The sequence below is a fragment of the Bradyrhizobium sp. USDA 4504 genome (assembly GCF_054063995.1).
This window is the reverse complement of record NZ_JBSSGV010000001.1, coordinates 8016414-8071832: the sequence shown is the minus strand read 5'-3', so window position 1 is coordinate 8071832 and position 55419 is coordinate 8016414. Positions and strand designations below refer to the sequence as shown.

General features: G+C 65.1%; 55 protein-coding genes and 1 pseudogene (1 of these 56 cut by a window edge). 28 read left to right on the top strand and 28 right to left on the bottom strand.

Annotation, left to right across the window (positions count from 1 at the left end; genetic code table 11):
* The first annotated feature begins 274 nt into the window (after window positions 1-274).
* Window positions 275-1189 carry a methylenetetrahydrofolate reductase [NAD(P)H] gene (gene metF / locus ACVMB1_RS37800; RefSeq protein ID WP_057016102.1) on the top strand — a complete coding sequence of 305 codons (915 nt, stop codon included), beginning with the start codon at window positions 275-277 and terminating at the stop codon, window positions 1187-1189.
* Between the two features lie 3 nt (window positions 1190-1192).
* The gene (gene metH / locus ACVMB1_RS37795; RefSeq protein WP_076824861.1) at window positions 1193-5047 is read left to right on the top strand and encodes a methionine synthase; all 3855 of its coding nucleotides are present in this window, start codon (window positions 1193-1195) and stop codon (window positions 5045-5047) included.
* 454 nt (window positions 5048-5501) lie between these two features.
* On the opposite strand, the gene ACVMB1_RS37790 is transcribed toward metH, so the two are convergent.
* Complete coding sequence (locus ACVMB1_RS37790; RefSeq protein ID WP_057016162.1) at window positions 5502-6530, bottom strand: IS110 family RNA-guided transposase; 1029 nt, start codon at window positions 6528-6530, stop codon at window positions 5502-5504.
* A gap of 366 nt (window positions 6531-6896) precedes the next feature.
* Here ACVMB1_RS37790 and maiA point away from each other — a divergent pair, with 366 nt between their 5' ends.
* Entirely contained in the window at window positions 6897-7556 is a 660-nt protein-coding gene (gene maiA, locus ACVMB1_RS37785; protein WP_076832309.1) for a maleylacetoacetate isomerase, read from the top strand.
* A gap of 358 nt (window positions 7557-7914) precedes the next feature.
* On the opposite strand, the gene ACVMB1_RS37780 is transcribed toward maiA, so the two are convergent.
* The 4 genes from ACVMB1_RS37780 to ACVMB1_RS37765 all read right to left on the bottom strand — a co-directional run bounded on the left by ACVMB1_RS37780 (window position 7915) and on the right by ACVMB1_RS37765 (window position 10917).
* Window positions 7915-9003, bottom strand: a complete 1089-nt coding sequence (locus ACVMB1_RS37780; protein ID WP_076832313.1) for a Cj0069 family protein — start codon at window positions 9001-9003, stop codon at window positions 7915-7917.
* Window positions 9004-9169: 166 nt separating this feature from the next.
* Entirely contained in the window at window positions 9170-10225 is a 1056-nt protein-coding gene (locus tag ACVMB1_RS37775; protein WP_057016098.1) for a nickel/cobalt efflux transporter, read from the bottom strand.
* A 5-nt stretch (window positions 10226-10230) separates the two neighbouring features.
* On the bottom strand, window positions 10231-10509 hold the full coding sequence (locus tag ACVMB1_RS37770) for a metal/formaldehyde-sensitive transcriptional repressor (RefSeq protein ID WP_016847064.1): 279 nt from the start codon (window positions 10507-10509) through the stop codon (window positions 10231-10233).
* Window positions 10510-10605: 96 nt separating this feature from the next.
* A complete protein-coding gene (locus tag ACVMB1_RS37765; protein WP_028334652.1) occupies window positions 10606-10917 on the bottom strand; it encodes a hypothetical protein in 312 nt (103 codons plus the stop codon).
* 385 nt (window positions 10918-11302) lie between these two features.
* Between ACVMB1_RS37765 and ACVMB1_RS37760 the strand changes: the two genes are divergently transcribed.
* From ACVMB1_RS37760 to ACVMB1_RS37730, 7 genes are all read left to right on the top strand, one after another.
* The gene (locus ACVMB1_RS37760) at window positions 11303-12121 is read left to right on the top strand and encodes a chromate resistance protein ChrB domain-containing protein (RefSeq protein WP_076832316.1); all 819 of its coding nucleotides are present in this window, start codon (window positions 11303-11305) and stop codon (window positions 12119-12121) included.
* Complete coding sequence (gene chrA, locus ACVMB1_RS37755; protein WP_076832318.1) at window positions 12118-13509, top strand: chromate efflux transporter; 1392 nt, start codon at window positions 12118-12120, stop codon at window positions 13507-13509. Before ACVMB1_RS37760 ends, chrA begins: the two co-directional genes overlap by 4 nt.
* Window positions 13510-13567: 58 nt before the next feature.
* Window positions 13568-13801, top strand: a complete 234-nt coding sequence (locus ACVMB1_RS37750) for a hypothetical protein (protein WP_057016095.1) — start codon at window positions 13568-13570, stop codon at window positions 13799-13801.
* Window positions 13802-13875: 74 nt separating this feature from the next.
* Window positions 13876-14181, top strand: a complete 306-nt coding sequence (locus tag ACVMB1_RS37745; RefSeq protein WP_057016094.1) for a hypothetical protein — start codon at window positions 13876-13878, stop codon at window positions 14179-14181.
* Between the two features lie 44 nt (window positions 14182-14225).
* Complete coding sequence (locus ACVMB1_RS37740; RefSeq protein ID WP_076832321.1) at window positions 14226-15170, top strand: DUF1259 domain-containing protein; 945 nt, start codon at window positions 14226-14228, stop codon at window positions 15168-15170.
* A 79-nt stretch (window positions 15171-15249) separates the two neighbouring features.
* A complete protein-coding gene (locus ACVMB1_RS37735) occupies window positions 15250-16638 on the top strand; it encodes an arsenate reductase/protein-tyrosine-phosphatase family protein (protein WP_076832324.1) in 1389 nt (462 codons plus the stop codon).
* Between the two features lie 25 nt (window positions 16639-16663).
* Window positions 16664-17476, top strand: coding sequence for a hypothetical protein (locus tag ACVMB1_RS37730; protein WP_244558946.1), 813 nt, complete (start codon window positions 16664-16666; stop codon window positions 17474-17476).
* On the opposite strand, the gene ACVMB1_RS37725 is transcribed toward ACVMB1_RS37730, so the two are convergent.
* From ACVMB1_RS37725 to ACVMB1_RS37715, 3 genes are all read right to left on the bottom strand, one after another.
* Entirely contained in the window at window positions 17477-17767 is a 291-nt protein-coding gene (locus ACVMB1_RS37725) for a hypothetical protein (RefSeq protein WP_076832327.1), read from the bottom strand.
* A 121-nt stretch (window positions 17768-17888) separates the two neighbouring features.
* On the bottom strand, window positions 17889-18578 hold the full coding sequence (locus tag ACVMB1_RS37720; protein ID WP_076832330.1) for a glutathione S-transferase family protein: 690 nt from the start codon (window positions 18576-18578) through the stop codon (window positions 17889-17891).
* 25 nt (window positions 18579-18603) lie between these two features.
* Entirely contained in the window at window positions 18604-18729 is a 126-nt protein-coding gene (locus ACVMB1_RS37715; RefSeq protein ID WP_256521239.1) for a DUF1127 domain-containing protein, read from the bottom strand.
* Window positions 18730-18972: 243 nt separating this feature from the next.
* Here ACVMB1_RS37715 and ACVMB1_RS37710 point away from each other — a divergent pair, with 243 nt between their 5' ends.
* The 3 genes from ACVMB1_RS37710 to ACVMB1_RS37700 all read left to right on the top strand — a co-directional run bounded on the left by ACVMB1_RS37710 (window position 18973) and on the right by ACVMB1_RS37700 (window position 21809).
* Window positions 18973-19905 carry a transcriptional regulator GcvA gene (locus ACVMB1_RS37710; RefSeq protein WP_076832333.1) on the top strand — a complete coding sequence of 311 codons (933 nt, stop codon included), beginning with the start codon at window positions 18973-18975 and terminating at the stop codon, window positions 19903-19905.
* A gap of 90 nt (window positions 19906-19995) precedes the next feature.
* Window positions 19996-20970, top strand: a complete 975-nt coding sequence (locus ACVMB1_RS37705) for a magnesium transporter CorA family protein (RefSeq protein WP_076832335.1) — start codon at window positions 19996-19998, stop codon at window positions 20968-20970.
* Window positions 20971-21092: 122 nt separating this feature from the next.
* Window positions 21093-21809: a dihydrofolate reductase family protein gene (locus ACVMB1_RS37700; RefSeq protein WP_063790063.1), complete on the top strand. Its 717-nt coding sequence runs from the start codon at window positions 21093-21095 to the stop codon at window positions 21807-21809.
* A gap of 6 nt (window positions 21810-21815) precedes the next feature.
* On the opposite strand, the gene ACVMB1_RS37695 is transcribed toward ACVMB1_RS37700, so the two are convergent.
* Window positions 21816-22532, bottom strand: a complete 717-nt coding sequence (locus ACVMB1_RS37695; protein WP_076832338.1) for a TetR/AcrR family transcriptional regulator — start codon at window positions 22530-22532, stop codon at window positions 21816-21818.
* 203 nt (window positions 22533-22735) lie between these two features.
* Between ACVMB1_RS37695 and ACVMB1_RS37690 the strand changes: the two genes are divergently transcribed.
* Window positions 22736-24007 (top strand): HlyD family secretion protein, encoded by a 1272-nt coding sequence (locus tag ACVMB1_RS37690; RefSeq protein ID WP_371852174.1) that lies wholly within the window; start codon window positions 22736-22738, stop codon window positions 24005-24007.
* Window positions 24007-25605 carry a DHA2 family efflux MFS transporter permease subunit gene (locus tag ACVMB1_RS37685; protein WP_076832341.1) on the top strand — a complete coding sequence of 533 codons (1599 nt, stop codon included), beginning with the start codon at window positions 24007-24009 and terminating at the stop codon, window positions 25603-25605. The genes ACVMB1_RS37690 and ACVMB1_RS37685 overlap by 1 nt, the downstream gene beginning before the upstream one ends.
* A 54-nt stretch (window positions 25606-25659) precedes the next feature.
* On the opposite strand, the gene ACVMB1_RS37680 is transcribed toward ACVMB1_RS37685, so the two are convergent.
* The 9 genes from ACVMB1_RS37680 to coxB all read right to left on the bottom strand — a co-directional run bounded on the left by ACVMB1_RS37680 (window position 25660) and on the right by coxB (window position 32958).
* Complete coding sequence (locus ACVMB1_RS37680; protein WP_076832343.1) at window positions 25660-26211, bottom strand: GrpB family protein; 552 nt, start codon at window positions 26209-26211, stop codon at window positions 25660-25662.
* 60 nt (window positions 26212-26271) lie between these two features.
* Window positions 26272-27042 (bottom strand): SURF1 family protein, encoded by a 771-nt coding sequence (locus ACVMB1_RS37675; RefSeq protein ID WP_076832346.1) that lies wholly within the window; start codon window positions 27040-27042, stop codon window positions 26272-26274.
* Window positions 27039-27425, bottom strand: a complete 387-nt coding sequence (locus tag ACVMB1_RS37670) for a DUF983 domain-containing protein (RefSeq protein ID WP_026191934.1) — start codon at window positions 27423-27425, stop codon at window positions 27039-27041. The genes ACVMB1_RS37675 and ACVMB1_RS37670 overlap by 4 nt, the downstream gene beginning before the upstream one ends.
* Before the next feature lie 203 nt (window positions 27426-27628).
* Complete coding sequence (locus ACVMB1_RS37665) at window positions 27629-28525, bottom strand: cytochrome c oxidase subunit 3 (protein ID WP_057016083.1); 897 nt, start codon at window positions 28523-28525, stop codon at window positions 27629-27631.
* A 55-nt stretch (window positions 28526-28580) separates the two neighbouring features.
* Window positions 28581-29210 (bottom strand): cytochrome c oxidase assembly protein, encoded by a 630-nt coding sequence (locus tag ACVMB1_RS37660; protein ID WP_076832349.1) that lies wholly within the window; start codon window positions 29208-29210, stop codon window positions 28581-28583.
* A 5-nt stretch (window positions 29211-29215) separates the two neighbouring features.
* The gene (locus tag ACVMB1_RS37655) at window positions 29216-29380 is read right to left on the bottom strand and encodes a hypothetical protein (protein ID WP_028334632.1); all 165 of its coding nucleotides are present in this window, start codon (window positions 29378-29380) and stop codon (window positions 29216-29218) included.
* 37 nt (window positions 29381-29417) lie between these two features.
* Entirely contained in the window at window positions 29418-30356 is a 939-nt protein-coding gene (locus ACVMB1_RS37650; RefSeq protein ID WP_028334631.1) for a heme o synthase, read from the bottom strand.
* 64 nt (window positions 30357-30420) lie between these two features.
* On the bottom strand, window positions 30421-32037 hold the full coding sequence (gene ctaD, locus ACVMB1_RS37645; RefSeq protein ID WP_456849709.1) for a cytochrome c oxidase subunit I: 1617 nt from the start codon (window positions 32035-32037) through the stop codon (window positions 30421-30423).
* Between the two features lie 81 nt (window positions 32038-32118).
* Window positions 32119-32958, bottom strand: coding sequence for a cytochrome c oxidase subunit II (gene coxB / locus ACVMB1_RS37640; protein ID WP_026191935.1), 840 nt, complete (start codon window positions 32956-32958; stop codon window positions 32119-32121).
* Between the two features lie 282 nt (window positions 32959-33240).
* Here coxB and ACVMB1_RS37635 point away from each other — a divergent pair, with 282 nt between their 5' ends.
* Window positions 33241-33564 (top strand): hypothetical protein, encoded by a 324-nt coding sequence (locus tag ACVMB1_RS37635; protein WP_141341606.1) that lies wholly within the window; start codon window positions 33241-33243, stop codon window positions 33562-33564.
* A complete protein-coding gene (locus ACVMB1_RS37630; protein ID WP_076832351.1) occupies window positions 33540-34088 on the top strand; it encodes an invasion associated locus B family protein in 549 nt (182 codons plus the stop codon). The genes ACVMB1_RS37635 and ACVMB1_RS37630 overlap by 25 nt, the downstream gene beginning before the upstream one ends.
* Before the next feature lie 118 nt (window positions 34089-34206).
* On the opposite strand, the gene ACVMB1_RS37625 is transcribed toward ACVMB1_RS37630, so the two are convergent.
* From ACVMB1_RS37625 to ACVMB1_RS37615, 3 genes are read right to left on the bottom strand one after another with little or no spacing between them, the layout of a single operon-like run.
* The gene (locus tag ACVMB1_RS37625) at window positions 34207-34806 is read right to left on the bottom strand and encodes a TlpA family protein disulfide reductase (protein ID WP_210262973.1); all 600 of its coding nucleotides are present in this window, start codon (window positions 34804-34806) and stop codon (window positions 34207-34209) included.
* 35 nt (window positions 34807-34841) lie between these two features.
* The gene (locus ACVMB1_RS37620; RefSeq protein WP_076832355.1) at window positions 34842-35345 is read right to left on the bottom strand and encodes a DsrE family protein; all 504 of its coding nucleotides are present in this window, start codon (window positions 35343-35345) and stop codon (window positions 34842-34844) included.
* A 10-nt stretch (window positions 35346-35355) separates the two neighbouring features.
* A complete protein-coding gene (locus tag ACVMB1_RS37615; RefSeq protein ID WP_076832358.1) occupies window positions 35356-35748 on the bottom strand; it encodes a DoxX family protein in 393 nt (130 codons plus the stop codon).
* 132 nt (window positions 35749-35880) lie between these two features.
* Between ACVMB1_RS37615 and ACVMB1_RS37610 the strand changes: the two genes are divergently transcribed.
* The 7 genes and pseudogenes from ACVMB1_RS37610 to ACVMB1_RS37580 all read left to right on the top strand — a co-directional run bounded on the left by ACVMB1_RS37610 (window position 35881) and on the right by ACVMB1_RS37580 (window position 41281).
* Entirely contained in the window at window positions 35881-36336 is a 456-nt protein-coding gene (locus tag ACVMB1_RS37610) for a winged helix-turn-helix transcriptional regulator (RefSeq protein WP_083715159.1), read from the top strand.
* A 273-nt stretch (window positions 36337-36609) separates the two neighbouring features.
* Window positions 36610-38034 (top strand): metalloprotease TldD, encoded by a 1425-nt coding sequence (tldD, locus tag ACVMB1_RS37605; protein ID WP_076832361.1) that lies wholly within the window; start codon window positions 36610-36612, stop codon window positions 38032-38034.
* Complete coding sequence (gene lepB, locus ACVMB1_RS37600) at window positions 38034-38804, top strand: signal peptidase I (RefSeq protein ID WP_016847099.1); 771 nt, start codon at window positions 38034-38036, stop codon at window positions 38802-38804. The genes tldD and lepB overlap by 1 nt, the downstream gene beginning before the upstream one ends.
* A gap of 108 nt (window positions 38805-38912) precedes the next feature.
* Window positions 38913-39260 (top strand): MmcQ/YjbR family DNA-binding protein, encoded by a 348-nt coding sequence (locus ACVMB1_RS37595; protein WP_076832832.1) that lies wholly within the window; start codon window positions 38913-38915, stop codon window positions 39258-39260.
* Window positions 39257-39822, top strand: a pseudogene (locus tag ACVMB1_RS37590) (nucleotidyltransferase family protein). The gene ACVMB1_RS37595 and the pseudogene ACVMB1_RS37590 overlap by 4 nt, the downstream one beginning before the upstream one ends.
* A 125-nt stretch (window positions 39823-39947) precedes the next feature.
* Window positions 39948-40355 (top strand): helix-turn-helix domain-containing protein, encoded by a 408-nt coding sequence (locus ACVMB1_RS37585; RefSeq protein WP_168857970.1) that lies wholly within the window; start codon window positions 39948-39950, stop codon window positions 40353-40355.
* A 2-nt stretch (window positions 40356-40357) separates the two neighbouring features.
* Window positions 40358-41281, top strand: a complete 924-nt coding sequence (locus ACVMB1_RS37580) for an IS3 family transposase (protein WP_253587443.1) — start codon at window positions 40358-40360, stop codon at window positions 41279-41281.
* Window positions 41282-41356: 75 nt separating this feature from the next.
* Here ACVMB1_RS37580 and ACVMB1_RS37575 read toward each other — a convergent pair whose 3' ends face one another.
* The 3 genes from ACVMB1_RS37575 to ACVMB1_RS37565 form a co-directional block, all read right to left on the bottom strand.
* Complete coding sequence (locus tag ACVMB1_RS37575) at window positions 41357-41911, bottom strand: PAN domain-containing protein (RefSeq protein WP_076832364.1); 555 nt, start codon at window positions 41909-41911, stop codon at window positions 41357-41359.
* A gap of 143 nt (window positions 41912-42054) precedes the next feature.
* Complete coding sequence (locus ACVMB1_RS37570) at window positions 42055-43425, bottom strand: glutamate--cysteine ligase (protein WP_076832366.1); 1371 nt, start codon at window positions 43423-43425, stop codon at window positions 42055-42057.
* Between the two features lie 93 nt (window positions 43426-43518).
* The gene (locus ACVMB1_RS37565; protein WP_016847103.1) at window positions 43519-44043 is read right to left on the bottom strand and encodes a MarR family winged helix-turn-helix transcriptional regulator; all 525 of its coding nucleotides are present in this window, start codon (window positions 44041-44043) and stop codon (window positions 43519-43521) included.
* 130 nt (window positions 44044-44173) lie between these two features.
* Between ACVMB1_RS37565 and gstA the strand changes: the two genes are divergently transcribed.
* Both gstA and ACVMB1_RS37555 read left to right on the top strand, forming a co-directional pair.
* Window positions 44174-44791, top strand: coding sequence for a glutathione transferase GstA (gene gstA / locus ACVMB1_RS37560; RefSeq protein ID WP_057016067.1), 618 nt, complete (start codon window positions 44174-44176; stop codon window positions 44789-44791).
* A gap of 158 nt (window positions 44792-44949) precedes the next feature.
* A complete protein-coding gene (locus ACVMB1_RS37555; RefSeq protein ID WP_229191373.1) occupies window positions 44950-45336 on the top strand; it encodes a hypothetical protein in 387 nt (128 codons plus the stop codon).
* Between the two features lie 305 nt (window positions 45337-45641).
* On the opposite strand, the gene ACVMB1_RS37550 is transcribed toward ACVMB1_RS37555, so the two are convergent.
* The 4 genes from ACVMB1_RS37550 to ACVMB1_RS37535 all read right to left on the bottom strand — a co-directional run bounded on the left by ACVMB1_RS37550 (window position 45642) and on the right by ACVMB1_RS37535 (window position 51533).
* Window positions 45642-47855 carry a 3-hydroxyacyl-CoA dehydrogenase NAD-binding domain-containing protein gene (locus tag ACVMB1_RS37550; protein ID WP_076832368.1) on the bottom strand — a complete coding sequence of 738 codons (2214 nt, stop codon included), beginning with the start codon at window positions 47853-47855 and terminating at the stop codon, window positions 45642-45644.
* 19 nt (window positions 47856-47874) lie between these two features.
* Complete coding sequence (locus ACVMB1_RS37545; protein WP_076832834.1) at window positions 47875-49083, bottom strand: acetyl-CoA C-acetyltransferase; 1209 nt, start codon at window positions 49081-49083, stop codon at window positions 47875-47877.
* Between the two features lie 138 nt (window positions 49084-49221).
* Window positions 49222-51009, bottom strand: a complete 1788-nt coding sequence (locus ACVMB1_RS37540; protein ID WP_057016064.1) for an acyl-CoA dehydrogenase C-terminal domain-containing protein — start codon at window positions 51007-51009, stop codon at window positions 49222-49224.
* Between the two features lie 107 nt (window positions 51010-51116).
* A complete protein-coding gene (locus ACVMB1_RS37535; protein ID WP_076832836.1) occupies window positions 51117-51533 on the bottom strand; it encodes a nuclear transport factor 2 family protein in 417 nt (138 codons plus the stop codon).
* 158 nt (window positions 51534-51691) lie between these two features.
* Here ACVMB1_RS37535 and ACVMB1_RS37530 point away from each other — a divergent pair, with 158 nt between their 5' ends.
* Together ACVMB1_RS37530 and ACVMB1_RS37525 are read left to right on the top strand one after the other, a co-directional pair.
* On the top strand, window positions 51692-52279 hold the full coding sequence (locus tag ACVMB1_RS37530; protein ID WP_057016062.1) for a PadR family transcriptional regulator: 588 nt from the start codon (window positions 51692-51694) through the stop codon (window positions 52277-52279).
* Window positions 52280-52647: 368 nt separating this feature from the next.
* A protein-coding gene (locus ACVMB1_RS37525) for an SEL1-like repeat protein (RefSeq protein ID WP_076832371.1) crosses the window boundary here: on the top strand, window positions 52648-55419 show its 5' portion. The gene runs 786 nt beyond the window's last position; only the first 2772 of its 3558 coding nucleotides appear in the window; the start codon lies at window positions 52648-52650; the stop codon falls past the right edge of the window.

The following is a 55419-nucleotide window of genomic DNA, read 5'->3' as shown; positions in this document are numbered from 1 at the left end:
ATCATTGTACCACGCTACCCACAATCGATTTCGCTCTCCAATCAATTGCAAGCCATTTCCTTTATTTATATTTTTCAATACGTTAATTTCATTTTCGGCGAAGTCGGCGACTGCCCACCGAACGTTCCAGATAGTCAATTTTTGCCGAATCTGCGCCACGAATGGGCAATTTCCCATATCCGATGGGCTGTTTGATCCGACGCGTTTGGCTTATCTTGGGGCCTTCATATCCAGGCCGGATGTCTGCCCTCCAGTTGCGGAGCCTTTGCGTATCATGACCGAGACCATTTCCTCCGTGCCGAACGCACCACGTGCGCCCAAAGCGCCGAAAATCTCCTTCGAGTTCTTCCCGCCGAAGACCGAGGAGATGGAGCGCAATCTCTGGGAGACCATCAATCGCCTGGCGCCGCTGACGCCGAACTTCGTCTCGGTCACCTACGGCGCCGGCGGCTCGACCCGCGAGCGCACCCATTCGACCATCACCCGCATCCTGCGCGAGACCGATCTGCTGCCGGCCGCGCATCTGACCTGCGTCAGCGCCTCGCGCGGCGAGATCGACGACATCGTCGACCGCTATCATGAGGTCGGCGTCCGTCACATCGTCGCGCTGCGCGGCGATCCGCCCGGCGGCATCGGCACGCCCTACTTCACCCATCCGGACGGCTACCAGAGTTCGGCCGAACTCGTCACCGGGATCAAGAGGCGCCACGCCGACATCGAGATTTCGGTGTCCGCCTATCCCGAGAAGCATCCGGAAGCGAAGGATTTCGACGCCGACATCGACACGCTGAAGGCCAAGGTCGACGCCGGCGCGACGCGCGCGATCACCCAGGTGTTCTTCGACAACGACCTCTACCACCGCTATGTCGACCGGGTGCGCGCGCGCGGCATCGAGATTCCGATCGTGCCGGGCATCATGCCGATGCACAATTTCAAGCAGGCGCGCAATTTCGTGACGCGCGCCGGCACCAGCGTGCCGGACTGGCTCGCCGAGAAGTTCGAGGGCCTCGACAACGACGCCGAGACTCGCAAGCTGGTTGCCGCCACCGTCGCCGCCGGCCAGGTGCAGAAGCTGTTCAAGCACGGCGTCGACACCTTCCACTTCTACACCATGAACCGCGCGGACCTCGTGTTCGCGATCAGCCACCTGCTCGGCATCCGGCCGAACGGTGCCCAGAAAGCTGCCTGACACATGTCCGTTCCCGTTTCCCCCAAGCGTAACGCTTTGCTCGCGGCTGCCCGCGAGCGCATCCTGGTGCTCGACGGCGCCATGGGCACGATGATCCAGGGCCTGCAGTTCGACGAAGCCGCCTTCCGCGGCGCGCGGTTTGCGGACTTCCACCGCGACATCAAGGGCAACAACGATCTACTGATCCTGACCCAGCCCGATGCGATCACGGACATCCACGCCGCATATCTGCGCGCCGGTGCCGACATCGTCGCGACCAACACCTTCTCCTCGACCTCGATCGCGCAGGCCGACTACGACATGTCGGACCTCGCCTATGAGCTGAACCTGCAGGGCGCCCGCCTGGCGCGCACCGCCGCCGAGCGGGTGAGCGCCGAGGACGGCAAGCCGCGCTTTGTCGCCGGCGCACTCGGCCCGACCAACCGCACCGCCTCGATCTCGCCCGACGTTTCCAATCCCGGCTATCGCGCGGTGACCTTCGACGATCTGCGCAAGGCCTATGGCGAACAGGCCAAGGGCCTGCTCGACGGCGGCGCCGATCTGCTGCTGGTCGAGACCATCTTCGACACGCTGAACGCCAAGGCGGCGCTGTACGCGATTTCCGAGATCATCGAGGAGCGCGGCATCGACGTGCCCGTGATGATTTCCGGCACCATCACTGACAAGTCCGGCCGCCTGCTCTCCGGCCAGTTGCCGGAGGCGTTCTGGCATTCGGTGCGGCACGCAAGGCCGATCACGATCGGCTTCAACTGCGCGCTCGGCGCCGAGGATCTGCGCGCGCATATCGCCGATATCGGCCGCGTCGCCGACACGCTCGTGTGTGCATACCCGAACGCCGGCCTGCCCAACGAATTCGGCCAGTATGACGAGACGCCGGACTACATGGCGCGGCTGATCGGCGAATTCGCGGCCGCCGGCCTCGTCAACATCGTCGGCGGCTGCTGCGGCACCACGCCCGACCATATCGCGGCGATCGCCAAGGCGGTCGCCCCGCACAAGCCGCGCGTGGTGCCCGAGATCGCACCGCGGCTCAGGCTCTCCGGCCTCGAGCCGTTCACGCTGACCGACGCGATCCCGTTCGTGAATGTCGGCGAGCGCACCAACGTCACCGGCTCGGCGCGCTTCCGCAAGCTGATCACCGCCGGCGACTACACCGCCGCGCTGCAGGTCGCGCGCGACCAGGTCGAGAACGGCGCCCAGGTCATCGACGTCAACATGGACGAGGGCCTGCTCGATTCCGAAGCGGCGATGGTGACGTTCCTCAACCTCGTCGCCGCCGAGCCCGACATCGCGCGCGTGCCCGTGATGGTCGATTCCTCGAAATTCCACGTCATCGAGGCCGGCCTGAAATGCATCCAGGGCAAGCCGATCGTGAACTCGATCTCGCTCAAGGAAGGCGAGGAGAAGTTCATCCATGAGGCGACCGTCGCCAGGCGCCACGGCGCCGCCGTGGTGGTGATGGCGTTCGACGAGACCGGCCAGGCCGACACGTTCAAGCGCAAGACCGAGATCAGCAAGCGCGCCTACGACATCCTGGTCGACCGGCTCGACTTCCCGCCCGAGGACATCATCTTCGATCCGAACATTTTTGCGATCGCGACCGGCCTCGAGGAGCACAACAATTACGGCGTCGACTTCATCGAGGCGGCGCGCTGGATCCGGGCGAACCTGCCGGGCGCCCACATCTCCGGCGGCGTCTCCAATTTGTCGTTCTCGTTCCGCGGCAACGAACCGGTGCGCGAGGCGATGCACTCGGTGTTCCTGTATCACGCGATCCATGCCGGCATGGACATGGGCATCGTCAATGCCGGGCAGATGATCGTCTACGACGACATCGATCCCGAGCTGCGCCAGACCTGCGAGGACGTCATCCTCAACCGCGATCCCGGCGCCTCCGAGCGGCTCTTGGCGCTGGCCGAGAAATTCCGCGGCAAGGAGAAGCAGACCAAGGAGCAAGATCTCGCCTGGCGCGAATGGCCGGTCGAGAAGCGGCTGTCCCACGCGTTGGTGCACGGCATCACCGAGTTCATCGAGCAGGACACCGAGGCCGCCCGCCAGAACGCGTCCCGTCCGCTCGACGTCATCGAGGGGCCGCTGATGGCCGGCATGAACGTGGTCGGCGACCTGTTCGGCGACGGCAAGATGTTCCTGCCGCAGGTCGTGAAGTCGGCCCGCGTGATGAAGCAGGCGGTCGCCTATCTGATGCCGTTCATGGAGGAGGAGAAGGCGCGCAACCTCGCCAACGGCATCACCGGCGGCCGCAACGCCGCGGGAAAGATCGTGCTCGCGACGGTGAAGGGCGACGTCCACGACATCGGCAAGAACATCGTCGGCATCGTGCTCCAGTGCAACAATTTCGAGGTCATCGACCTCGGCGTCATGGTGCCTGCCAACAAGATCATCGAGACCGCGAAGGCCGAAGGCGCCGACATCATCGGCCTGTCCGGCCTGATCACGCCCTCGCTCGACGAGATGAGCTTCCTCGCCGGCGAGCTGCAACGGCAGGGCATGAACCTGCCGCTTTTGATCGGCGGCGCCACCACGAGCCGCGTGCACACCGCCGTGAAGATCGACCCGAACTATCCGGGCGGCCCGGTCGTGCACGTCAATGACGCGAGCCGTGCCGTCGGCGTTGCCTCCTCGCTGCTGTCGGCCGAGAGGAGGCAGGCCTACGCCGCCGAGGTACGCGCCGAATACGCAAAAATCTCGACGGCGCATTTCCGCGCCCAGGCCGACAAGAAGCGGCTGAAGCTTGGCGAGGCCCGTGCCAACAAGGTCGCGATCGATTTTGCGGCGGCGCCGCCGAAAAAGCCGGCCTTCTTCGGGCTGAAGAGCTTCGACGCCTACGATCTCGCCGAGCTCGCCGACTACATCGACTGGACGCCGTTCTTCCAGACCTGGGAGCTGACCGGCCGCTTCCCGGCGATCCTCGACGACCCCAAGGTCGGCGAAGTCGCCCGCTCGCTCTATGCCGACGCGCGCAAGATGCTGAACACCATCATCAAGGAGAAGTGGTTCACCGCCCGCGCCACCGTCGGCTTCTGGCCGGCGAACGCCGTCGGCGACGACATCGAGGTCTATGCCGACGAGACGCGGAAGCAGAAGATCGCGACCTTCCATACGCTGCGCCAGCAGCTCGAGAAGCGCGAGGGCCGCTTCAACGCCGCGCTGTCCGACTTCATCGCGCCGAAAGAAACCGGCATCGCCGACTATATCGGCGGCTTCGTCGTCACCGCGGGGATCGGCGAGGATGCGGTCGCCGACCGCTTCAAGAACGCCAATGACGACTACTCCTCGATCCTGTGCAAGGCGCTGGCCGATCGCCTGGCCGAAGCCTTCGCCGAACGCATGCACCAGCGCGTGCGCAAGGAGTTCTGGGCCTATGCGCCCGATGAGACCTGGTCGGCGGACGAACTGATCCTCGAGAAATATGACGGCATCCGCCCGGCGCCGGGCTATCCGGCGCAGCCCGACCACACCGAGAAGCGGACGCTGTTCGCGCTGCTCGATGCCGAGAACACCGCCGGCGTGAAGCTGACCGAGAGCTTTGCGATGTGGCCGGGCTCGTCGGTCTCGGGCCTGTACTTCTCGCATCCCGAAAGCTTCTACTTCGGCGTCGGCAAGATCGAGCGCGACCAGGTCGAGGACTACGCCACGCGCAAGGCCATGACGGTCGCCGAGATCGAGCGCTGGCTGGCGCCGGTCTTGAACTACATCCCCTCGCAGGACGGCGCCAAGGGATCGGCAATCGCGCCCGCCGCAACGCCCGCCAACGACGCGGAGCTGGCCTCGCATCCGCAGGGCTGCACCTGCGCCGTGCATCTCGCCTGGCGCAAGAAGAAGGTGGGGGCTGGGTAGGCCTCCTCGACACGTGTCATCGCCGGGGTTGACCCGGCGATCCATCTTCAAAAACACTTCTGAAGATTGATGGATGCCCGGGTCAAGCCCGGGCATGACGTATTGGAGTGCCGTAGCCCGGATGCAGCGAAGCGTAATCCGGGATAGACTGCGACGGAACGACGGACCGGCCCCGGATTTCGCTTGCGCTTCATCCGGGCTTCTGTAACGGGCCTTGGTTAGTCAATCCCTTTTCGCGTCATCCACTCGCCGGGCACTTGCTTCTGTACGGGATCGGCGCGAAGGCCGTCGCCTGATGGGGTGCATTGAGGAGCCGGCCGGCCAATCTACGGATTGCGTGGTCGTGAGCCACTTCCCGGATGGCGGCCTGACCGGATCCATCGTCCCAGCGGAGGGACTTCGCTCGGGGAGAGCCTGGTGTCGTGGCCCGCCCGGAACCGATTGCTGCTCCTGGCTAGATGGCCTTGGTCATCGGGTTGAACGGTTTGGTGTCGGCGAGCATGCGATGCAGGATCACGGCGAGCTTGCGAGCCAGCGCTACCTTGGCCTTGCGCATGCCTGCGCGCCGGGCGATCCGCATCGCCCAGCTCTTCAATGCCGAGCAATTCTTGACCGGCTTGGTCAGCATGACGTGAGCTGCCTGGTAGAGTGCCTCGCGCACGGAGGCATCCCCGATCTTGCTGATGCGGCCGGTGTAGTCGGTCTCACCGGACTGGTACTTCTTCGGGGTGAGCCCAAAGTGGGCTCCCGTGGCCTTCGAGGAGCGGAAGCGCTTCGGGTCGTCGATCGCCGCGGCATAGGTGAGCGCCACGATCGGACCAACGGACGGCGTTGTCATCAGGAGCTTGGCGGATGGATGCGTCCTGGCGAGCTTCTGGGTGTGCTTGTCCAGGCTCTTGAACTCCCGCAGCAGCACCGCATGGGCTTGGAGCAGCGCCGCCGCGACCAACTCCAGTCCGGGATGGCCGGTCACGAGCTCGCGGATGCGTCCGGCGAACGTGCGCTCGGTGGTCGCACCGACCTTCAGGCCAAAACCGCGAAGTATGCCGCGCAGGCTGTTCTCGACATCGCGAAGCTTGGATTGCAGCAGCTTGCGCGCCGTCAGGATGGCGCGGGTCTCCTGCGCCGCGACCGACTTGCAGTGCACCGGCCGGAACCAGCCGAGCCGCATCAACTGCGCGATCCGGCGGGCATCGTTGCGGTCCGTCTTCACCGGCATCGACTTGAAGGCTTCGCGAACGTGCCGCGTTTCCAGCAGCTCGACCGCAAGCCCTGCGTCTCGCAGACCCGCATACAGCCATTGCGACAAGGGGCCTGCCTCCAGCCCGATCCGTTCCAGTACCAGACCCAGCGACCGGAACCAGGCGATCAGCGCCGCCGGCTCGCTCGCAACCTTCGTCTCGCGCAAAATCTTGCCTGTCCCATCGACAAGGCAAACGCTCGAGCATTCCAAAGACACGTCAATTCCTGCATAGTGGTACATGGTCGTCCCTTAATGATGCTTGGAGCGGGCTTGCCCGACTCCGTTGAACACCATCAGTTTGAGGGACGACCGCCTTCCAACCAACAGGCCGCTCGCGAGCGCGCTTCCAAATTGCGCCGTAGCGAGCGGGCGGCCGGCCCGTTACCCCATCTACGGGTCTGGATAGACAGACCTTTCTTCCCTTCTCCCCTTGTGGGAGAAGGTGTCGCGGACAAAGTCCGCGACGGATGAGGGGTCTCTATCCGCGGAGACAGACCCCTCACCCGTCCGCGATGCCTTGCATCGCGTGGGACCCGTCCGCGATGCCTTGCATCGCGTCCACCCTCTCCCACAAGGGGAGAGGGGAAGAAATGCGGGGTGCACTCCATGCAGTTCTTCTCGTTCTGGCGCTCGCTGGCGAGCTTTCGGGTGCGGGTCGCGCTCAACCTCAAGGGCGTCGCCGCCGACGTCGTCTTCGTCGATCTCGATGCGGACGCGCATCGCACCGATGCCTACCGCAAGATCAATCCGCAGATGGCGCTGCCGGCGCTGGTGACCGACGACGGCACGGTGCTGTTCCAGTCGCTCGCGATCATCGACTGGCTCGACGAGACTTTTCCGACGCCACCGCTGCTGCCGGCGGATGCGCTCGGCCGCGCCCGGGTGCGCGGGCTGGCGCTGATCGTCGCCTGCGAGGGCCATCCGCTGCTGACGCCGCGGGTGCGGCGCTATCTCGACCGCGAGCTCGATCTGCGCGACAGCCAGCAGAACGCGTGGCGGCGGCACTGGACGGTCGAGACGCTGGCGGCGCTCGAGGGCCACCTCGCCGGCCACAAGGCGACCGGCCGGTTCTGTCACGGCGATGCGCCCACCCTTGCCGACATCTGCCTGGTCGGCCACGTCACGGCGGCGATCAACCAGCAGATCAGCCTGTCGCCCTGGCCGACCGTGAAGCGCATCCACGAGACCGCCATGGCGCTGCCGGAATTCGCCAAGGCGCATCCGTCCGCGCAGCCGGATACACCGGAAGCGATGCGGCCGAAGTAGTTTGCGGACGCGCTGCAAAGGACAGGCAGAGACGCAAACGTGTGCGCGGTTCTCTCGATCGTCGTGCCGGCGAAGGCCGGGACCCATACTCCGCGGCAGTTGTTGTGGAGGCGACTCGTCGTTGCAGCACTGCTCAACGATGACCATCGGTGGTTATGGGTCCCTGCTTTCGCAGGGACGACACACCGAATGTGTGGCGTCGTCTGTGACACACTTCCGCATTCTCGCGACATGATTTGTCCGAGTTTTGTCTTTCTTTTCCGCCCTCTCTTGAACAGACGGCGCAGGGAAAGCCGGGTGCCGATCGCACCCATGGGCCCCGAGCAATGGGTAGAAAGAGGAAGCCTGCAGGGCGTGCTCACCTCACGCTCGCCATGTTCCGACCGATGCGATCCCTGACCGTCTGCGCGATCGCCGCCGGCGCTTCGTCGGGGATCGCGAAGCACGAGCTCGCGTTGATCTCGCAGAGCACGTAGGTGTCGGCGCCATCAGCATCGCGTGGACCGTAGAGGAAATCGGCATCCCAGATCACCGGCAGCGACGTCTCATCGATCGTCAGCGCGGCCATCATTTGCGGGATCCATTCGTCCTCCATCAACCTTCGCAGTGCCTGGAATTGCGGCGCATCGGGGCCGTGCATGATGCGCGGTCCGGGTTGGGCTTCCGGAGAATCCGGGCCTTGCGGGGGCGGCGGGATCAGGGCCTTGATCAATTGGTGCCCGAAGCCTGCGACCTTCGCTGCGCTGACATAGCAACGGATCATGCCCTCGGGCAGGCGCGGCTGGAAAGCCTGATCGATGATGCAGCCGCCCCAGCCGAAATATTGCTCGCAGCGCGCCATGAAGTCTGCCAGCGGCATCTCCTCCGGCTGGCTGCCGCGCAGCGCATGCAGCACGCGAATCGTCGCGTCGGTCTTTGGCACGGTTTCCACCTTCCAGACGCCCTGCCCGCCATTACCGCGGTTCTGTTTGAGCACGCGCGGACCACCCGCGCGCAAGCGCGAGGGAAATTCGGCGCGGAACGCATCGACCGTCGCGTATCGATGGGTGTCGGCGCCCCAGCCGAGGTGACGCGTCCGGTACAGCACGTCCTTGACGCCCATCTTGAGGATGACGTCGGGATGCGCGCTGACCCATGGTCCCTTCGCCGCGACCTCGCGCAGCAGCGGATCGAGGGCGGCGCGCGTCTTGCCCTGATGGATCGGATCGACCCAGACCAGAACGCCGTCCATCGTCAGCAATTGGTCGCGAACGGCATCGGCGAATGTCTCGTCATAGACGACGGGAACGGCCGCGATGCCCGAAGCGGCGAGCGCTTCGAAGACGCGGACGAAACGGCTGTTTTGTGGGGTCGCCTCCCGGCGCGACGCGGCGTCGCCACGCGACAGGATGGCGATTTTGCAACGACGATTTTCGGAACGAAGACGTGTGTGTGGTTGGGTGTCCATGTGAAAGCTCCACGACGGTGAATGTCGCGCAGAGCTTGGACCGAGGTCTCACGGGGAGTCTGCCTTGTCCCCTTGGGGCAAATCTAGACCACCGCGCGCAGGTTTCAAGATGGAAGTGGGGCGAAGCGGATCAGGCCACGATCCCGGATCACGCCGTGATCCCGGATCAGGCCGTGATCCCGTGCAACCCGAGCCAGCCCGTGTAGAGGCCGACGAGCACGATCAGCGCGGCCGACACGTAGGGGGCGCGATGGGCAAAGCGGCTGAAACCGGCCCAATGACGTTCGACATGACGCAGGCTGAGCGCGGCCGCAACACCGGCAGAGACCATGGTGAGCGCAAGCCCGATGCCGAAGCAAAGCACCAGCACGAAGCCGAGGCTGAACTGCTTGAGCTGGAGACAGAGCAGCAGCACGGTGATCGCCGCCGGACACGGAATCAGCCCGCCGGTCAGGCCGAACAGGATAATCTGCCATGTCGTGACGGTGCGTCCGGCAAAGCGCTTGCGGATGTCGGCGGCGTGCGCGCGCGCATGCGCGTCGTCCTCGTCGCCGAGATTCATGTGCGCATGGTCATGCTCCTCGAACAGGACTTCCACCATGTCCGCGCGCACCGAGACGCGCGCCTTGAAGGCATGCGGCTCCGGAATTTCGTCGATGCTTTCCAGATAGCCGTCCCTGTCGGCGAAGCGAAAGCGTTGCTCGCTGCCGTCGGGGCGGATCGTCACGACGTCAACGTCGCCGGCCGCCGGCAGCGCTCCGGCCTCGCTTCGCAACCGCCAGCGCGGCGGCACGCCGTCCTCGAAGACCTCGAGCGACAGCGATTGTCCGGCCAGGACCAGCTGGCGCGTTTCGTCGTGATGATCGTGTTCGGCAGCCTGCTCGCGCCAGGTGCGCCAGGCCATCCAGGCCGCGATCGCGATGATGATCACCGCCGAGGCCAGTTGCAGCCAGGCTTCGCTGCGTTCTCCGGACCATTGCTGGCCGAAGTGAAGCCCGGCGAGCGCGACCAGCCAGACGATGGCGGTGTGCGAGATCGTCGCCGCCACGCCGAGCAGCGCCGCCTGCACCACCGTGCCGCGGATCGCGATGATGAAGGCCGCCATCATCGTCTTGGAGTGGCCGGGCTCGAGCCCGTGCAACGCGCCGAGCAGGATCGCACTGGGCACGAACAGCCATGCATGGGCACTGCTCTGCTGGAGCAGCTGAGACAGGTCGGTCATGGCGCTCACTTCAAATAGGTACGAACGACGTCGATCAGGTCCGCGGCGCCCTGCGCCTTCTCCGGATCCTTTTCCCGGGCAGGATCCACGACGTGGTGGCGGATGTGATCCTCGAGCAATTCCGCGGTTAGCCCGTTGATGGCGCCGCGGACCGAGGCCACCAGCATCAGCACGTCGGCACAACCAATCTCGGACTCCAGTGCGCGCTCGACGGCCTCCAGCTGGCCCTTGATGCGACGAACCCGGCCGACGAGCTTGGACTTGTGCTTGATGGTATGCGACATGAAAGTAATATAGGGGGGTATCCTATATTGGTCAACCATGCTGTCGGCCAACCGGGCGCGCATCGAGACATGGCGGCGGGATGTCAGCGGCGGGCGTCAGCCCATGCTGCCAGGCATGAAGCAGCGCGCCTTCGGATGACCGTCTATGTAATAGGGCCACACGATGGGTCGGCCGGACAGGTTCGGCCCTGGCACGACGGCTTCGTTGGGTACGTCAACCCACTCGCCATCGATGCGCACCCGATAATGGCCGTTCCTGGTTTCCCAGTCGACGTCGTCGATGTGCTGCGCATCCGTGCCATCGCAGCAGGGACCCTTGCTGCTATGCAAGCCCTCATACCAACCGTTCAATTCGGGGTGCTGGTGATCGTGGGCGAGAGCGCCGCCGGTTGTTGTGATGAGCAGCATAACGAGGGCAACAGGCGTCGCATGCCAACAATGACTGTCCATCAATCGGCATTGCTCCAATGAATGCAGGCGGGAGCGCGACACGTTCGCGGTGTCGGCATCTACCTGAGTTGGTCCCTGCCACCGCGCAACTCGGCAGCGAATTGTATGTTCCTATTCGCAACTCGCCGGAGATGGAGAGGTGACCCCATCGGCCTGATCCACGAATGCTTGTTCCAAGCTGCGCGATGAAGTTTTCGTGACTGTCGATCGGCGGTAGCTGCGGGATTTGGCAAAGTCAGGTTGACAGCCCGGAGATCAGGGTTTTTGATGTGGCTACGGGGATGTGCGATCTCCCCGCGAGGCGACATGCCCAAGAATCGCGTCCTGTCACCAAGGGCGCACCATGTCGTCATACACATCGATCTCATCAGAAAAATTGTCCCGTCTCATCGGCACGGCGAAGGCGCCGACGCTTGTCGACGTTCGTCTCGATGAAGACTTCGCCGCCGATCCGCGCTTGATTCCGGGCGCGGTCCGCTACTCCCATCTCGACGTCCAGGACTGGGCTTCCCGTTTCACCGGGCAGTCCGTGGTCGTGATCTGCCAGAAGGGACAAAAGCTTTCGGAAGGCACCGCCGCCTGGCTCCGCTGCAGCAACATCGCGGCCGAGATTCTCGAGGGCGGCCACCTCGGCTGGCGGGAAGCGGAGCTACCGACCGTTCCCGCCGACAAGATTCCGAAACGCGACGGGCGGGGCCGCACCGTCTGGGTGACGCGATCGCGGCCGAAGATCGACCGCATCGCCTGTCCATGGCTGATCCGCCGCTTCGTCGATCCCGCGGCCATGTTCCTGTTCGTCACATCGGCGGAGGTCGAGGCGGTCGCCGAACGGTTCGACGCCACGCCGTTCGACATCGAGAACGTGTTCTGGAGCCATCGCGGTGAGCTCTGCACCTTCGACGTGATGGTCAAGGAATTCGGCCTCGCGACGCCGGCGCTGGAGCGGCTCGCGACGATGGTGCGGGCGGCCGATACCGCGCGGCTCGAGCTTTCGCCGGAGGCGCCCGGGCTGCTCGCCGCCTCGCTCGGCCTGTCGCGCATGTTCGACGACGACCTCGAGCAGTTGAGCGCCGGGCTGCTGCTCTACGACGCCTTCTACCGATGGTGCCGCGACGCGACCAAGGAGACGCACAACTGGCCGACCAGCAAGGTGAAGCCATGACCGACGTCGCAACGACAGCGAAAGCGCGCGGGCATGAACCCGCGCACGGCATCTCCTTCAACGAGGCGCTGCTGGTCTGGATACGCGTCGCCATCCTGAGCTTTGGCGGACCGGCCGGCCAGATCGCGGTAATGCATCGCATCCTGGTCGAGGAGAAGAACTGGATATCCGAGGGGCGTTTCCTGCACGCCCTCAATTACTGCATGCTGCTGCCGGGGCCGGAGGCGCAGCAGCTGGCGACCTATATCGGCTGGCTGCTGCATCGGACGCTCGGCGGCATCGTGGCGGGCGGGCTGTTCATCCTGCCCGGCATCTTCGCCATCATGGGCCTCAGCTATATCTACGCGGCGTATGGCAATGTCGGGTTTGTCGAGGCGCTGTTCTTCGGCCTGAAGGCGGCGGTGCTCGCCATCGTGATCCAGGCCGTGGTGCGGGTCGGCAAGCGCGCGCTGCGCAACCGGGTGATGATCGCGCTCGCGGCGATCGCCTTCGTCGCGATCTTCTTCTTCGCCGTGCCGTTTCCGCTGATCGTCGGCGCCGCCGCGATCATAGGGCTGGTCGGCGCACGCCTCGGCCGGAGCGAATTTGCGGCGATCGAGCATGGCGGCAAGAATTCCGCCGTGATCGACAGCATGCTCGGTGAAGCGGTGCCGGACCATGTCCGTCCCAACGCATCGCGCACTTTGCGGGTCGGCGCCATCTGGCTCGCGCTCTGGCTGGTGCCGGTGTTCGCCCTGCTGATTGCGCTCGGGCCCGGCGACGTGTTCACCCAGATCGCGATCTTCTTCAGCAAGATGGCGATGGTGACGTTCGGCGGCGCCTACGCCGTGCTTGCCTATGTCGCGCAACAGGCCGCCGACTATTATCACTGGGTCAGCCCGCGCGAGATGCTGGACGGGCTCGGCATGGCCGAGACCACGCCCGGACCGCTGATCATGGTGGTACAGTTCGTGGGCTTCATGGCCGCGTTCCGCGAGGCAAGCGGGCTGTCGCCGATGTTGGCCGCCACCCTCGGCGGGTTGCTCGCGACCTGGGTGACGTTCACGCCGTGCTTCCTGTGGATCTTCGTCGGGGCGCCCTACATCGAGGCGCTGCGCGGCAACAAGGCGCTGGCGGGCGCGCTTTCGGCGATCACCGCCGCCGTGGTCGGCGTGATCCTCAATCTGTCGATCTGGTTCGCGCTGCACACGCTGTTCCGGCAAACATTCCCTGTGCACGGGCTAGGCCTGTCGTTCGACGCGCCGGTGCCTGCCAGCCTCGACTGGCCAGCGATGGCGCTGTCGATCGCCGCCGCGATCGCGATCTTCCGCTTCAATGCGGGGATGCTCAGCGTCCTCGCCGCCTCCTGCATCACGGGCGTACTGCTGCGCCTTGTCGGCATCATCTGAGCGGAACGGCGCGCAGCTTGAGAACCTGGGGCAGCACAACACAACCAGGAGAACAACCATGCAGACACGACGACTCTCCCGTTTGATTCTCGTCCTGACGATCGCGGGCGCGGTCATGCCGGCCCATGCCCTGACGCAGGACGAACTCGTCGCAAAACTTCGCGCCGCCGGCTACGCCGAGATCAGCGAGGTCAAGTCGACGGCCGAAGGCACGACGGCGAAGGCGATGAAGAACGGCAAGCCGGTGCGGCTCGTGATCGACAGCAGCGGCCAGGTCAAGGAGCGGGACTGAGTGCCCGCGCGCGCGAAAGCCGTCAACTAATCGATGGAGTGATAATCATGATGAGAGCAATTGTGACCCTGTGCATGGCGGTGCTGGGGCCGGGCGCAACCCTGGCAGCGCCGGCCGCCCTCGATGAGCGGCAGGACGCGGCCGTTACAATGCAAGCGGCGATGGTCCACCCGCAAGCGAGCGAGACGCTGCGCGGCGTCGTCGATCGCGTCGATGAACGCAACGACACGCTGCTGATCCGGTTATCTCCGGACCGGACCGAACCGTTCAAGGTCCAGGACGGCCTGATCTTCAATGCCGTCCGCTTCGGCGATCCCGTCGAAATCGCGGTGCAGAACATCGCCGGGTTCCGCACCATTGTCGGGCTCTCGAAGCAATAGAGCCACGATCCGAAGCATCGAAAGAGGTTCAAGGGAGCAATCCAATGCGACATACGATTTCGGCGCTGATCGGCGTCGGTGCCTGCCTCTTCGCCACCGGCGGGAGCGCGCAAAAGATCGACTGGCAGGTGTTCACCGAGCCGTTCGTCTCGTCGGCACATGCGCAGGCGATCGATTGGCAGAAGGTCGACGACATGCTGGGCAGAAAGCCCGCGGTCACCGGTGACGTGCATCGCTACGGCTTTCCGCGGAGCGATCTGACGGTGACGCTCGACGGCATCACCATCAAGCCGGCGCTGGCGCTCGGCGGTTGGGTCGCCTTCAAACCCATGCACGACGACGTCATGGCGATGGGCGACCTGGTGCTGCTCGAATCCGAAATCAACCCCGTCATGCTGAAGATGATCGGCAACGGCCTGCAGATCACGGCCGTGCACAACCATTTGCTCGGCGCTAGCCCGGCCACCTTCTACATGCACGTCGCCGGTCACGGCGACCCGGTCAAGATCGCCGCCGCGATCCGGGATGGCCTCGCCGAAAGCAAGACGCCGCTCAAAGCCGCGGCGCCGGCCGCGCCGCCGCCGGCCATCGATCTCGATACTGCACAGCTCGATCAGATCATCGGCGTCAAGGGCCAGGCCAATGGCGGCGTCTATCAGTTCAACGTGCCCCGTCGCGATCCGATCACCGAACAGGGCATGGCGTTAAGCCCGGTTGGCCCGATGGGCGTCGCCATCGGCATCAACTTCCAACCGACCGGCGGCGGCAAGGCGGCGATCACCGGCGATTTCGTGCTGACAAATGACGAGGTCAACCCCGTCATCATGGCGTTGCGGACGCACGGCATCGACATCACCGCGCTGCACAGCCACATGCTGGACGAACAGCCGCGCCTGTTCTTCATGCATTTCTGGGCCAATGACGACGCCGTCAAGCTCGCCAAGGGCCTGCGTGCCGCGCTCGATAAGACGGCCACGACAAAAAGTTGACCCTGGTCTCGGAGGGATCAACGATGCGAAGCCTCACGGTCATGTCCATGTGGCGCACGCTGCTCAGAGTGCCCACGTGATGCTGCGCATTGCCGCCACGGTGCTTGCGATCGCGCTGACATCGGCTCGGCCGGCGCCGGCGGACGATGGCAAGATCGTTGTCTTTGTCTGCCTGCACGGCGTGGTGAACAGCCAGATGGCGGCGGCCTATTTCAACAAGGCTGCCCAGGAGCGCGGATCGCGGATAAGGGCGGTCTCACGCGGCATCGACCTTTATCGGTCGGTGCCGGTCAAGGTGCAGGACGGCCTTGCACTCGATGGTCTGGAGGCGGCCAACACGCCGCAACAGCTGACCATCGACGACATGGCCGCGGCAGACCAGGTGGTGGCGTTCGATCAGATCCCCGCCGAGCGGCACGGACGGGCCGACGTGACCTACTGGTCCGGCATTCCCTTGGGTATCGATGATTATGAGTCGGCCCGGGATCAGATCGTCCGGCGCATCGACGCCCTTATTCCGACGCTGGCAGCGGCAACTGAACCGGCAGGAGACAAGACGCCCCTTCAGCTCGAAACGAAGATCCTGCTCGGCGATGTCCGCGGTCGGATTGATCACCTGGCGGTCGACCTGAAGCGGCAGCGACTGTTCGTGGCCGAGTTCGGCAATGACAGCGTCGGCGTCGTCGATCTGGCTGCGCGCAGTTTGCTTCGAACCATTACCGGATTGAGCGAACCCCAAGGCGTCGGCTATGAGCCGTCGACCGACACCCTCTACGTCGCCAACGCCCGCGACGGATCGGTGCAGCTGTACGAAGCCAACGAGTACAAGGCGGCCGGGCGAATCGAACTCGGCAGCGATGCCGACAATATCCGGGTCGACGCGGCGGCCAAGCGCGTCATCGTCGGCTATGGCGATGGTGGCCTGGCAGTCGTCGACCCATCCACCCGGACCAAGGTTCGGAGCCTACCTCTTTGGGCACATCCGGAAAGCTTCCAGCTTCAGCCCGATAGTGGGCGCATCTTTGTCAATCTGCCTGACGCGCGAGCCGTCGCGGTGGTGGACGTTGCTTCCGGGAAACAACTCACCAGCTGGCCGTTGGACAAGGGCGGTAATTTCGCGATGGCCATCGATCACGAACGAAGTCGCGTTCTCCTGGCGTATCGCAACCCAGCCGAGCTTGCAGCCTTTTCGACCGACGGCAAGGCGATTGCGGCCACCGGCACTTGCGGCGATGCCGACGACCTCTTTGTAGATGCAAAGCGCGGACGCATCTATGTGAGCTGCGGCGGTGGATATGTCGACGTTTTTGAGATTGATGGAGCGGCCTATCGACTGATCGCACGCTTGCCGACAGCGACGGGCGCGCGAACGTCGCTCTTTGTGCCGGAGATGGATCGTTTGTTTGTTGCGGTCCGCGCGGGACCCGCGGGACCGGCGGCAATCTGGGTGTTCAAGCCAATGCCTTGAGATCGACTTTGTGGGGAGACGGCGCATGTGCAAACGTAGCCGGGGCTTTCGCAGCTGCTCGATGGGCCTTGCGCCGAGCTTCATGGTCGCCTTGGGACTGACTGCGTGGTCTGCCCCCGCCTCGGCCTATCGCCCCTTCGATGGCACCGATGCCGCCGTTGCCAAGAAGGGGGAGATGGAGGTCGAGCTGCAGCCGGCGGGACGTTTGCGCGACGAGAGCGGAACAAGCCTGATCGCGCCGGCCTGGGTTCTCAACTACGGTCTGAGCGAGGATTGGGAAGCTGTCTTCGAAGGCCAGGGACAAACGTCGCTTTCTCCGTCCGGCCCAACCAGCCTGACCGCAGCCGGGGCGTTCCTCAAACACGTGGTCGTACCCGGTAGTCTGCAGGACAAGACCGGTCCGAGCATTGCGACCGAATTTGGCGTTCTTCTTCCTGACAGTACCGGCAATTCGGGCGTTGGCGTAAGCTTGGCCGGCATTGTCTCGCAGCGCTGGGATTGGGGCACCATTCACTTGAATGCCGAGACCGCCATCACCCGCGACCATCATGGCGACGTGTTCGTGGGTGCCATCGTCGAGGGGCCGATGACGTGGACGGTGCGCCCCGTCGCCGAGATATTCTACGAGAACGAGTTCGGCAAAGAGGAGACGTTCTCGGGGCTGGTCGGGCTGATCTATCGTGTGCGCGACGACCTCAGCTTCGACATCGCGGTTCGGCATGCGCTCACAGGTGGCCATCCGGTGAACGAGATACGTGCGGGTTTGACCTTCGGCTTTCCGCTTTCCTTCTTCGAAGGTCACGCCATGCGCCAGGCGCAGCCAATTCCGCCTCGATAGCTACTGGCGATCCCGGCTCTCTGGATGGGCGCGCCAGTCGCGGCCGACCGTTTGATGTTCGTCGGGGGTGGATGCCTGGCCGGTGTGGTCCTTCTCGCCGCCTTGAGCCTTCCAGTCGCGCCCGATCTTGACGTCCTCGGCGCGACTGCGATCCTGCTCGCGGGTTTGCTCCGACTGCTGAGGCGGCTGGGCCTGTTGGACAGGCGTGGACTGCGCTCTTGCATCGCTTCCGGCGAATGCGAAGGTCATTGCCACTACGGAGATGAACGCAACCGATGTAGAATTTTTCATGGTGTTGTCCCTTCCTCTTGCTCTGCACTAACGCTCCGTCATCGCCTTTGTTCGGAAACAACCGGGCTTTTGGCTGCACGTGGCGGTCGGAACCGGATGCTCTGCACGCGAACCGTGACGGTCAATATTTCGGCCGGTGCGAAGTGGCCCATTTGCGCGCGTGTTCGATCGGAACGCGCTCAACGGCCGCGCGAACTTTCTGCGTTGCGGGCAGATTGTCCATGCGTTCCCGCCAGCGGCAGAATGCCGGGAATTTCGGATACATCGACTGCCCTTCGGCGGTGAGGCTGAAGGCGAACGTGCTCGGCAGCAGATAGAAATCCGCAATCGAGAGCTCGCCCCCAAGCAAAAAATCCTTGCCGTGCGCAAGCTGGCGCTCGGCCACCGCAAGCCCGGTCTCGACCTTGGGTAGCGCGTGTGCCACGACCTTCTCGTCGGGGGCAATGCCGAGCTCCGGGAAAACCAGACGCTCATGCGTCACGTGATAGATCATGTAGGGGTAGTAATAGTTGTTAACAGCGCTGATCCACTGGTTCATGTGCGCCCGCGCCTTGATGTCTTTCGGCGTCAGCGACACGCCGCCAAAGGCTTCGTCGACATAAGCGACAATCGCACTCGTCTCGTAGACGGTGAGATCGCCGTGTTTCAGAATTGGGACACGGTTGAACGGGTGCAGCGCCAGGTGATCGGGCTTGCCCATGACCGGTTCAAGGTCGTGGAATTGGTAAGCTACGTCCTTGTGCGTCAGGATCAAGCGGACGATGTTGACAAAACTGCTGCGTGGGAAACCGTAGACGATCGGATCGGACATCCGTTTTCTCCTTTCTGATTTGGTCTCAGCGCCAGAACGGCTTGGAGGCCTCGCGCAGCGCCTGCTCGCGCGTCAAGCCGAGATCGCAAAGCAGATGCGGGTCATCGGCAATCGCGCGAAGCGCGATGCGCTGAAACGGCCGGTCAAGCAAGCTCCACCATACGGGGCGCGGAGCGCCAGGCGACCTTCCTGAGCTGAATTGATGAAGTGGTGTGGCCGGGTCGGCGGCGGGCACCGGCGGGATCGACCGAGATGTATCGGTTAAAAGGACGGACACGACAGGCTCCAAATCGCTTGAAATGCTTCACTGGAGCTGTTCAATAATAGTGCGGGGCGGTTTCCCGCAAAGCATCGTTTCTCGTGCCTGCCCTAATTTTTCTCATGAAGTTGTGCGATGCGCCCACGCCTGCCGCCGCTCAATGCCCTGAAGGCCTTCGAGGCGGCCGCGCGCCATGAGAGTTTTACGCGCGCGGCCGAAGAGCTTTGCGTCACGCAGGGCGCGGTCAGCCATCAAGTGAAAGCGCTGGAAGCGGAGCTCGCGATAAAGCTGTTTAACCGCGAGCGCCAGCGCCTGATCATCACCGAGGCCGGGCGCGACTATCTCGCTGTCGTGCGCGACGCGCTCGACCGCATCGCCATCGGCACCGAGCGGCTGTTGCAGCGGCAGAATACCGGTGTGCTGACCGTATCAACGTCACCGGACTTTGCCGCGAAATGGCTCGTGCACCGGCTCGGCCACTTTGTTGAGGCGCATAGCGGCATCGACCTGCGCGTCTCCGCCACGCTGCACCACGTCGACTTCGCGCGCGAGGAAGTGGATCTCGCGGTGCGCCATGGCGACGGCAACTGGCCGGGGCTTGACGCGGTGCGGCTGAGCCCGGAGCGGCTATTTGCGGTGTGCAGCCCAAAGCTGTTGTCCGGCAAGCGACGCCTCAACAACCCCGCTGACATCCTGAAATTTCCGCTGATCCATATGGACAGTCGCGCCGACTGGAAGAACTGGCTTCAGGATGCGGGACTTGACGATGCTGCCGCCACGCATGGCCCGGTCCTCAATCGCGCCAGCATGGTGATTGATGCCGCCATCAATGGGCAAGGCATTGCGCTCGCGCGCACCACGCTGGCGGCGTGGGACCTCATCAACGGCCATCTGGCGCGGCCGTTTCCGCAGTCGCTGCCATTGTCGAAGACCTACTGGATCCTCTGCCCGAAGGCGACCGCAAGCCTGCCGAAGATCGTGACGTTTCGCGATTGGTTGCTCTCGGAGGCCGCAAGCGACCTGCGCCGGCTTAGAAAGCTCGGCGGAACCTCTCATCGATTGAAGTGAGGGCCGGCAGGCTTCCAAATACAGGGAACGGTCCTGCGGCCCTCGCGATTGTCGTGGGACGCACCACCCACCATGCATGGAGCCCGATCATTGCTGCAGCTGTACAGGTCGGCGACCTCCGATTGGCGGAGCATCGGCGCCGAAGTGCCACCCGAGGTCATCTGGATCGATCTGCTCGATCCCACGGAGGACGAAAAGCAGTTCGTCGAGCACGCGCTCGACATCCGCGTCCCGTCCGAGCGATCGTTGGGCGAGATCGAGGCGTCGAGCCGACTGATCACCGATCATGACCGGCTCTATCTGAGCTCGCCGGCGGTGCGGCTCGACGACAACAATGAAGCCGAGATCACCAATATCGGCTTCGTGATCGGCCCAAAGGTGCTGGTCACGGTGCGGTTCGCGCAGCTGACCACCTTCGACGACGTCATGAAGCGGATCGGCACCGACAAGAGCCTGCAAAACGGCATGTGCGTGTTCACCGCGCTGCTCGAGGCCATGATCGATCGCGGCGCCGACGTGCTGGAGCATCTCGGCGCCAAGACCGACAGGCTGTCGCGGGGCGTCTTCAAGGGCGGCCTGGTGCGGAGCAAGCGTCCGGTGCGCTCCAGCCGCAGGTTGCGCGAGGCGCTGGAGAACATCGGCGAGCTCGCCGATCGCCTGGCGAAGGCGCGCGACGTGCTGCTCGGCGTCGGCCGGGTCGCGGGCTTCGCCGATGACGTCGGCAATGAATGGATCACGTCGGCATCGAAGCGCCGGCTCGAGGCCGTCACCAAGGACGTCGCCTCGCTCGGCGACTACGAGACCCGGCTGTCGGACAAGATCCAGCTGCTGCTGGACGCCGTGCTCGGCTTCATCAACATCCAGCAGAACGACCTGTTCAAGATCCTGACCATCGTGTCGGTGGTCGGCGTTCCCCCGACCATCCTGGTCGGGGTCTGGGGTATGAATTTCAAGGAAATGCCGGAGCTGAGCTGGACCTTCGGCTATCCCTTGGCCTGGGCCGCGATCATCGCCAGCGGCATCCTGCCGGTGCTCTGGTTCAAGCGGCACGGCTGGTTCGATTAAAACAAGCGAAGTTGAAACGCCGCCGCGTTATCCGCGTTGAGAACCTGCCTGCGCGTCTATAAATCTGAAGCTGCCCCACCCGCCCCTGTGGCGCGGTCATCCCCCACCGAAGAGTTCAGCCTATGCGCCCCCACATCATCTGCCACATGGGCACGTCGATCGACGGCCGGCTTCATCCCAGCCGCTTCACCAAGGCCGCCGCCGGCATCCCGGCCGACGTGCTGCGCGGCCACTACGAACGGATCCATGACGGCTTCGATGCCGATGGATGGATCATCGGCCGCGTCACCATGAACGAGATGGCCAAGGGAGCCGAGCGGCATATCGCCAACCCACTGAGGCTGCCGCGCGAGGCGCATCTCGGCAACCGCAACGGCCGCAAGCTTGCTGTCGGCATCGATCCGTCGGGCCGCGTGCATTTCGGCAAGGACAATGTCGGCGGCGATCACGCCGTCGCGGTGCTCGGCGAACAGGTATCCGATGCGCATCTCGCCGAACTGCGCGAGGACGGTGCGTCCTACATCTTTGCAGGCACCAAGGGCGACGATCTGCCGGGCGCGATGGCGCAGCTGGCGTCGCTGTTCGGCGCCAGGACGCTGCTGCTCGAAGGCGGCGGCGGGATCAACGGCGCCTTCCTCAAGCATGGGCTGATCGACGAATTCAGCACATTGATCTTTCCGGCGGTCGACGGCGTCGCCGGCTCGCAAAGCATCGTCGACTATCACGGCCCCGACGGCGACCGCCCCGGCGCCGGACAATCGCTCCGGCTCACTCATTGCGAGACACTGGAAGGCGGCATGGTCTGGCTGCGTCACGCGGTGGAGCGCGCGCCGGATTAAGCGCGCCTATGGCTTGGGATTCTCCACCCAGCCGGTCCGGCATGCAGCAACGAAAAACGCGACGCCGCGCGCGACATGGGCGTCGATCTCGGGATCGAGCGCCTTCAGGTCGACCTCAAACAGCGCCCGGAGCAGCATCGGCACCGCGATGATGTCGAGGAACATCCGCGCCGTGGTCGGCAGGTGTTCGGGCGCGAAGGCCGGCAGCTTGCCGAGCTGGTCGGATTGCGTCAGGTCGCGCAGCAGGTGAATGCCGAGCTCGGTGCTGAGCGCGCGCGCCCTGCGGTTGACGTTGGCGGCGAGATCCGGGAAGCGGTGCGCTTCCGCGATGGCGAGCCGCATCAGGCCGATCCGGTCGGCATCGAAGCCCCAATGCAACAGGGTCGAGGCAACGCTGGTGAGGCGCTCCTCGATGGTCGCGCCGACCGGCGGATCGGCCTTGAACTCGGCGATGCGTGCTAGGATGTCCCGCGTCACCACTTCCGTGAACAGCGCCCGCTTGTCGCGGAAGCGCGCATAAATCGTCCGCTTGCCGGAGCGCGCGACTTCCGCGATCTCGTCGATGCTCGCGCCCTCGAACCCGCGCTGCAGGAAGACCTGGCGCGCGGCATCGAGAATCCGCGCATCAACCTCGCCGGCGAGTTCCTTCGGCGGCCGGCCGGCGCGCACCTCGACCGGCCTGGTTTTCGGTACGCGCGGCTTCTTCAGGGTGCTGGTGGTCATCGCATCGACCCGGGTTCGATGGGCCGGTCAGGCCGGCAATATTAGGCAATATAGCCTTATCACATCTGGTTGTAAATAGAACGATACAGTTCCGTTTCTATTGACGGCGCACCGCGGCGGGACTATTTGCCGCATAGAACGGAACGGTTCCGTTCCTTTTGCGAAGGCCTTGCAGACCTCGCCTGACAGCAGGAGCCGCCATCATGTTTGAAGACACTGTTTTGGAGCGCGACCAACCGGGGCATGAGGGTATCGAGGGGGCGTCCTCGGCTCCGGCCTCCCATGAGCCTGACCTGCCCGCGGTCACCGCGCGGGCTCCGGCGCAGGAGCATCCCGCGGGCAAGCAGCCCGCCCCGCCGGCAACAATCCCGCCCGAGGTCATCGGCAAGACAACACGGCGCAGCTTTCTCCGCCGCCGTCCGGTCGTCTCCGCGATCGGCGCCGTGCTGCTCGCCGCAGCGATCGGCGGCGGCTATCTCTACATGGACTACAGCGCGCATTTCGAATCCACCGACGACGCCTTCATCGCCGCGCGGCAGTCGGCGCTGGCGCCGAAGGTCTCCGGCTACATCACCGCCGTCCCGGTCACCGACAACCAGCATGTCGCGGCCGGCGACGTGATCGCCCGGCTCGACGACCGCGACTATCGCGTCGCGCTGGCGCAGGCCGAGGCGCAGGTCGCTGCCGCGCGCGCCAGCATCGAGAATGTCGATGCGCAGCTCGACGTGCAGCAGGCGCAGATTGCTGCCAACCAGGCGCAGGTCGACCAGGCGCAGGCGGCGCTGGTGTTCGCCCAGCAGCAGGCGACGCGCTACCAGCATCTGGAGCAATCCGGCTACGGCACCGTGCAGAATTCCGAGCAGTTCACCTCGCAGCTGCATCAGCAGCAGGCTGCGCTGTTGAGCGCGCAGGCGACGCTCAACCTCGCGCAGCGCCAGGTCGAGTCGCTGAAGGCGCAGCGCAAGAGCGCGGTCGCCAACCTCGCCCAGGCCGAGGCGCAACGCGACCAGGCCAAGCTCAATCTGTCCTATACGACGGTCACCGCCGCCCAGCCGGGCCGCGTCGTCAGCCTGTCGGCCGCGGTCGGCCAGTTCGCGCAGGCCGGCACCAACCTCACGATGTTCGTGCCCGACCAGACCTGGGTCACCGCGAACTTCAAGGAGATCCAGCTCGACAAGATGCGGCCGGGCGAGAAGGTGACGATGAAGATCGACGCCTATCCCGGACGCACCATCCAGGGCCATGTCGAGAGCGTGCAGCCGGGCTCCGGCACCGCATTCTCGCTGCTGCCGGCGCAGAACGCCACCGGCAACTACGTCAAGATCGTGCAGCGTGTGCCGGTGAAGATCGTGATGGACAACCCGCCGGCCGACGTCGCGCTCGGCCCGGGCATGTCCGTGGTGCCGACGGTGCGGATCAATCCCGCGCCGTCCCTGTTCGAGCGCCTTGAGAAGTCGAGCCTCGGGAGGCTGTGATGAGTGTCGCCGCCGTCGATGCCAAAGGCATTCCGGCTCCGAGCGTCACCGTCAATCCCTGGCTGATCGCCATCGTGGTCGCGCTCGCGAGCTTCATGGAGGTGCTCGACACCACCATCGCCAACGTCGCGCTGCCCTATATCGCCGGCGGCATGGGCGTGAGCGAGGACGAGGCCTCCTGGGTGGTCACCACCTATCTGGTGTCCAACGCCATCATCCTGACCGCCTCCGGCTTTCTCGCCCGCACGCTCGGGCGCAAGACCTTCTTCCTGATCTGCCTCGGCATCTTCACGGTCAGCTCGATCCTGTGCGGTTTTGCACCCAATCTGAACGCGCTGCTGCTGTTCCGTATCCTGCAGGGTCTCGGCGGCGGCGGCATGGTGCCGGTTGCGCAATCGATTCTCGCCGACACCTTCCCGCCGGCCAAGCGCGGGCAGGCGTTCGCGGTGTTCGGCATTGCCGTCGTGGTGGCGCCGGTGGTCGGGCCGACGCTCGGCGGCTGGCTGTCCGACAACCTCTCCTGGCACTGGTGCTTCCTGATCAACGCGCCGGTCGGTGTGTTCGCGATCGCGCTGATCGCGGCCGTGCTGCAGGAGCCCGCGACCGCGAAAGCCAAGGGAGCGCGGCCCCAGGACAACAGGTTCGACTTCATCGGCTTCGCGCTGGTCGCGACCTTCCTCGGCGCGCTCGAGGTGGTGCTCGATCGCGGCCTCGAGGACGACTGGTTCGCCTCGCCCTTCATCATCACCTTTGCAGTGTTCTGCGCTGCGGCGTTCGTACTGATGATCCCGTGGGAGATGACCCGGCGCAATCCGGTGATCGACCTGCGCATGGTCGCAACCCGGCAGTTCGGCGCCTGCTTCCTGGTGATGCTGGCGACCGGCGCCATCCTGCTCGCGACCACGCAATTCTTGCCGCAGCTGGTGCAGCAGGATTTCGGCTACACCGCGACCTGGGCCGGCCTCGTGCTCTCGCCCGGCGGCGTCGTCACCATGATGATGATGTTCGCGGTCGGCCGGCTCGCCACCAGGGTGCAGCCGAAATACCTGATCGTTGCCGGCGCGCTGGTGATCGCCGCCTCGATGTACAGCATGACCAACGTCTACGGCGATCTCGGCTTCTGGTTCATGGCGCGCTCACGCATGCTGATCGGCGTCGGCCTGCCACTGATCTTCGTGCCGATCATGGCGGCGTCCTATGACGGCATTCCCGCTGGGAAGACCGACCAGGCCTCCGCGCTGATCAACGCGGCGCGCAACACCGGCGGCTCGATCGGCGTCTCGATCGTGTCCAACGTGCTGACGCATCGCCAGCAATTCCACCAGAGCCGGCTGGTCGAGCAGGTGACGCCGTCGAGCCCGCAATACCAGGACACGCTGCACCAGGTCACCGACTTCTTCGTCGCCCAGGGCAGTTCGCTGGCGCAGGCGCACAGTCAGGCGATCCAGTGGATCGGACAGCAGGTGCAGACCCAGGCCTCGTTCCTGTCCTACATGGATGCGTTCTGGGTCCTGATGCTTATCTCGCTGTCGGCGATCCCGCTGGCGCTGACCTTGCGCAAGGTCAAGCTCGGCGGCCCCGCCCCCATGGGTCATTGATCCCGGCTCGGGCATGGATGCGTTACGGCAGAATGCAAGCGTGGCGCGGCCGCGCTATCGACCGGACAGGTTCGCGCGCCACGCGCGGGCCTTCGCCGTCGTCTCCTCGACGAAGCGCGTTTTGCCGTTGCGATAGGCCGCGATGTCCTCTCTTGAGGAGGCAGCAAGGGCCTGCTTGATCTCGGCGTAGGCATGGGACACCTCGGCGTGCGCGCGAAGATAGTCGCGAAACACCAGCAGCGTTTCCCAGCGCGGATTGGATGGCTCCATCAGATGCAGATGATGGGTCCACGGCCCCGGAGGGCCCTTGCGGAAGAACAACTCGCCGGGCAGCCACGCCGCGTATTCCGGTATGTAGTGGTAGCCGAGCGCCTCGATCGGCTCGATGCAGCATTCCCGCGCCTCCGCGAGGCCGGGGACACCGACCATCAGGTCGATGATCGGCTTCGACGGCAAGCCCTCAACCGCGGTGCTGCCGACATGCTCGATGGCCAGGGCCAGCGAGCCGAGCGCGTGCTCGATCCTCGCGCGCTCCGTCTCGAACATGGCTGGCCAGTTGGGGTCATAGTCCAGGACAACGATTGGCCCGGCGCCGTATTTCTCCATGGCACACCCTGATTGCTTGCCGCGAAGTCCCCTTCGCGGGTCAATCAAACCATGATGCGACTAGGTTCGACCAGAGGCGCGGCGCCGGTGGCCGCGCCACCACAGGCCGAAGGCGATCGTGACCGCAGCGGCCAGCGAGAACCAGGTGATGGCGTACTGCATGTGGTCGTCCTTGAGCCGCACCTTGAGCGGTCCGGGCTTCGGCGTGCCGCTGTCGGGCACCGGCGCCTCGAGGTCGATATAGAACGGCGCGACCTGTCCCCAGCCGAGCGCTTGCGCCATCGCGCGATGGTCGCGCACGAACCACAGCCGCTTCGAGATATCTTCCTTCGGCGTCAGCCGGCCCGGTGGCTCGGGAAAGCGGATATAGCCCGTGAGCTCAACCGGCGCGCCGGTGACGAGGCGGCCGACCACGCGATCCTCGAAGGCGCGATCCTGCATCGTGTTCTGGACAAAGCCGGTGTTGATCACGACTGTCTCGCCGCTGGCGAGCGTCGCCGGCAGCAACGCCCACGTGCCGGGACCCGAAATGTCGTCGCGCACGGCGGAGCCGGAGCTGAACACCATCGCGTCAGGCTGCTTCGCATAGGTCGCGGTCAGGGTCACGCGGCGGAATTCATCCTTGGCGGAGGTCAGCGTCGGCCATGCCGACGGCGGCGGCAGCGCCTCGGTCGGCGCGGCCAGCCGCGCCTCGAGCGCTGCGATCAGCGCGTGCTTCTCGACCCGGCGCTGCAATTGCCAGAAACCGAGGGCGATAAATACCGCGATCAGGATCAACGTGAAAATGCCGAAGCCGGCCGCGCTCGGCCGGCGCGTCGTCACATCATTCATTTCGGGTCGCGCTCGATCAATTGGCCTTCGGCGGCCTTGTGGTGGAATTGCAGCGCGATCAGAAGTGCCTTCATCGATCGTAGCGGCAGGATCGTGGTGACCAGGATCAACGGCAGCCACAGCGCGGCATGCACCCAGAACGGCGGCTGGTACTTCACCTCGACGATCAGCGCCGCCGCGACCACGATCGCGCCGGCCAGCATGATGACGAAAATCGCCGGCCCGTCGCCGGAATCGATGAAGGCGAAGTCGAGGCCGCAGGCCTGGCAGCGCGGCGCCAGCGTCAGGAAGCCGGAATAGAGCTTGCCCTTGCCGCAGCGCGGGCAGCGGCAGGCGATGCCGCGCAGTGCGCTCTCAGTGACGGTCGGCGGGGTATCGGTCATTTGGCTCCTTCCCCTCTCCCCTTGTGGGAGAGGGTGGCGAAATCGAGCGGAGCGAGATGTAGCCGGGTGAGGGGTCTGTCTCCGCGGATGGAGACCCCTCATCCGGCGCGGATTACATCCGCGCCACCTTCTCCCACAAGGGCAGAAGGGAAACAAAAAGGGGCGGCCATTCGGCCGCCCCTTTTTAGCACGTCGGCCGGCAATTAGTGTGCGCCGTGGGCCATCGTCTCGGCGCCATGGCCCCAGACGTAGATGCAGATGAACAGGAACAGCCAGACCACGTCGACGAAGTGCCAGTACCAGGCGGCAAACTCGAAGCCGAGGTGCTGCTTCGGCGTGAAGTGGCCGGCGTAGGCGCGGATCAGGCAGACCAGCAGGAAGATGGTGCCGACCAGCACGTGGAAGCCGTGGAACCCGGTCGCCATGAAGAAGGTCGCGCCATAGACGTTGCCGCCGAACGAGAACGTCGCATGGGCGTACTCATAGGCCTGCACGCAGGTGAAGAGAGCGCCGAGGATAACGGTAAGGATCAGGCCCTGCTTGAGGCCCTGGCGGTCGTTCTCGAGCAGCGCATGGTGCGCCCAGGTGACGGTGGTGCCGGAGGTCAGGAGCAGCAGCGTGTTGAGCAGCGGCAGATGCCAGGGATCGAAGGTCTCGATGCCGTGCGGCGGCCAGGTACCGGGAACGGAGCAGGCGCCCATCGCCGTGCCGGCGCCGCAGCCGAACACCGCATCGCGGGTGGCATGCACCGCGTCAGCCGGGAACAGCGCCGCATTGAAGAAGGCCCAGAACCAGGCGACGAAGAACATCACCTCGGAGGCGATGAACAGGATCATGCCGTAGCGGTGGCTGATCTGCACCACGCGGGTGTGGTCGCCCTTGTACTGGGCTTCCTTGATCACGTCGCCCCACCAGCTCGCCATCGTGTAGAGCACGCCGATGGTGCCGACGCCGAACACGATCGGGGCGGCGGAGAACATGTGGTGCATCCAGCCGATCGCGCCGAACGCCATGATGAAGGCCGAGATCGAGCCGACCACCGGCCATGGGCTCGGGTCGACGAGATGATAGTCGTGATGCTTGACTTGCGCCTCAGCCATTGCCGTCTCTCCATTCGCGTGCCGCAAGGCACGTCTTAAATCTTAAATTCCGAAACTAGCCGCCCTTGCGCTGTTCCGCCTCGCCCGCCGCCACGGGCTTCGGCGCGGCGTCGCGCACGGGGAAGAAGGTGTAGGACAGGGTGATCGTCTTCAGCGTGTCGTTCTCGCTGTCCTTGGCCAGCGCCGGATCGACATAGAACACCACGGCCATCTCGCGCTTTTCGCCCGGCGCCATGGTCTGTTCGGTGAAGCAGAAGCAGTTGATCTTCTGGAAATAGGCGCCGACCGTCAACGGCGCGACATTGTAGGACGCCTGGCCGGTGGTGGTGCGCGCCGACTGGTTGGTGACAGTGTAGTAGACCGTGACCACCTGGCCGATCTTGACGTCGATCGTGTTCTGCTCCGGCTCGAACTTCCAGGGCAGGCCCGGCGCGACGTTGGAATCGAAGCTGACCGAAATAGTGCGCTCGAGCGGCGCATCCGAAGGCACCGAGGTCGCGACCTGGGTGGTGCCGTTGAAGCCGGTGGTGCGGCAGAACCAGTTGTAGAACGGCACGGCTGCGTAGGACGCGCCGACCATCAGCACCACGACGAAGCCGCAGATCGAGGCAACCACGGCGTCGCGCGTCAGCGTGCGGCGCGTGACCTTGGCGCCCTCACCCTGCTGCGGTCCCTGGTTGGCCATCTCACTCACAGCGGCCGCACCAGCACGGCCGGCCCCTTGACGAGGGTGACGGCGAAGAACAGCACGACCAGGATGCCGAGCGCGAGCGCGATGGCGATCGAGCGCTGGCGGCGGCTCTTGAGCTGCGCCTCGGTGAGGACGATGCCTTCTGGTTCGCGTTTCTCGTCCATTGATATCCCATGCGCCCCCATCTCGCCCCCCGGCTCCCTATCCGATGAAGACAGGCGCAATCGCGCGGACCACGACCTCGGCGAGGAGGACGGCAAACAGCGCGAACAGATAGAGGATCGAGAAGGCAAACAGCCGGCGCGTGGCGCGGTTGGCAGCCGTACCCTCGCGGCGGCGATAGACTTCGATGGCCAGCCACAGCATGCCGGCGCCGAGCACCAGCGAGGTGACGCCGTAGATCGCGTCGAAATAGCCGAGCGGCCACGGCGCCAGCGCGATCGCGACCAGCACGATGGTGTAGAGCAGAATCTGCAGCCGGGTCGCGTCGGGACCGGCGACGACCGGCAGCATCGGGATGCCGGCGCGGGCATAGTCGTCGCTGCGGAACAGCGCCAGCGCCCAGAAGTGCGGCGGAGTCCAGAAGAAGATGATCAGGAACAGGAGGATCGGCTCGACCGAGAGCGATCCGGTCGCGGCGGCCCAAGCCACCACCGGTGGCAAGGCACCGGCGGCGCCGCCGATCACGATGTTCTGCGCGGTCCAGCGCTTCAGCCACATCGTGTAGACCACGGCATAGAAGAAGATGGTGAAGGCAAGCAGCGCACCCGCCACCCAGTTGACCAGAATGCCGAGTGTCATCACCGAGAAGAAGGCGAGCGTGATGCCGAACGCGGCCGCCTCGGTCTGCGTGATGCGGCCGCGCGGAATCGGCCGGTTGGCGGTGCGCGTCATCAGCGCGTCGACGTCGCCCTCATAGGCCATGTTGAGCGCGCCGGAGGCGCCGGCGCCAACCGCGATGCACAGGATCGAGGTGAATGCCAGCACCGGATGCACGTGCACCGGCGCGATCATCAGCCCGACCAGCGCGGTGAAGATCACCAGCGACATCACGCGCGGCTTCAACAGCGCGATGTAGTCGCCCACTTCGGCCTCGGAGATCCGGGGCAGCTCGATGGCGTTGTGATCGACAACCGACAAGATCAGGTCTCGCTTCTCTCAAAAGGCGCGGCGCACCCTTAAAGTGCGCCGCGTTGTCGTGGACTTACTGCACGCGGGGCAGCACTTCGAACTGGTGGAATGGCGGCGGCGAGGTCAGCGTCCACTCCAGCGTGGTCGCACCGGCGCCCCACGGATTGTTCGCGGCCTGCTCCTTGCGGACGAAGGCATCGATCACGCCGTAGATGAAGATCAGGACGCCGATGCCGGAGATGTACGAGCCCCAGGAGGAGATCAGGTTCCAGCCGGCGAACGCATCCGGATAGTCGACATAACGGCGCGGCATGCCCGACAGGCCGAGGAAGTGCTGCGGGAAGAACACCAGGTTGACGCCGACGAAGGTAAACCAGAAGTGCGCCTTGGCGATCCGCTCCGAGTACATGTAGCCGAACATCTTCGGGAACCAGTAGTACCAGCCGGCGAAGATGCCGAACACGGCGCCGAGCGACAGCACGTAGTGGAAGTGCGCCACCACGTAGTAGGTGTCCTGCAGCACGCGGTCGACGCCGGCATTGGCCAGCACGACGCCGGTGACGCCGCCGACGGTGAACAGGAAGATGAAGCCGATCGCCCAGATCATCGGCGCCTTGAACTCGATCGAGCCGCCCCACATCGTGGCGATCCACGAGAAGATCTTCACGCCGGTCGGCACCGCGATCACCATCGTGGCGGCGACGAAATAGGCCTGCGTCGCCGAGGACATGCCGACGGTGTACATGTGGTGCGCCCACACCACGAAGCCGATGCCGCCGATCGCCACCATGGCGTAGGCCATGCCGAGATAGCCGAACACGGGCTTGCGCGAGAAGGTGGAGACGATCTGGCTGATCATGCCGAAGGCGGGCAGGATCAGGATGTACACTTCGGGGTGACCGAAGAACCAGAACAGATGCTGGAACAGCACCGGGTCGCCGCCGCCGTCAGCCGCAAAGAAGGTGGTGCCGAAATTGCGGTCGGTCAGCAGCATGGTGATCGCACCGGCGAGCACCGGCAGCGACAGCAGCAGCAGGAACACGGTGACCAGGATCGACCACACGAACAGCGGCATCTTGTGCAGGGTCATGCCCGGCGCGCGCATGTTGAAGATCGTGGTGATGAAGTTGATGGCGCCGAGGATCGACGAGGCACCCGCGAGATGGAGCGAGAGAATCGCGAAATCGACCGCCGGTCCCGGATGGCCCGAGGTCGACAGTGGCGCATACATGGTCCAGCCCGCGCCGACGCCTTTGGCGCCCGGCTCACCCTCGACGAAGGTGGACATCACCAGCAGCGCGAACGAGGCCGGCAGCAGCCAGAACGAGATGTTGTTCATGCGCGGGAACGCCATGTCCGGCGCGCCGATCATCAGTGGCACCATCCAGTTGCCGAAGCCGCCGATCATCGCCGGCATGACCATGAAGAAGATCATGATCAGGCCGTGCGAGGTCACGAACACGTTATAGGTGTGCGTCTCGTGGAATATCTGGACGCCCGGATACATCAACTCGGCACGGATCGCGATCGACATCGCCGCGCCGATGATGCCCGCGATCACCGCAAAGATCAGGTACATCGTACCGATGTCCTTGTGGTTCGTGGAGTAGAGATAACGCCGCCATCCGGTCGGATGGTGGGCGTGATCGTCATGGGCGTGATCGTCGTGTGTCGCTGCGCCTGTCGCCATGTTCAAAATCCTGCCTTGCAGTCCCTCTTGGACCTTGCGGTCCCGTCGCCCTTATTCCATCCGCGCCGTAAGCCGTGAGGCTTACTGCGCCGCCTGACCAGCCGAGGCGTAGGAATTCGCCGGGTTGGTCGCAAACTTTTTCTTCGCGCCTTCGACCCAGGTCGCGAATTCCTGGTCGCTCACGACCCTGACCGCGATCGGCATGAAGGCATGGTCCTTGCCGCACAGTTCCGAGCACTGGCCGTAGAACACGCCGGTCTTGGTGGCCTTGAACCAGCTCTCGTTGAGGCGGCCGGGGATCGAGTCGATCTTCACGCCGAAGGCCGGCACCGCGAAGGAGTGGATCACGTCGGCGCCGGTGGTCTGGATCCGCACCACCTTGTTGACCGGGACCACCATCTCGTTGTCGACGCCGAGCAGGCGCGGCTGCTTGTCCTTGTCGAGCAGCGAGTCGAACTCGAACTTGCCGTTATCCGGATAGGCGTAGGACCAGTACCACTGCTTGCCGGTGACCTTCACCGTGAGATCCGGCTTCGGCACGTCGAGCTCCAGGAACAGCAGGCGGAACGACGGCACCGCGATGCCGACCAGGATCAGCACCGGGATCAGCGTCCAGGCCACCTCGATCAGCGTGTTGTGGGTGGTCCTGGAGGGGACCGGGTTGGCCCTGGCGTTGAACTTCACCACCACGATGATGAGCAACGCGAGCACGAACAGCGTGATCAGGGTGATCAGTACCAGCAGGAAATTGTGAAACCAGATGATGTTTTCCATCACCGGGGTCACGCCTTCCTGCAGCGTGTGCTCCCACGGCGCCGGCTGCCCCATTTCGGCGAAGGCCGATCCCGCGGCGACAGACGCCACACCCGCCACCGCCAACCCCAGCAATTGCCTGCCCAACCGGCCAATCGACATCTTCATGCCGCTCGCGCTCCCTTGCATTATTCCCCAAAGCACCCCCGGCATGTGGCCGAAAATGCAGCACGATCCGCCCTGACAAATGGCCTTCCGGACATACCCGTCTCTGAGTCAAGGTGGGTACGGGAGCCAGATCGCTAGAACGCGTCGAAATCCAGCCTCTCAAACCATAATTCTCCGGCGCTCGCAATGCAGTAGTGGGGCCGAAAGCCATGCGCCTGCGATGAAGCTGCCGCTTGCGATTTTTCCCGCAAAATCAAGCGAAAGCACTTGGACCAATTGTCCATGCCGCTTGACAGGGGGATTACCGGATGTACCCACAGACAGGGCAGCGCACAGGAACCTGATTCGCTGCGGGCTGCCCCAATCCGGCGCGAGAATGGCTTCACGATCGCCTTCAAGGCGCCGTCATTGCGGTATCAGTCGACGCCTGAGCATGATCCGGAAGAGTGGAAACCGGTTTTCCGAAAGATCATGCTCAAACAAGAAGATGAGATCATGATTCGCTTCCGGGAAGCGCATCGTGGCGCGCGTGCTACCGGCGGACGGCCGGACCGACCGAACATCTATAAGGATCGACCCGGATGGGCGCTTCGAACATTCGTTTGACGATGGCCAGCCGGCTCGGCGGCCTCGCGATTCTGGCCCTCTGCCTCGGCCTTTCTCTTGGCCTTTCTCTTGGCCTGACCCAGCCGGCGAACGCGCAAGGCGCGGTGCGCTCGGTCCACGGCGACTGGCAGATCCGCTGCGACACTCCGCCCGGCGCCCAGGCCGAGCAATGCGCGCTGATCCAGAGCGTGGTAGCGGAAGACCGCTCCAATGCCGGCCTGACCGTGATCGTGCTGAAGACCGCCGACCAGAAGAGCCGCCTGATGCGCGTGGTCGCGCCGCTCGGCGTGCTGCTGCCCTCCGGCCTCGGCCTCAAGCTCGACAATCAGGACGTCGGCCGCGCCGGTTTCGTGAGATGCCTGCCCAATGGCTGCGTCGCCGAGGTCGTGATGGACGACAAGCTGCTCGGCCAGCTCAAGAACGCCAAGACCGCGACCTTCATCATCTTCGAGACGCCCGAGGAAGGGATTGGCTTTCCGCTCAGCCTGAATGGCCTGGCGGAGGGGTATGACAAATTGCCCTAGCGGCGCCGAGCGGCACAGGAAAGCGTAGCCCGGATGGAGCGCAGCGCAATCCGGGGCCGCCATCATCGCGGATTGACCAGTCCCGGATTGCGCTGCGCTTCATCCGGGCTACGCCATCTCAACGGACGCCGGCGTAATAGTCGAACAACGCGATCGCCTCCGTGGACAGCCAGTCCGCCTCACCCGTCATGTAGCCTTCGACCTGCCCGGTGATGCCGATCAAAAATGAGATCGGCATGCCGTAGAGCGCGAACGGCGTATCGACCTCGGCGGCGTCGACGCGCGAGACGAGACCACCGGGATCGAAGCCGATCGCGAGGTGGCGCAGCTTGAGCTGCTTGACGTAGGGCGCGACCGGCGCGCGGTTGCGATCGGTGCTGATAGCGACGACCACGAGATCGCGACGGCCGCTGGCGGCAAGGCGGTCCAGCATCGGCAGCTCGGTCCGGCACGCCGCGCACCAGGTGGCCCAGAAGTTCACCAGCACCATCTTGCCTTTGAACGCCGTGAGATCGAGCGCGCCGCCGGCGAGCGCCGGGATCGCGACCGGCGGCACCGGGCGGGCGCCTTCGACCTGCGTGAACTGATGCCGGATGGTGCCGAATTGCGGCGGTCCCGACGCTGCGCGCGCAGCTCCGGTGGGCATTGCGAGCGAGGCGCCGGCGCCAATCATGCCGGCAACGACCGCGCGGCGCGTCGGTGCGTGAGCTGACGTCATGACAAGTTCTCCGCTTGGCTTGATGGCCACATCGCTCAGGACCGGATGTAGGACCAGCCAGCTTCCTGCAATTCGATGATGCGCCCGGGCCCGTTCGGCACCAGGTCGACATGATCGAGCAGCACCAGCGGATGTCCCTCGGCGCGCTCCATGCCGAGCTTGGTGGCTTCGCAGACAACCAAGCGGATGTCGGGCGTGAGCCCCCGCACCACCCGCAGCAGATCCTTCACCGGCGAGGTATCGGCGCGCAGCATGTGGACGCCAGCATTGTAGGCGACGACCTCGATCTCGAACGGCTCGTTGCGCTCCCGATAATATTTCGGGAGGTTGAGCGCGGTCGAGATCAGCGCCCGCATCGAGGTCGGGTCGTCGCTGTTGATCGGCAGCACAACTTGGTGCACGCGCGGCTCGGGCTTCTTCGGCTCGGGCTTCGAGACCGCCGCGACCGAACCGGTGAGCAGCATTGTCGCGGCGAACGGCACCGCGAAGGCCAGCACCAGCCCGGTCACGACCGTCAGCGTGCGGCGAGAGATGCGCATCGCGCTCGCCTCACGGCGCGCTCGCGAGCAGGGCGAACTGGCTACGCTTGGCGTAGGCGACGATCACACTCAATGTCAGCAGCACGAGGGGGGGCACCGGCGAGCCGCCGATCACGAACAGATGCGTGATGGTGGCGCCGACCATGATGCAGCTCAGCAGCACGCCGCCGAACGCCGCGACCGGGGGCAGCAGGATCAGGACCGCGCCGAGCAGCTCCAGCGATCCGGTGAAATAGCGGAACCACTGACCGAGCCCAATATGCTCGAATTCCTCGACCAGCATAGGCACACCGTAGAGCTTGGCGGCGCCAGCGGCGGCAAAGGCCAAAGCGAGCAGTCCCCTGACGACCCAGAGGCTGACGGATTTCCAGCGCGACGGCGCCGCGGCAACTGCAACTGACATTGATGACTCCCGAGTTGTTCGTAAGGCCGGACCGCGGCCACCCGACCGATCGGCGGCTGGCCCGCGGCTTTCGGTGGTCTAAATTCGGGAGTAAGATGAAAAGAACAAGTAGGATGCTTTTTGTGAGGTAGTATGAAAAAACTGACTATTGAGCCCGCCGAGCCTCCGGTGGCGTCCGAGCCGTGCAACGGCGACCTGTCCGCGCAATTTCATCGCGCGCTGTCGGTGCTGGCCGGGAAATGGAAGGGCGACATCCTCTGGCAATTGGTCGAGCGCAAGCGGCGATTCGGCGAGCTGCGCCAGTCGATCCCCGGCGTAACCCAGCACATGCTGACCACGCAGCTGCGCGATCTCGAGGCCAACGGTCTCGTCAAGCGCACGGTCTATCCCGAGGTGCCGCCTCGGGTTGAGTACGAGATGACGCCGTCCGCCAAGGCGCTCAAGCCGGTGTTCGACGAGCTGTACCGGTGGGCGCAGGAGCATGGCTTTCCGACCTCGGCACAAGGCACCGCGCAGCCGAAGCCGCAATCGGCCGATGCAGCCGAGCGCGAAAGCCAGCCGCGGAAGGCGGATCGGCGCTCAAGGTGATGACGACAAGGTGACGAGCCCGACGGGGCACTGTGATCGACCGCATAGCCGCAGGCACTCCCGGTTTGCCACCCCAACCACTATCTTTGATGATCGCCGTCCGGGCCTGAACCGGGACCGGTACAGGTTTCCGGGTTGTAAGATGAGTTTTCCGCTCGTCTCTGCTTCAATCCCCCGAAATCCTTGGCTTCCGGGTTCCCCACTGGCAATCAGTTGCGCTTCAGGCAAGGATGACGAGGAATCGCCAAGCAATCGCATTGCGTCGGAGTGACCATGACCAATCCCGCCACGACCTCCCTGCTCGACCGCGCCAATCTAGACCGCGATGCTGTCCGCCGCGAGGTGTCCCGCGGCCTTGAAGGCGCCGACGACGGCGAGCTGTTCCTGGAGTTCGGGCAGACCGAGGCGCTGGTGTTCGACAACGGAAGGCTGAAGCAGGCGACCTATGACACCTCGCAGGGCTTCGGCCTGCGCGCGGTCAAGGACGACGCGGTCGGCTATGCGCATTCCTCCGACGTCTCGATCCCGGCGCTGATCCGCGCCGCGGATGCGGTCGCGGCCGTGCGCGGCGGCTATGCCGGCACTTTCGCCGCGGCGCCCGCCCACACCAACATCAAGCTCTATGGCGACGAGAACCCGCTGGACGGCCCGGCGTTCGAGGCCAAGGTCAAGCTGCTCGGCGAGATCGACGCCTATGTCAGGGAAAAGGACCCGCGGGTGCGTCAGGTCTCGGCCAGCCTCACCGCGACCTGGCAGGTGGTCGAGATCCTGCGGCCCGACGGCGAGAGCTATCGCGACATCCGCCCGCTGGTGCGCGTCAACATCTCCGTCGTCGCCGGCCAGGGCGACCGCCAGGAGAGCGGCAGCAAGGGCTATGGCGGCCGCGAGGGCTATGCCCGCTTCATCGAGACCAAGGCCTGGCGCGACGCCGCCGACGGCGCGCTGCGCGAGGCGCTGGTCAATCTCGAATCGGTGCCGGCGCCCGCCGGCGAGATGGACGTGGTGCTCGGCGCCGGCTGGCCCGGCGTGATGCTGCATGAGGCCGTCGGCCACGGGCTCGAGGGCGACTTCAACCGCAAGCAGACCTCCGCCTTTGCCGGCCTGATGGGCCAGCAGGTCGCCGCCAAGGGCGTCACCGTGGTCGACGATGGCACCATGGCCTCGCGCCGCGGCTCGCTCTCGATCGACGACGAGGGCACGCCGACCAACCGCACCGTGCTGATCGAGGATGGCATTCTGGTCGGCTACATGCAGGACCGCCAGAACGCCCGGCTGATGGGCATGAAGCCGACCGGCAACGGTCGTCGGCAGAGCTATGCCCATGTGCCGATGCCGCGCATGACCAACACCTACATGCTGTCGGGCGACCGCGACCCGGCCGAGATCATCGCCTCGGTGAAGAACGGCATGTACGCCGCCAATTTCGGCGGCGGCCAGGTCGACATCACCTCGGGCAAATACGTGTTCCAGTGCACCGAAGCCTACAAGATCGAGAACGGCAAGCTCGGCGCGCCGCTGAAGGGCGCCATGCTGATCGGCAACGGACCGACCGATCTCCACAGGATCACCATGATCGGCAACGATCTTGCGCTGGATACGGGAATCGGCACCTGCGGCAAGAACGGCCAGGGCGTGCCGGTCGGCGTCGGCCAACCGACGCTCAGGATGGAACGGATTACGGTCGGAGGAACGGGCTAGTGAGCAGCGGAAACGAAGTCGTGACGGCCAAGCCGACCAGCTGGCGCGGGCAGGCCGTGCAACTGGCCGCGATCGTGGCCGTCGTGTTCCTCGCCAAGGGCGCGATCGCCGAGCCGTTCTACGTGCCGTCGGGATCGATGGAGCCGACGCTGCTGATCGGCGACGCGCTGGTCGCCTCGAAATATCCCTATGGCTACGGCGCGGCTTCGCTGCCGATCCAGATCACGCTGCCGGAAACCGGCCGCGTGTTCGGCGAGACGCCGAAGCGCGGCGACGTTGTCGTGTTCCGCTGGCCGGGCGACCGCTCGCAGGCCTGGGTCAAGCGCGTGGTCGGGCTGCCCGGCGACCGCATCCAGATGCGGCAGGGTCAGCTCTTCATCAACGATCATGCGGCGACGCTGAAGCCCGACGGCACCGGCTTCGCCGAAGACGATCGCGGCGGCGGCGAGGAGGCGTATCGCTACATCGAGACGCTGCCGAACGGCGTCAACCACGCGATCTTCAAGATTCGCGACAACGGCCGGCTCGACAACACCCAAGAGGTGACGGTGCCGCCGGGCAAACTGTTCGTGCTCGGCGACAATCGGGACAATTCCGCCGATAGCCGCGTGCCGGTGCGCGACGGCGGCGTCGGCCTCTTGCCGATCGACAATCTGATCGGCCGCGCCGACGCCGTGGTCGGCTCCTGGGACCTCGGCATCCGCAGCCAGCCGGTCTGGACCTGGCTCTCAGGCTTCCGCCTCGCGCGCTTCTTCACCTCGGTGCAGTAGACGCGTAGCCCGGATGGAGCGCTGCGCAATCCGGGATCTCCCACTCGGCAAGATGTCCCGGATTTCGCTTCGCTCCATCCGGGCTACATTCCTTGCGGGATGATAGTCGTGACCTTCGACGACATCAGGCACATCGCGCTGGCATGGCCGGAGGTCGAGGACGGCTCGTCCTATGGCACGCCGGCGCTGAGGGTGCGCAACAAGATGCTGGTGCGGCTCAAGGAGGACGGCGACAGCCTGGTGATGCCGGGCGTGCCGCCGGAGGAACGCGACGTGCTGGTCGAGCATCAGCCCCAAGTGTTCTACTTCACCGATCACTACCGCGATTACCCGACGGTCCTGATCCGCCTGTCGAAGGCCAAACGTCACACCGTCGAGCCCTTGCGGCGCCGGCACTGGCGCACGCTGGCGTCGAAGAAGGCGGTCCGGGACTACGACGCGACCGCCTCGTCGTGACGCAGGACGAATTCCTCGCAGCCGCGCTGCGCAACCCGGCCAATCAAGCCATCACCGACGAGTTGTACCGCCTCGGCTTGCCCGATGCGTGGCTGGTCGCCGGCTGCCTAGTGCAGACCGTGTGGAACGTGCTGACCAGCCGGCCGCTCGATCATGGCATCAGCGACCACGACATCTTCTATTTCGATCCGGATACCTCATGGGAGGCGAGGACGCCGTGATTCGCGAACTCAAGGCACGGCTTGGCCATCTCGGTGTCGCGATCGAGGTGCGCAACCAGGCCCGCGTCCATCTCTGGTATCCCGACAAGCACGGCCTGTCCTACCCGGCGCTGTCGCGTTCGATCGACGGCATCGATCGCTTCCTCACCGAAAACACGCAGATCGGCATCCGCCGCACCACGCGCGGCTACGACGTCTATGCGCCGAACGGTTTCGATGATGTCGCCGGCATGATCGTGCGGCCGAACCGAACCGCGAACTTTTCGCCGGCGAACTATGCGACGAAGGCGGCGCGCTGGAAGGCGCTCTGGCCCGAGATCACGGTGCTGGCGGCGGAGTAGCCTGTCGTCGCTTCGTAGCCCGGATGAAGCGCAGCGAAATCCGGGGCAGGCCCGTCCGCGGTGAGTGGAGTGCACCCCAAAAGTGAGACACGGGAAATTAGGGACAGTTCTCTAACGGAGAATGTATGTCCAACAAATCACCCCGTGTTTTCAGCCGAGAGTTTAAGCTCGAGGCGGTCCGTCGCATTCTGGCGGGTGAGCGCATAAAGGCTCTTTCCCAGGAGCTGAATGTGTTGCGTAAGGACCTCTATGCATGGCGCGATCTATTTCGTGCCGGCGGGGCGGAGGCGCTGCGGCCGATCGGCCGGCCGCGCAAAAGTGATGCGGTTGCGCCGAGCGTGAAGGAGCGGGCACGCGATGTTGCGACTGCCGACCCTGGTGCGCCGGAGCGCATTGCCGAGCTTGAGCGCAAGATCGGCCAGCAGCAGATTGAACTGGATTTTTTTCGGCAAGCCTTGCGGCGGGTCAAGGAAGCACGCCGGCCGAGCACCGGGCCTGGCGTGACGGGGTCTACGCGGTCATCCAGGCGATGACGATGCCCCCGCGGCAAGGCGAGCTGACGATCGAGCGGATGTGCGTGCTGGCTGGCGTCAGTCGGGCCGGCTATTACCGGCACTGGGCGGCTTCCGCCCCACGTGCCGAAGAAACCGGCGTGCGGGACGCGATCCAGCGGCTGGCGCTTGCCTATCGGCATTACGGCTATCGCCGCATCGCCGCCCAGTTGCGCCGTGAGGGCTTGGCGGTGAACGGCAAACGCGTGCTGCGCCTGATGCGAGAGGACAATCTGTTGTGCTTGCGGCAGCGGCCGTTCGTGCCTGTGACGACAGACTCGCGCCACCCCTGGCGCGTGGTACCGAACCTCGCCCGCGGCATGGTGCCTGATGGCCTCGACCAGCTCTGGGTGGCGGACATCACCTACATCCGTCTGCAGGAGGAGTTCGCCTATCTCGCCATCATGCTCGATGCCTTCAGCCGGCGCGTGATCGGCTGGGCTCTGGAAACGCACCTGGAGGCGCGTCTGGCGGTTACAGCGCTCTCCATGGCGTTGGCGGCGCGCCAGCCGACGCCCGGTAGCCTGATCCACCACTCCGATCGCGGCATCCAGTATGCCTGCGGCGACTACACGGACCTACTTCAGCGGCACGACATTGCCCCGAGCATGAGCCGGGTCGGCAATCCCTACGACAATGCCAAGGCGGAGAGCTTCATGAAGACCCTCAAACAGGAGGAGGTCAACGGCCAGACTTACCGCGATGCGCAGCATGCCAGAAATGCAATCGGCGCCTTCATCGAGGAGGTGTACAATCGCCAACGGCTACACTCGGCCCTGGCTTATCGGCCGCCAGCCGAGTTCGAAGCAAGTTTACCGCGATGCAGGGCTGCTGCGCAGCAGCCCCGCATCGCGCCCGTAACCCATCAACCCGCCCAGCCGCCTCAAGCGCTCGGCACCTGTCCCTGATTATCGTGTCTCACATCAGGGGTGCAGTTCAGAGCGCGGTCCCGGATTGCGCTTCGCTCCATCCGGGCTACAGAATCAACGCACCACGCCCGACGTGAACCCCGCCTTGCGGCGCGGCGGCTTGATCTCTTTCTTCAGGAAGCAATGCGCGTCGCGGCCGGCATAGCCGGGCCGGGCGTAGGTCCAGGCGCGGCACTTGTTGTCGGCGGTGCAGGCGGCCTGGCAGGCCTCGTCGCCGTCGCTGCTCTTCAGCTCGAAATTCTTGTAGTCGCCGCCGAGCCGGTCGATCGAGGTTTCGATGGCGCCGTTGCGCGGCTCGACCACACCCGCGCCGCGCACCCCGGAGACGCAGCAGACGTTCTGCACCCGTGGCGGCACGGTGCTCTTCAGCCAGCACACCGCCCCATTATTGGCGTCGGTCGGATAGTTGAAGCTCCAGGCGCGGCAACGGCGGTCACGCTCGCAGGTCAGCGCGCAATCGGCCGGATCGCCCGTCGTCACCGGCGCGTTGAGATAGTCGCCGCCGGGGCGGTCGAAATTGGTCTGCGCCAATGCCGGGCGCGCGACGACCGCGGCCGCAAGGACCGCAAACATCACCACACACGCCCTAAAGTGGCGGCCTATCCCCATGAGATTGCTTTCAAATTCGCGCAGCCCCGCGCGTTTAGCGGGGCGTCATTTGAACGCCATGAACCTGTACGGCGGATGAACGGCGGGTGCGACACCACCGCCGTTCGCGCGCGCCTCACGCCCGGATCGGATCCAAGCGGGGACTAAAAGGCGTATTCCTGATAGGCCGGTTCCACCGAGCCCTTCCAGGGACCGTTGAACTTCTCCAGCATCTCCTCGGCCGGCGAGCGGCCGGCCTCGATGATGCGCTCGAGCGGTTCGAGGAAGCGGCTCTCGTCGCGTCCGAGATGATCGATCCGGCCGCGCCGCCGCAATCCGGCATGCGACAGGATCAGGCACTCCTTGGCGATCTCGAACAGATAGCGATCCTTGATCCGCGACTTGAAGCCGAAACGCGGCACGTCGTCACGCAGCGCCTGCCGCTCCGGCGCGGTCCAGTGGCGGACGATGTCCCAGGCGGCGTCGAGGCTGTCATTGTCGTAGAGCAGCCCGACCCAGAACGCCGGCAGCGCCGGCAGCCGGCCCCACGGCACGCCGTCGGCGCCGCGCATTTCGAGGTAACGCTTCAACCGCACCTCGGGGAAGATCGTCGAGAGGTGATTGGCCCAGTCCGACAAGGTCGGGCGCTCGCCCGGGAAGGCGGCATTCTTGCCGGCGAAGAAATCCCGGAACGAGGAGCCGGAGACGTCGATATATTCCTCGCCGCGCTTGACGAAATACATCGGAACGTCGAGCGCGTAATCGACATAGCGCTCGAAGCCCATGCCGTCCTCGAATGCGAACGGCACCATGCCGCTGCGCGCATTGTCGGTGTCACGCCAGATCTCGGAACGGAACGACAGGAAGCCGTTGGGCTTGCCTTCGGTGAACGGCGAGTTGGCGAACAAGGCGGTCGCGATCGGCTGCAGCGCCAGCGACACCCGCAGCTTCTTCACCATGTCGGCTTCGGAGGAGAAGTCGAGATTGGTCTGCACCGTGCAGGTCCGGAACATCATGTCGAGGCCGTATTTGCCGACCTTCGGCATGTAGTTTCGCATGATCTTGTAACGCCCCTTGGGCATCATGGGGATCTGCGCGCGCGACCAGGACGGCGTCATGCCGAGGCCGAGGAAGCCGATGCCGAGCGGGGTTGCGATCTCCCGCACCTGCGCCAGATGCGCCATCAATTCCGACTGCGTCTGATGCACGGTTTCGACCGGCGCGCCCGACAGTTCGAACTGCCCGCCGGGCTCGAGCGAAATCGCGCCGCCGCCGGTGACATCATAGAGGCCGATGATGTTGCCGCGCTCCATGATCGGCTCCCAGCCGAGCAAGAGCTTCATGCCCTCGAGCAGCGCGCCGATGCCCTTGGCGCCTTCATAGGGCACGGGCTGATGGCCCTCCAGCGTGAACGGAGTCTTCTCGTGCTCGGTGCCGATCCGGAATTCGGACTCAGGCTTCACGCCGGCTTCAAGCCACGCCACGAGTTCGTCGCGCGACTGCAGCGGCGTCATGTCGATCTGGTCACGCGCCATAGATAATCCAACTCAAGGGCGCTTCGATCGAAGGCGCGCGGTGGCAGGGACATCCGCGAGCCACAACGGCTGCGGATGATGGAATCAGCAATATCATCGGGCAGGCACGCCGTCTCGCGCAGGCGCAGCCTTGCTGTCAGCCTTGGTCTCGTTCTTGACGTCGCCTTTGGCGTCGCCGCAGGCGCAGCCGAGCCGGTCGAGCAGGCCGCACAGCCTGGTTGCGTCGGCGTCGGATAATTTCGAGCCGACATGCTTGTCGATCGCGGCGGAATAGGCGTTCCACATCCGCTTCTGCAGCTCGCGTCCAGCCTCGGTGATCTCGACGAACTGGCCGCGCTTGTCGATCTTGCATTCGCGGCGGGCGGCGAGCCCCTCGTCGACCAGCTTGTCTATGAGCCGCGAGGTCGAATATTGCGGGATCAGCATCTGGCGCTCGAGCTCGACCGGGCGCAGCTCGCCCGACGGCGCGCGGGACAGCTCGAGCAAAGCGTCATACCAGGCGAGCGGCGGAAAACCGGCCTTCTTCAAATCCTGCTCGACGCAGTCCAGCACCCGGCTCGGCACCCGCATCAGGCGGATCCAGGCGGCCGTCGCCTCGCTCGATAGCTTGCGTTTCATGGTCTAGCTCATAGGGTCCCGGCACCGACTGTACCGCACTGAATGCATCTGCATCAATCTTGACTATTTCATGCAGGCGCATGTAGGCAATCCCTCTCCGGACGCCAAGAACAAGGGAAGGAATACCCCTATGAAGCTTTATTACACCCCCGGTGCCTGCTCCCTCTCCCCCCATATCGCCCTGCTCGAGGCCGGGCTGCCCTACGACCTGGTCAAGGTCGATCTCCGCGCCAAGAAGCTCGAAAACGGCGACGATTTCCTCCAGGTGAACCCCAAGGGCCAGGTGCCGGCGCTGGCGCTGGATACCGGCGAGATGGTCACCGAGGGGCCGATCATCATCCAGATGATCGCCGACAAGGCCGCCGACAAGAAGCTGGCGCCGGCGCGGGACTCCAACGAGCGCTACAAGCTGCTCGAATGGCTGAACTACACCACGACCGAGCTGCACAAGAATCTCGGCCCGATGTTTTCGCCCGTGCTCGCCGACGACGCCAAGGCCTTCTTCAAGGACCGCGCCATGGGCAAGTTCAAATATGTCGAGAGCCAGCTCGCCGGACGCGACTATTTGATGGGCAACCAGTTCACGGTCGCCGACGGCTACCTCTTCACCATGATCATGTGGGCGCAGGATCGGCTCGGCTTCGACTTCTCCGGCCTGCCGAACGTGACCGCCTACAAGGCCCGCGTCGCGGCGCGCCCGAAGGTGCAGGAGGCGCTGAAGAAGGAAGGCCTGCTCAAGGCGGCCTGAGCTCGCTCACAGCGACCGCGATAGAGCCGGGTCGGCCGATCCGGCTCTTTTTTGTTGTGGGTTCGCCGATCCTCTCTCTCGACACCGGAGGCGGAACGTCTCAATTTAACCTGCATTAAAGCGATTAATACTAAGTCGGTGTAGTTCCGGCTGAGGGCGTGGCCGTCCTTGTTCGCGCGATCCAACTGACCGACTATGACCTGCGGCGCGCCCTCCGCTCCAACTGGTCTAAAAATGTGACGATCGCCTTTACCCTTTTATTGACCAGCACCCTGGTTGGGCTGGCAACCAGTTTGTACTTTCGGGTTTGGACATTGATGCTGGAGTCGCCGCTGGTCGCGGTGCTCGCGGCGATCGTGCTCCAATCCGACGGCTTCTCCTTTGCCACTGGCGCTCCGATCGTCGTCGCCTGTCTCGCGTTCAACCAGTTCGCCTATCTCGCTGGCGCCTTGCTCTCTCCGGAGACTGACGGCTCAATGGCGGAAGAAATTGACGGCCTGCCAGACCGTCGCGGCGAGCACAATATCCGCGGCCAGAACGAGTAGCGCGAGGCCGGCCCATGCCGGGCCTTTGCCCCGCAGACGCAGCGGCTTCCGCCACCGCGATGACCGCAAGGAAAACAAGGAATCCTTCGGCGCGATCTCCGCGGCACCTTCCTTGAACGCAGAACTCATCGCACGACACCCTCACGCTGATCGTCGCCCCGGCGATCGACGAGCAAGAGTGATGCCAGCAGCGTGGTGCCAGTGGGGAACGAGCGTGGCGGGACTTTGACGCGCATGACCGTCGCGCAACAGGATCAAGTCGGATCGATGACCGGCTTGATCCTGCGCGAGTTCGCCCCAGAAGTTTACGCCGCCTGCTTCTTCGGCGGGAAGCGGCCGTAGAAGGTTTCGCCCTTGGCGGCCATCTCCTCGAGCAGCTTCGGCGGCGTGAAGCGCGAGCCGTACTTCTTCTCGAAGCTGTGGCAGAGTGCGACGAAGTTCTTGGTGCCCATGAAGTCGATGTAGGACAGCGCGCCGCCGGTGAACGGCGCGAAGCCGAAGCCGAGGATCGAGCCGACATCGGCCTCGCGCACGTCGGTGATGACGTGATCCTCGACGGTGCGCGCGGCCTCCACCGCCTGCACCACCAGGAAGCGCTGCTTCAACTCCTCGACGCTGAGCGTGTCGGGATCGAGCTGCTTGGGCTGCAGATTGGCGAGCCCCGGCCACAGGCTCTTCTGGCCCTTGCCCTTCTCGGGATAGTCGTAGAAGCCCTTGCCGTTCTTGCGGCCGAAGCGGCCCTGCTTCTCGACCATCTCGACCATCAGCTTCTTCTGCGCCTGGTCGATCGCGTTGGGGCCGAGATCGGCCTCGGTCGCCTTGGTGATCTTCAGGCCGAGATCGAGCGCGACCTCGTCCTGCAGCGACAGCGGCCCGACCGGCATGCCGGCCATCTTGGCGGTGTTCTCGATCATCGCCGGCGGCACGCCCTCGAGCAGCATCTCGTTGCCCTCGGAGATGTAACGCATCACGCAGCGGTTGGCGAAGAAGCCACGGGAGTCGTTCACCACGATGGGCGTCTTGCCGATCGCGCGGACATAGTCGAGTGCGGTCGCCAGCGCGACGTCGCCGGTGTTCTTGCCGAGGATGATCTCGACCAGCATCATCTTCTCGACCGGCGAGAAGAAGTGGATGCCGATGAACTTGCCCTGATCCTTGAACTCCTCGGCCAGCGAATTGATCGGCAGGGTCGAGGTGTTGGAGGCGAAGATCGCGCCCGGCTTCAGCAGCGGCTGGGCCTTGGCATAGGTATCCGCCTTGACCTTGCGATCCTCGAACACCGCCTCGATGACGAGGTCGCAGTCCGAGATCACGTTGTAGTCTGATGTGGCCGAGATCCGCGCCAAGATGGCATCGGCCGCGTCCTGCTTCATCCGTCCCTTGGCGATCAGGCCGTCGACCACGGTCTTGGCGTGGCCCTTGCCCTTGTCGGCGCTTTCCTGGTCGCGATCGACCAGCACGACGTCGATGCCGGCCTGCGCCGAGACATAGCCGACACTGGCGCCCATGAAGCCGGCGCCGATCACGGCGAGCTTCTTGACCTTGGTCGGCGGCACGCCCGCCGGGCGGCGGGCGCCCTTGTTCAGTTCCTGCATCGACAGGAACAGCGACCGGATCATCGCCGCCGCTTCCTTCGAGCGCAGCACCTTGGTGAAGTAGCGCGACTCGACCCGCAGCGCGGCGTCGATCGGAAGCTGCAGGCCCTCATAGACGCAGCTCATGATGGCGCGCGCGGCCGGATAATTGTCGTAGGTCTCGCGGCGATAGATCGCGTTGCCGGCCGGGAACATCTGCATGCCCATCTTGGAGAAGACGGGGCCGCCGGGCAGCTTGAAGCCCTTCTCGTCCCACGGCGCGACCGCCTTGCCGCCGCCCTTGATCCAGTCCTTCGCGGCCTTGATCAGGTCGGCTGCCGGCACCACCGCGTGAATCAGGTTGAGTGCCTTGGCGCGGGTGAGATTGACCGCCTCACCCTTGAGCAGCAATTGCATCGCGTCCGCCGGCTGCACAAGACGCGGCACGCGCTGGGTGCCGCCGGCGCCGGGGAACAGGCCAACCTTGATCTCGGGCAGGCCGAGCCGGGTCTTCCGGTTCTCGGCCGCGACGCGGTAGTGGCAGGCCAGCGTGATCTCGAAGCCGCCGCCGAGCGCAAGGCCGTTGATCGCGGCGACCCACGGCTTGCCCGAGGTCTCGATCGCGCGGAACGACTGCGACATCTGGCGGCTCTGCTCGAACAGCATCTGGTTCGCGGCTTCCTCGCCCTTCTCCTTGAAGAGCTGCGCGTAAGAGCGGTTCATGCCCTCGAGCATCGAGAGGTCGGCGCCGGCGCAGAACGCCTCCTTCGCCGAGGTGATTACGACACCCTTGATCGCAGGATCGCTGGTCGTCTGCTTGATGATCTCGCCGATCTCCTGGGTCGAGATCTCGTCGAACACGTTCATCGAACGATCAGGGATGTCCCAGGTGACGAGCGCAATGCCGTCGGCGTCGACATCGAACTTGAAATTCTTGTAAGCCATGTTGCTCGCTCCCCTCGCCTCAGACGCGCTCGATAATGGTGGCGGTGCCCATGCCGCCGCCGATGCACAGCGTCACCAGCGCGGTTTCCTTGTTGGTGCGCTCGAGCTCGTCGAGCACGGTGCCGAGGATCATCGCGCCGGTCGCCCCTAACGGATGGCCGAGCGCGATCGCGCCGCCATTGACGTTGATCTTGGCGTTGTCGATGTCGAACGCCTGGATGTATCGCAGCACCACCGAGGCGAAGGCCTCGTTGAGTTCGAACAGGTCGATGTCCGACTTCTTCATGCCGGAGCGCTCGAACAGCTTTTCGGTGACGTCGACCGGGCCGGTCAGCATCATCGCGGGCTCCGAGCCGATATTGGCGAATGCGCGGATCTTCGCCCGCGGCTTCAACCCGTGCTTGGCGCCCGCCTCCTTGCTGCCGAGCAGCACGGCGCCGGCGCCGTCGACGATGCCGGAGGAATTACCGGCGTGATGCACGTAATTGACCTTCTCGACCTCGGGATGCGACTGCATCGCCACCGCGTCGAAGCCGGCCATCGCCGCCATCGCCGCGAAGGACGGCTGCAGCTGCGCCAGCGACTGCATCGTCGTGGTCGGGCGCATGTGCTCGTCCTTGGCGAGGATGGTCAGGCCGTTGACGTCCTTGACCGGCACCACCGACTTGCCGAAGCGGCCCTCGTCCCAGGCCTTGGCCGCGCGCTGCTGGCTCTGCACCGCGTAAGCGTCGACGTCGTCACGCGAGAAACCGTATTTGGTCGCGATCAGATCGGCCGAGATGCCCTGCGGCATGAAATAGGCCGGCACCGCCATCGAGGGATCCATCGGCCAGGCGCCGCCGGAGGCGCCGATGCCGACGCGGCTCATCGATTCCGCGCCGCCACCGATCACGAGCTCATGCTGGCCGCTCATGATCTGGGCTGCGGCGAAGTTCACGGCATCGAGGCCGGAGGCGCAGAAGCGGCTGATCTGCACGCCCGGCACCTTCTCGCCGAGGCCGGCGTTCAGCGCCGCGAAACGGGCGATGTCCGAGCCGGCCTCGCCGACCGGGTCGACCACGCCGAGCACGACGTCGTCGACGGAGTCCTCGGGAAGACTGTTGCGCTCCTTGAGCGACTTCAGCGGCACCGTGGCGAGCGCCAGCGCGGTGACCTCGTGCAGTGCGCCGTCGGCCTTGCCGCGGCCGCGCGGGGTACGAACGTGATCGTAGATGTATGCCTCAGGCATGACGCCCTCCTTGATATGAGGATCATAATATATACGGAAGGACACGCCGCCGCAGCCGTGCGGCGGCAATTTTTCAAGGCTTTCTTGTTTGACGCGTTTTCTTCACGCGAACCGGTCTCCACTTCGCTGGAAAACGCTTCAGAACGCTTCCGCGGCCAATTCCATCGTGGTGGCGCTGCCGCTCTGGATCCGGGCCAGATGCACGGCGGTCTCCGGCAGCAACTTCTCCATGAAGAAGCGGCCGGTCACGAGCTTGGTGTTGAGGTACGGCGTGGTGCCGGCGGCGGCCTTGTCCTGCGCCACCTTGGCCATCTTCGCCCACATGTAGCCGAGCGCGACGAGGCCGAACAATTTCATGTAGTCGGTCGCCGCGGCGCCGGCATTGTCGGGCTTGGCCAGCGCGTTCTGCATCAGCCAGCCGGTGGCCTGCTGCAGATGGCCGAGCGCGGTGGAGAGCGGGGTGATGAACGGCTTCATAGCCTCGTCGGCACCATGCTCCTTGGCGAAAGCGCCGACCTCGCCGAAGAACGCCATCGCGGCACGGCCGCCGTCGCGCGGCAGCTTGCGGCCGACCAGGTCGAGCGCCTGGATGCCGTTGGCGCCTTCATAGATCATCGCGATGCGCGCATCGCGCACGAACTGCTCCATGCCGTGCTCGGCGATGTAGCCGTGGCCGCCGAACATCTGCTGCGCCGAGACCGTGTTGGCGAACCCGGTGTCGGTCAGGACGCCCTTCAGCACCGGCGTCATCAGGCCCATGTGATCGTCGGCAGCCTGGCGATCCCCAGCGTCGTTGGAGCGGTGCGCGACGTCGCTCTTCAGCGCGGTCCACACCACCATGGCGCGCGCTGCCTCGTTGAAGGCGCGGATGGTGAGCAGCGTGCGGCGCACGTCGGGATGCACGATGATCGGATCGGCCGGCTTCTCGGGTTCCTTCACGCCGGTCAGCGAGCGGCCCTGCAGGCGCTCGCGGGCATAGGCGACCGCGTTCTGATAGGCGACCTCGGACTGCGCGAGGCCCTGCACGGCGACGCCGAGGCGAGCCTCGTTCATCATCACGAACATGCCCTGCATGCCCTTGTTCTCTTCGCCGATCAGCCAGCCGGTGGCGTTGTCGTAGTTCATCACACAGGTGGAATTGCCGTGGATGCCCATCTTGTGCTCGATCGAACCGCAGCTGACGCCGTTGCGAGCCCCGAGCGAGCCGTCGGCATTGACCAGCACCTTCGGCACCACGAACAGCGAGACGCCCTTGATGCCGGCCGGCGCGCCTTCGATGCGCGCCAGCACCAGATGGATGATGTTCTCAGTGAGGTCGTGCTCGCCGGCGGAGATGAATATCTTGGTGCCCGTGATCTTGAAGCTGCCGTCGGCCTGGCGCACCGCCTTGGTGCGGAGCAGGCCGAGATCGGTGCCGCACTGCGGCTCGGTCAGGTTCATGGTGCCGGTCCACTGGCCGGCGACCATCTTCGGCACATAGGTCTGCTTCTGCTCGGGGGTGCCGTGCACCAGGAGCGCCGCGGTCGCGCCCATGGTCAGCCCGCCATACATCGAGAACGCCATGTTGGCGGAGATCTGGAATTCGTTGACCGCCTGCGAGAGCGTCACCGGCAGGCCCTGGCCGCCGAATTCCGTCGGCGCCGAGAGGCCGAGCCAGCCGCCTTCGGCGACCTGCTTGAAGGCGTCCTTGAAGCCCTTCGGCGTGGCGACGCTGCCGTCGTCATTGCGCTTGCAGCCTTCGAGATCGCCTGTGCGATTGAGCGGCTGCAGCACCTCTTCGCTGAGCTTGGCGGCCTCGCCGAGGATCGCCTCGCGTACATCGGCCGAGGCATCGGTGAAGCCGGGAAGATTGCCGTAGCGGTCGATCTGGAAAACGTCGTTGAGCAGGAAGCTGACGTCTTCGACGGGGGCTTTGTAGGTTGGCATGCTGGTCTCCCGGCTGGCACGTGGCCGCATATGCGACGGACGCTGCGCAGCGTGTCCTTGGGTTGTTGGAGCGGACCTTATCCGGTTCCGGAGGTCCGCGGCAGATGCTATCGCGACTGTGATTGCGAAGTTGCGCCGCTTTGCTTCATCAACTCCTCGCCCATCATCCGATGCAGCAGGTTGATCGCCTTGAGCGGACGCACCATCACCTTGAAATGCGTGATCCGGCCGTCACCATCGAATGTGATGATGTCGACGCCGTTGAGCTTGATGCCGTCGATCTCGTTCTCGAATTCGAGCACCGCGCCGGCGTCATTGCGCCACTCGCCGAGATACTTGAAGGTCGGGCCGCCGAGCACCTTGGCGGCGCTGGTGAGATATTTGAAGGTGATGTCGCGGCCGCGCTGCGGCGTGTGCACGACCGGGCTTTCGAACACCGCGTCGGGATGCAGCAGGTCCCACAGGGCGGCGGTGTCGTGGGACTTCATGTAGGCGTACCACTTGTCGAGGCCCGGCTTGCTCATTCGGACGTCTCCTGCGGCGGGGTTAAGAAGCCTGGACATCGGCGCACGCGACAGCGGCACGCCGATCACCATATGCATATTGACGCATATGCACACTAACGCATAAAGTCAAGCGAACTTCAGCATGACCTTTTGGGGAACTGAGATGGAGGTGGGCGTTGGCACTCGGTGACGCAATCCTTGCCTGCCTCACGGAACGTCCGATGACGGGCTATGAGCTCGCCAAGACGTTCGATGCGTCGATCGGCTTCTTCTGGAAGGCCGACCATCAGCAGATCTACCGGGAGCTCTCGCGGCTGCGCGACAAGGGGCACGTCCAGGGCCGCGAGGTGGTGCAGTCCGGCAAGCCCAACAAGCTGGTCTATACCCTGACCGCCGAAGGCCGCGCGGCACTGAAGCACTGGGCAGCGCGCCCGAGCGTGCCGCCCTCGATCAAGGACGACCTTCTGGTCCGGCTCTATGCGCTCGACTGCGTCGACATCGAGCCGCTGCGCAACGACCTGATGGCGCGGCTGGAGCATCATCGCGATCGCTATGAGCGCTACGAGCGCCTGCTCAACAAGCGCTTTCCCGACGGCACCGCGCCGCCGGCCGATGTCGGCAAGATGCTCAGCCTGCGCCTCGGCATGCGCCATGAGCGCATGGTGGTGGAATGGTGCGAGGAGGCGCTCGACGCGCTCTCGGCGATGTCCGGCCGCAGCAACGTGCTGCCGCTCGACGACGGCAAGCGCGAAAGCAACGGCTAGAAACAAATCTCCAACCTCCCCTTGAAAAGGGGAGGTCGCTTTTCTCGCAGAGCAAAGCGGGTGGGGATCATCGCTCTCCACATACAGCGTCGCCTGCGGCAAACCCCCATCCCGACCTTCCCCCTTTTAGGGGGAAGGAGAAGCTTGGCGGCGACGCAAGTCGCTGTCCTGATCCGGCGCAACAGGTTCCCGGATTCCCTAACTTTAGCGCCCGTCGGGCGCATTCCTTAACCCGTTATTTACCGTGACGGGAAAAAGTCAGCAGCTGAGGCAGACGCCCGGCGCAGAATTCGATTGTCTCTTAACGGGAATGCGCGGGGAGGCTGCGGGCGCAGGGTGTAGCGCCGGAGTCGGGACCGGACGGAATCATGAATTCGCGCGTATCGTGGAGTGTTGACGGCATCGATCCCTCCGTCCGCGACAGGGCCGAGGCGGCTGCGCGCCGCGCCGGCATGTCGCTGAACGACTGGCTCAACTCCACCGTCGGTGAACCGAGCCCGCCGGATTGGCGCATGGAGCAACGGCAGCCGATGCCGAGCCGGGAAAGCCGCGAGGTCGCCGATATCCACCAGCGGCTCGACGCCATCACCCGGCAGATCGAACAGATTGCAAAGCCTCTGACGCGCGCCGAAGCGGTGCGCGCCGAAGTGCCGCGCGGCCAGCCCGCCGTCGCGCGACAGCTGAACGACGCGATTTCGCGCCTCGATGCCCGGCTGTCGCAAATTTCGCGGCCGCAGCCGGCGCGCGAGCCGCAGCCACAGCCGATGCGTGAGTCGCAGATGCAGCGCGAGCCGCAGATGCATGACCGGCAACTGGAGGAGAGGCTGCGCCAGGCGGAGGCGGTCGAGCGCGCCGCAGCCCAGGTCTATCGCCCCTCGCCGCCACTGAGCCCGGCCTCGTTCGATTTCGCGATCGCGGAGATCGCCGCGCGCCAGAACGAGCTCGACGTATCAGCGCAACGCCAGATGCCGCCGCGCGGCGCGCCGCCGATGCCGCAATCGGCGCCGCCGATGGCCGCCTATGCGCCACCGCCGCCTGCCGGGCCCGACTTCTCCTCGCTCGAGCGTCAGCTGCTCAAGATCACGAGCCAGATCGAGGCGCTGCAGCGGCCCGACCATATTGAACAGTCGATCGCGGCCTTCCGCGGCGAGCTTGCGGAAATCCGCCAGGCGATCACCGAGGCGATGCCGCGCCGGGCGATCGAGTCGATCGAGAACGAGATCCGCTCGCTGCATCACCGGATCGACGAGCTCCGCCAGGAGGGCCGCAACGGCCAGGGCCAGGCGATCGCCGGCATCGAACGCGCGCTGTCGGAGATCCGCGAGTCGCTGCGCACGCTCACGCCCGCCGAGCAGCTCACCGGCTACGACGAGGCAATCCGCAATCTCGGCGCCAAGCTCGACATGATCCTGCGCGCCAACGACGATCCGTCGACGGTGCATCAGCTCGAGAGCGCGATCGCCGCGCTGCGCGCCATCGTCTCCAACGTCGCCTCCAACGACGCGCTGCTGCAGCTCTCCGGGGACGTGCATGCGCTGGCCGCGAAGGTCGACCAGCTGTCGCAGATGTCGCGCGCCGAGACCCATGGCGATGCCTTCGCCGGGATCGAGCAGCGCATTGCCGCATTGGCCTCGACGCTGGAGACCCGCGAGCGGCCGGCCGGCTACGACAACACCGATGCCATCGAAGGCGCCCTGCGCTCGCTGTCGGAGCGGATCGACCGTCTGCAGGTCGGCAACGACAGTTCGTCGGCATTCACCCATCTCGAGCAGCGCGTCTCGTATCTGCTCGAGCGCCTGGAGTCCGCCGACCAGCGCTCCGGCAATCTCGGCCGGGTCGAGGAAGCGCTGCATGACATCATGCGGCACCTCGAGGCGCAGCACGCCCACATCGCCTCGCTCGCCGACGCCGCCCGCAACGTCAACACCTCCTCGCCGCAGCCGATGATGGACAGCGGCATCGTCGACATGGTGAAGCGCGAGCTGTCCGACATCCGCTTCAGCCAGTCGGAGACCGACCGCCGCACCCAGGATTCGCTGGAGACCGTTCACAACACGCTCGGCCATGTCGTCGATCGTCTCGCGATGATCGAGAACGATCTGCGTACGGTGCGCACCGCGCCGCCTGCTCCCGCGCCGGCCGAACCGCGGATGGAAGCTCCGCGGATGGAAATGCCGCGCGCGGCGATGTCGCAGCCGGTCGCGCAGCCCAAAGCTGAAGCGTACAAGCCTGAATCGTACAGGCCCGAATTGCCCAATCCTGCGCTGGCGCAGGAGCACTTCATGTCCGCGCCGCGCGAATTCCATGCCGCGCAGCCGGTCGAGAGCGCGCCGCCGCCGCCGCTGCCGCCGCGTGCGATCAGCGAGATCCTCGAGCCGCATGCGGCGTCCGCACGCGCCGCGATCGCGCCGGACCTGCCACCGGATCATCCGCTCGAACCGGGTACACGCCCCTCCGGCCGCGGCGCTTCGCCGTCGGAGCGGATCGCGGATTCCGAGCGCGCGATCTCTGATCTTCCCGCCGGCAAGAAGGAGCCGGTCTCGACATCGAGCTTCATCGCCGCCGCACGCCGCGCCGCGCAGGCCGCTGCCGCGCAACCCGTCAACGAGAAGGCGGCGCGCGCCGCGAGCAAGGCTGCAGCCAAGGCCAAGGAGAAGGCCGACAAGGCCGCGAAGGCGGCTGCCGCCAAGGCCGGCACGGCCGCGGCCGGCGCGACGGCGACTGGCGCGCCGGAGGCGCAGCCTTCGACCATCACCTCCAAGATCCGTTCGCTGCTGGTCGGCGCGAGCGTGGTCGTGATCCTGCTCTCGACCGCCAAGATGGCGATGAACCTGCTCGACACCAGCTCCGCGCCGCAGGTGCCGACGATCGAGCACAGCGAGCCGGCCACGCCGCCCATGCAGCCGCCTGCCGAGAATTCCTTCGCGCCCGCCCCGGCTGCGCCGTCCGGCGGACCCGGACCGTCAGTGCCCGGGCCGTCGATGACCTCGCCGACCCCGCTCGGCCGCCAGTCCAACAATACTCCGGCGCCGAACACGCTCGACAGCGCGCAGGTGACGATCCCACCGGCAATCGCGCCCGCACCCGCCGTCGCGCCTGAGCCGACCGCGGCGCCAACAGCCGCCGCCAACGACGTCACC

Excerpts from the sequence above, each read along its gene's own strand:
- metF (WP_057016102.1), top strand. The coding sequence starts at position 275 with ATGACCGAGACCATTTCCTCCGTGCCGAACGCACCACGTGCGCCCAAA.
- metH (WP_076824861.1), top strand. The coding sequence starts at position 1,193 with ATGTCCGTTCCCGTTTCCCCCAAGCGTAACGCTTTGCTCGCGGCTGCC.
- ACVMB1_RS37790 (WP_057016162.1), bottom strand. The coding sequence starts at position 6,530 with ATGTACCACTATGCAGGAATTGACGTGTCTTTGGAATGCTCGAGCGTT.
- maiA (WP_076832309.1), top strand. The coding sequence starts at position 6,897 with ATGCAGTTCTTCTCGTTCTGGCGCTCGCTGGCGAGCTTTCGGGTGCGG.
- ACVMB1_RS37780 (WP_076832313.1), bottom strand. The coding sequence starts at position 9,003 with ATGGACACCCAACCACACACACGTCTTCGTTCCGAAAATCGTCGTTGC.
- ACVMB1_RS37775 (WP_057016098.1), bottom strand. The coding sequence starts at position 10,225 with ATGACCGACCTGTCTCAGCTGCTCCAGCAGAGCAGTGCCCATGCATGG.
- ACVMB1_RS37770 (WP_016847064.1), bottom strand. The coding sequence starts at position 10,509 with ATGTCGCATACCATCAAGCACAAGTCCAAGCTCGTCGGCCGGGTTCGT.
- ACVMB1_RS37765 (WP_028334652.1), bottom strand. The coding sequence starts at position 10,917 with ATGCTGCTCATCACAACAACCGGCGGCGCTCTCGCCCACGATCACCAG.
- ACVMB1_RS37760 (WP_076832316.1), top strand. The coding sequence starts at position 11,303 with ATGTCGTCATACACATCGATCTCATCAGAAAAATTGTCCCGTCTCATC.
- chrA (WP_076832318.1), top strand. The coding sequence starts at position 12,118 with ATGACCGACGTCGCAACGACAGCGAAAGCGCGCGGGCATGAACCCGCG.
- ACVMB1_RS37750 (WP_057016095.1), top strand. The coding sequence starts at position 13,568 with ATGCAGACACGACGACTCTCCCGTTTGATTCTCGTCCTGACGATCGCG.
- ACVMB1_RS37745 (WP_057016094.1), top strand. The coding sequence starts at position 13,876 with ATGGCGGTGCTGGGGCCGGGCGCAACCCTGGCAGCGCCGGCCGCCCTC.
- ACVMB1_RS37740 (WP_076832321.1), top strand. The coding sequence starts at position 14,226 with ATGCGACATACGATTTCGGCGCTGATCGGCGTCGGTGCCTGCCTCTTC.
- ACVMB1_RS37735 (WP_076832324.1), top strand. The coding sequence starts at position 15,250 with ATGCTGCGCATTGCCGCCACGGTGCTTGCGATCGCGCTGACATCGGCT.
- ACVMB1_RS37730 (WP_244558946.1), top strand. The coding sequence starts at position 16,664 with ATGTGCAAACGTAGCCGGGGCTTTCGCAGCTGCTCGATGGGCCTTGCG.
- ACVMB1_RS37725 (WP_076832327.1), bottom strand. The coding sequence starts at position 17,767 with ATGAAAAATTCTACATCGGTTGCGTTCATCTCCGTAGTGGCAATGACC.
- ACVMB1_RS37720 (WP_076832330.1), bottom strand. The coding sequence starts at position 18,578 with ATGTCCGATCCGATCGTCTACGGTTTCCCACGCAGCAGTTTTGTCAAC.
- ACVMB1_RS37710 (WP_076832333.1), top strand. The coding sequence starts at position 18,973 with ATGCGCCCACGCCTGCCGCCGCTCAATGCCCTGAAGGCCTTCGAGGCG.
- ACVMB1_RS37700 (WP_063790063.1), top strand. The coding sequence starts at position 21,093 with ATGCGCCCCCACATCATCTGCCACATGGGCACGTCGATCGACGGCCGG.
- ACVMB1_RS37695 (WP_076832338.1), bottom strand. The coding sequence starts at position 22,532 with ATGACCACCAGCACCCTGAAGAAGCCGCGCGTACCGAAAACCAGGCCG.
- ACVMB1_RS37690 (WP_371852174.1), top strand. The coding sequence starts at position 22,736 with ATGTTTGAAGACACTGTTTTGGAGCGCGACCAACCGGGGCATGAGGGT.
- ACVMB1_RS37685 (WP_076832341.1), top strand. The coding sequence starts at position 24,007 with ATGAGTGTCGCCGCCGTCGATGCCAAAGGCATTCCGGCTCCGAGCGTC.
- ACVMB1_RS37680 (WP_076832343.1), bottom strand. The coding sequence starts at position 26,211 with ATGGAGAAATACGGCGCCGGGCCAATCGTTGTCCTGGACTATGACCCC.
- ACVMB1_RS37675 (WP_076832346.1), bottom strand. The coding sequence starts at position 27,042 with ATGAATGATGTGACGACGCGCCGGCCGAGCGCGGCCGGCTTCGGCATT.
- ACVMB1_RS37670 (WP_026191934.1), bottom strand. The coding sequence starts at position 27,425 with ATGACCGATACCCCGCCGACCGTCACTGAGAGCGCACTGCGCGGCATC.
- ACVMB1_RS37665 (WP_057016083.1), bottom strand. The coding sequence starts at position 28,525 with ATGGCTGAGGCGCAAGTCAAGCATCACGACTATCATCTCGTCGACCCG.
- ACVMB1_RS37660 (WP_076832349.1), bottom strand. The coding sequence starts at position 29,210 with ATGGCCAACCAGGGACCGCAGCAGGGTGAGGGCGCCAAGGTCACGCGC.
- ACVMB1_RS37655 (WP_028334632.1), bottom strand. The coding sequence starts at position 29,380 with ATGGACGAGAAACGCGAACCAGAAGGCATCGTCCTCACCGAGGCGCAG.
- ctaD (WP_456849709.1), bottom strand. The coding sequence starts at position 32,037 with ATGGCGACAGGCGCAGCGACACACGACGATCACGCCCATGACGATCAC.
- coxB (WP_026191935.1), bottom strand. The coding sequence starts at position 32,958 with ATGAAGATGTCGATTGGCCGGTTGGGCAGGCAATTGCTGGGGTTGGCG.
- ACVMB1_RS37635 (WP_141341606.1), top strand. The coding sequence starts at position 33,241 with ATGCCGCTTGACAGGGGGATTACCGGATGTACCCACAGACAGGGCAGC.
- ACVMB1_RS37630 (WP_076832351.1), top strand. The coding sequence starts at position 33,540 with ATGGGCGCTTCGAACATTCGTTTGACGATGGCCAGCCGGCTCGGCGGC.
- ACVMB1_RS37625 (WP_210262973.1), bottom strand. The coding sequence starts at position 34,806 with ATGACGTCAGCTCACGCACCGACGCGCCGCGCGGTCGTTGCCGGCATG.
- ACVMB1_RS37620 (WP_076832355.1), bottom strand. The coding sequence starts at position 35,345 with ATGCGCATCTCTCGCCGCACGCTGACGGTCGTGACCGGGCTGGTGCTG.
- ACVMB1_RS37615 (WP_076832358.1), bottom strand. The coding sequence starts at position 35,748 with ATGTCAGTTGCAGTTGCCGCGGCGCCGTCGCGCTGGAAATCCGTCAGC.
- ACVMB1_RS37610 (WP_083715159.1), top strand. The coding sequence starts at position 35,881 with ATGAAAAAACTGACTATTGAGCCCGCCGAGCCTCCGGTGGCGTCCGAG.
- tldD (WP_076832361.1), top strand. The coding sequence starts at position 36,610 with ATGACCAATCCCGCCACGACCTCCCTGCTCGACCGCGCCAATCTAGAC.
- ACVMB1_RS37585 (WP_168857970.1), top strand. The coding sequence starts at position 39,948 with ATGTCCAACAAATCACCCCGTGTTTTCAGCCGAGAGTTTAAGCTCGAG.
- ACVMB1_RS37580 (WP_253587443.1), top strand. The coding sequence starts at position 40,358 with ATGCCCCCGCGGCAAGGCGAGCTGACGATCGAGCGGATGTGCGTGCTG.
- ACVMB1_RS37575 (WP_076832364.1), bottom strand. The coding sequence starts at position 41,911 with ATGGGGATAGGCCGCCACTTTAGGGCGTGTGTGGTGATGTTTGCGGTC.
- ACVMB1_RS37570 (WP_076832366.1), bottom strand. The coding sequence starts at position 43,425 with ATGGCGCGTGACCAGATCGACATGACGCCGCTGCAGTCGCGCGACGAA.
- ACVMB1_RS37565 (WP_016847103.1), bottom strand. The coding sequence starts at position 44,043 with ATGAAACGCAAGCTATCGAGCGAGGCGACGGCCGCCTGGATCCGCCTG.
- gstA (WP_057016067.1), top strand. The coding sequence starts at position 44,174 with ATGAAGCTTTATTACACCCCCGGTGCCTGCTCCCTCTCCCCCCATATC.
- ACVMB1_RS37550 (WP_076832368.1), bottom strand. The coding sequence starts at position 47,855 with ATGGCTTACAAGAATTTCAAGTTCGATGTCGACGCCGACGGCATTGCG.
- ACVMB1_RS37545 (WP_076832834.1), bottom strand. The coding sequence starts at position 49,083 with ATGCCTGAGGCATACATCTACGATCACGTTCGTACCCCGCGCGGCCGC.
- ACVMB1_RS37540 (WP_057016064.1), bottom strand. The coding sequence starts at position 51,009 with ATGCCAACCTACAAAGCCCCCGTCGAAGACGTCAGCTTCCTGCTCAAC.
- ACVMB1_RS37535 (WP_076832836.1), bottom strand. The coding sequence starts at position 51,533 with ATGAGCAAGCCGGGCCTCGACAAGTGGTACGCCTACATGAAGTCCCAC.